General features: G+C 55.3%; 56 protein-coding genes, 1 tRNA gene, 1 pseudogene and 1 riboswitch (1 of these 59 running past the window's edge). Of the genes and pseudogenes, 1 reads left to right on the forward strand and 57 read right to left on the reverse strand.

The window, feature by feature from the left end; all coding sequences use genetic code 11:
* Positions 1 to 342 precede the first annotated feature (342 nt).
* The 53 genes and pseudogenes from lysS to AC6ROY_RS22230 all read right to left on the reverse strand — a co-directional run bounded on the left by lysS (position 343) and on the right by AC6ROY_RS22230 (position 54,502).
* The gene (lysS, locus tag AC6ROY_RS21970; protein WP_500102736.1) at positions 343 to 1,839 is read right to left on the reverse strand and encodes a lysine--tRNA ligase; all 1,497 of its coding nucleotides are present in this window, start codon (positions 1,837 to 1,839) and stop codon (positions 343 to 345) included.
* A 102-nt stretch (positions 1,840 to 1,941) separates the two neighbouring features.
* Entirely contained in the window at positions 1,942 to 2,418 is a 477-nt protein-coding gene (gene greA, locus AC6ROY_RS21975; RefSeq protein ID WP_341420116.1) for a transcription elongation factor GreA, read from the reverse strand.
* Positions 2,419 to 2,621: 203 nt separating this feature from the next.
* Entirely contained in the window at positions 2,622 to 3,614 is a 993-nt protein-coding gene (dusB, locus tag AC6ROY_RS21980; protein WP_500102737.1) for a tRNA dihydrouridine synthase DusB, read from the reverse strand.
* A 45-nt stretch (positions 3,615 to 3,659) separates the two neighbouring features.
* Positions 3,660 to 3,893 carry a helix-turn-helix domain-containing protein gene (locus AC6ROY_RS21985; protein WP_500102738.1) on the reverse strand — a complete coding sequence of 78 codons (234 nt, stop codon included), beginning with the start codon at positions 3,891 to 3,893 and terminating at the stop codon, positions 3,660 to 3,662.
* On the reverse strand, positions 3,875 to 4,402 hold the full coding sequence (gene folK, locus AC6ROY_RS21990; protein WP_500102739.1) for a 2-amino-4-hydroxy-6-hydroxymethyldihydropteridine diphosphokinase: 528 nt from the start codon (positions 4,400 to 4,402) through the stop codon (positions 3,875 to 3,877). Before folK ends, AC6ROY_RS21985 begins: the two co-directional genes overlap by 19 nt.
* Before the next feature lie 4 nt (positions 4,403 to 4,406).
* Complete coding sequence (folB, locus tag AC6ROY_RS21995) at positions 4,407 to 4,769, reverse strand: dihydroneopterin aldolase (protein WP_500102740.1); 363 nt, start codon at positions 4,767 to 4,769, stop codon at positions 4,407 to 4,409.
* A gap of 13 nt (positions 4,770 to 4,782) precedes the next feature.
* Positions 4,783 to 5,637, reverse strand: coding sequence for a dihydropteroate synthase (gene folP, locus AC6ROY_RS22000; protein WP_500102741.1), 855 nt, complete (start codon positions 5,635 to 5,637; stop codon positions 4,783 to 4,785).
* A complete protein-coding gene (locus AC6ROY_RS22005) occupies positions 5,634 to 6,533 on the reverse strand; it encodes an aminotransferase class IV (RefSeq protein ID WP_500102742.1) in 900 nt (299 codons plus the stop codon). Before AC6ROY_RS22005 ends, folP begins: the two co-directional genes overlap by 4 nt.
* Positions 6,530 to 7,111 (reverse strand): aminodeoxychorismate/anthranilate synthase component II, encoded by a 582-nt coding sequence (gene pabA, locus AC6ROY_RS22010; RefSeq protein ID WP_500102743.1) that lies wholly within the window; start codon positions 7,109 to 7,111, stop codon positions 6,530 to 6,532. Before pabA ends, AC6ROY_RS22005 begins: the two co-directional genes overlap by 4 nt.
* Positions 7,112 to 7,116: 5 nt before the next feature.
* Positions 7,117 to 8,682: an anthranilate synthase component I family protein gene (locus AC6ROY_RS22015; protein ID WP_500102744.1), complete on the reverse strand. Its 1,566-nt coding sequence runs from the start codon at positions 8,680 to 8,682 to the stop codon at positions 7,117 to 7,119.
* 164 nt (positions 8,683 to 8,846) lie between these two features.
* Complete coding sequence (gene cysK, locus AC6ROY_RS22020; protein ID WP_500102745.1) at positions 8,847 to 9,785, reverse strand: cysteine synthase A; 939 nt, start codon at positions 9,783 to 9,785, stop codon at positions 8,847 to 8,849.
* Positions 9,786 to 9,884: 99 nt separating this feature from the next.
* A complete protein-coding gene (locus AC6ROY_RS22025) occupies positions 9,885 to 10,844 on the reverse strand; it encodes a peptidyl-prolyl cis-trans isomerase (protein WP_500102746.1) in 960 nt (319 codons plus the stop codon).
* 66 nt (positions 10,845 to 10,910) lie between these two features.
* Positions 10,911 to 11,783, reverse strand: a complete 873-nt coding sequence (gene hslO, locus AC6ROY_RS22030; RefSeq protein WP_500102747.1) for an Hsp33 family molecular chaperone HslO — start codon at positions 11,781 to 11,783, stop codon at positions 10,911 to 10,913.
* Between the two features lie 38 nt (positions 11,784 to 11,821).
* Positions 11,822 to 12,586, reverse strand: a complete 765-nt coding sequence (locus AC6ROY_RS22035; RefSeq protein ID WP_500102748.1) for a type III pantothenate kinase — start codon at positions 12,584 to 12,586, stop codon at positions 11,822 to 11,824.
* A complete protein-coding gene (gene nadC / locus AC6ROY_RS22040) occupies positions 12,583 to 13,467 on the reverse strand; it encodes a carboxylating nicotinate-nucleotide diphosphorylase (protein WP_500102749.1) in 885 nt (294 codons plus the stop codon). The genes AC6ROY_RS22035 and nadC overlap by 4 nt, the downstream gene beginning before the upstream one ends.
* Entirely contained in the window at positions 13,457 to 15,070 is a 1,614-nt protein-coding gene (nadB, locus tag AC6ROY_RS22045) for an L-aspartate oxidase (RefSeq protein WP_500102750.1), read from the reverse strand. Before nadB ends, nadC begins: the two co-directional genes overlap by 11 nt.
* Before the next feature lie 38 nt (positions 15,071 to 15,108).
* Positions 15,109 to 16,047 carry a quinolinate synthase NadA gene (nadA, locus tag AC6ROY_RS22050; RefSeq protein ID WP_500102751.1) on the reverse strand — a complete coding sequence of 313 codons (939 nt, stop codon included), beginning with the start codon at positions 16,045 to 16,047 and terminating at the stop codon, positions 15,109 to 15,111.
* A gap of 279 nt (positions 16,048 to 16,326) precedes the next feature.
* Positions 16,327 to 18,303: an ATP-dependent zinc metalloprotease FtsH gene (gene ftsH / locus AC6ROY_RS22055; RefSeq protein WP_500102752.1), complete on the reverse strand. Its 1,977-nt coding sequence runs from the start codon at positions 18,301 to 18,303 to the stop codon at positions 16,327 to 16,329.
* A gap of 71 nt (positions 18,304 to 18,374) precedes the next feature.
* A complete protein-coding gene (gene hpt / locus AC6ROY_RS22060; RefSeq protein ID WP_500102753.1) occupies positions 18,375 to 18,914 on the reverse strand; it encodes a hypoxanthine phosphoribosyltransferase in 540 nt (179 codons plus the stop codon).
* A gap of 11 nt (positions 18,915 to 18,925) precedes the next feature.
* On the reverse strand, positions 18,926 to 20,356 hold the full coding sequence (tilS, locus tag AC6ROY_RS22065) for a tRNA lysidine(34) synthetase TilS (protein ID WP_500102754.1): 1,431 nt from the start codon (positions 20,354 to 20,356) through the stop codon (positions 18,926 to 18,928).
* A 21-nt stretch (positions 20,357 to 20,377) separates the two neighbouring features.
* Positions 20,378 to 21,292, reverse strand: coding sequence for a serine/threonine protein kinase (locus AC6ROY_RS22070; protein WP_500102755.1), 915 nt, complete (start codon positions 21,290 to 21,292; stop codon positions 20,378 to 20,380).
* Positions 21,276 to 22,043, reverse strand: coding sequence for a vWA domain-containing protein (locus AC6ROY_RS22075; RefSeq protein ID WP_500102756.1), 768 nt, complete (start codon positions 22,041 to 22,043; stop codon positions 21,276 to 21,278). Before AC6ROY_RS22075 ends, AC6ROY_RS22070 begins: the two co-directional genes overlap by 17 nt.
* A 278-nt stretch (positions 22,044 to 22,321) precedes the next feature.
* Positions 22,322 to 24,820, reverse strand: coding sequence for a stage II sporulation protein E (gene spoIIE, locus AC6ROY_RS22080; RefSeq protein WP_500102757.1), 2,499 nt, complete (start codon positions 24,818 to 24,820; stop codon positions 22,322 to 22,324).
* Positions 24,821 to 25,226: 406 nt separating this feature from the next.
* Positions 25,227 to 25,300, reverse strand: a tRNA-Met gene (locus tag AC6ROY_RS22085).
* A 235-nt stretch (positions 25,301 to 25,535) separates the two neighbouring features.
* Complete coding sequence (locus AC6ROY_RS22090) at positions 25,536 to 26,042, reverse strand: S1 domain-containing RNA-binding protein (RefSeq protein WP_500102758.1); 507 nt, start codon at positions 26,040 to 26,042, stop codon at positions 25,536 to 25,538.
* Between the two features lie 114 nt (positions 26,043 to 26,156).
* Complete coding sequence (locus AC6ROY_RS22095) at positions 26,157 to 26,489, reverse strand: FtsB family cell division protein (RefSeq protein WP_500102759.1); 333 nt, start codon at positions 26,487 to 26,489, stop codon at positions 26,157 to 26,159.
* A gap of 24 nt (positions 26,490 to 26,513) precedes the next feature.
* Positions 26,514 to 27,089 carry a spore cortex biosynthesis protein YabQ gene (gene yabQ / locus AC6ROY_RS22100; RefSeq protein WP_500102760.1) on the reverse strand — a complete coding sequence of 192 codons (576 nt, stop codon included), beginning with the start codon at positions 27,087 to 27,089 and terminating at the stop codon, positions 26,514 to 26,516.
* Positions 27,086 to 27,370, reverse strand: a complete 285-nt coding sequence (gene yabP, locus AC6ROY_RS22105) for a sporulation protein YabP (protein ID WP_500102761.1) — start codon at positions 27,368 to 27,370, stop codon at positions 27,086 to 27,088. The genes yabQ and yabP overlap by 4 nt, the downstream gene beginning before the upstream one ends.
* Positions 27,371 to 27,578: 208 nt before the next feature.
* Positions 27,579 to 27,857: an RNA-binding S4 domain-containing protein gene (locus AC6ROY_RS22110; RefSeq protein WP_500102762.1), complete on the reverse strand. Its 279-nt coding sequence runs from the start codon at positions 27,855 to 27,857 to the stop codon at positions 27,579 to 27,581.
* Entirely contained in the window at positions 27,857 to 28,129 is a 273-nt protein-coding gene (gene hbs, locus AC6ROY_RS22115) for a non-specific DNA-binding protein Hbs (RefSeq protein WP_500102763.1), read from the reverse strand. Before hbs ends, AC6ROY_RS22110 begins: the two co-directional genes overlap by 1 nt.
* 83 nt (positions 28,130 to 28,212) lie before the next feature.
* Positions 28,213 to 29,712: a bifunctional methyltransferase/pyrophosphohydrolase YabN gene (gene yabN, locus AC6ROY_RS22120; RefSeq protein ID WP_500102764.1), complete on the reverse strand. Its 1,500-nt coding sequence runs from the start codon at positions 29,710 to 29,712 to the stop codon at positions 28,213 to 28,215.
* Positions 29,713 to 29,794: 82 nt separating this feature from the next.
* Positions 29,795 to 31,888 (reverse strand): polysaccharide biosynthesis protein, encoded by a 2,094-nt coding sequence (locus AC6ROY_RS22125; RefSeq protein ID WP_500102765.1) that lies wholly within the window; start codon positions 31,886 to 31,888, stop codon positions 29,795 to 29,797.
* Between the two features lie 120 nt (positions 31,889 to 32,008).
* Positions 32,009 to 32,551, reverse strand: a complete 543-nt coding sequence (spoVT, locus tag AC6ROY_RS22130; protein ID WP_500102766.1) for a stage V sporulation protein T — start codon at positions 32,549 to 32,551, stop codon at positions 32,009 to 32,011.
* Positions 32,552 to 32,791: 240 nt separating this feature from the next.
* Positions 32,792 to 33,892, reverse strand: coding sequence for a peptidylprolyl isomerase (locus tag AC6ROY_RS22135; protein ID WP_500102767.1), 1,101 nt, complete (start codon positions 33,890 to 33,892; stop codon positions 32,792 to 32,794).
* Positions 33,879 to 37,403 carry a transcription-repair coupling factor gene (gene mfd, locus AC6ROY_RS22140; RefSeq protein WP_500102768.1) on the reverse strand — a complete coding sequence of 1,175 codons (3,525 nt, stop codon included), beginning with the start codon at positions 37,401 to 37,403 and terminating at the stop codon, positions 33,879 to 33,881. Before mfd ends, AC6ROY_RS22135 begins: the two co-directional genes overlap by 14 nt.
* A gap of 229 nt (positions 37,404 to 37,632) precedes the next feature.
* Positions 37,633 to 37,863, reverse strand: a complete 231-nt coding sequence (gene fin / locus AC6ROY_RS22145; RefSeq protein WP_341420152.1) for an anti-sigma-F factor Fin — start codon at positions 37,861 to 37,863, stop codon at positions 37,633 to 37,635.
* A gap of 81 nt (positions 37,864 to 37,944) precedes the next feature.
* The gene (gene pth, locus AC6ROY_RS22150; protein ID WP_500102769.1) at positions 37,945 to 38,505 is read right to left on the reverse strand and encodes an aminoacyl-tRNA hydrolase; all 561 of its coding nucleotides are present in this window, start codon (positions 38,503 to 38,505) and stop codon (positions 37,945 to 37,947) included.
* A gap of 117 nt (positions 38,506 to 38,622) precedes the next feature.
* Positions 38,623 to 40,317 (reverse strand): methyl-accepting chemotaxis protein, encoded by a 1,695-nt coding sequence (locus AC6ROY_RS22155; RefSeq protein ID WP_500102770.1) that lies wholly within the window; start codon positions 40,315 to 40,317, stop codon positions 38,623 to 38,625.
* Positions 40,314 to 41,654, reverse strand: coding sequence for an ABC transporter substrate-binding protein (locus AC6ROY_RS22160; protein ID WP_500102771.1), 1,341 nt, complete (start codon positions 41,652 to 41,654; stop codon positions 40,314 to 40,316). Before AC6ROY_RS22160 ends, AC6ROY_RS22155 begins: the two co-directional genes overlap by 4 nt.
* 198 nt (positions 41,655 to 41,852) lie before the next feature.
* Entirely contained in the window at positions 41,853 to 42,488 is a 636-nt protein-coding gene (locus tag AC6ROY_RS22165) for a 50S ribosomal protein L25 (RefSeq protein ID WP_500102772.1), read from the reverse strand.
* Positions 42,489 to 42,615: 127 nt separating this feature from the next.
* Positions 42,616 to 44,019 carry a bifunctional UDP-N-acetylglucosamine diphosphorylase/glucosamine-1-phosphate N-acetyltransferase GlmU gene (gene glmU, locus AC6ROY_RS22170; protein WP_500102773.1) on the reverse strand — a complete coding sequence of 468 codons (1,404 nt, stop codon included), beginning with the start codon at positions 44,017 to 44,019 and terminating at the stop codon, positions 42,616 to 42,618.
* 105 nt (positions 44,020 to 44,124) lie between these two features.
* A complete protein-coding gene (gene spoVG / locus AC6ROY_RS22175; RefSeq protein ID WP_500102774.1) occupies positions 44,125 to 44,409 on the reverse strand; it encodes a septation regulator SpoVG in 285 nt (94 codons plus the stop codon).
* 122 nt (positions 44,410 to 44,531) lie between these two features.
* Entirely contained in the window at positions 44,532 to 44,918 is a 387-nt protein-coding gene (locus AC6ROY_RS22180) for a RidA family protein (protein WP_500102775.1), read from the reverse strand.
* 8 nt (positions 44,919 to 44,926) lie between these two features.
* Complete coding sequence (gene purR, locus AC6ROY_RS22185; protein WP_500102776.1) at positions 44,927 to 45,766, reverse strand: pur operon repressor; 840 nt, start codon at positions 45,764 to 45,766, stop codon at positions 44,927 to 44,929.
* A 152-nt stretch (positions 45,767 to 45,918) separates the two neighbouring features.
* Positions 45,919 to 46,776 (reverse strand): 4-(cytidine 5'-diphospho)-2-C-methyl-D-erythritol kinase, encoded by an 858-nt coding sequence (ispE, locus tag AC6ROY_RS22190; protein ID WP_500102777.1) that lies wholly within the window; start codon positions 46,774 to 46,776, stop codon positions 45,919 to 45,921.
* A gap of 385 nt (positions 46,777 to 47,161) precedes the next feature.
* Positions 47,162 to 47,332 (reverse strand): annotated as a pseudogene (locus tag AC6ROY_RS22195) (small, acid-soluble spore protein, alpha/beta type); the annotation flags it as partial.
* Between the two features lie 254 nt (positions 47,333 to 47,586).
* Positions 47,587 to 47,859, reverse strand: a complete 273-nt coding sequence (gene veg, locus AC6ROY_RS22200; protein ID WP_500102778.1) for a biofilm formation stimulator Veg — start codon at positions 47,857 to 47,859, stop codon at positions 47,587 to 47,589.
* A 134-nt stretch (positions 47,860 to 47,993) separates the two neighbouring features.
* Positions 47,994 to 48,899, reverse strand: coding sequence for a sporulation peptidase YabG (gene yabG / locus AC6ROY_RS22205; protein ID WP_500102779.1), 906 nt, complete (start codon positions 48,897 to 48,899; stop codon positions 47,994 to 47,996).
* Positions 48,900 to 48,960: 61 nt separating this feature from the next.
* A complete protein-coding gene (gene rsmA / locus AC6ROY_RS22210) occupies positions 48,961 to 49,896 on the reverse strand; it encodes a 16S rRNA (adenine(1518)-N(6)/adenine(1519)-N(6))-dimethyltransferase RsmA (protein ID WP_500102780.1) in 936 nt (311 codons plus the stop codon).
* On the reverse strand, positions 49,893 to 50,453 hold the full coding sequence (rnmV, locus tag AC6ROY_RS22215; protein ID WP_500102781.1) for a ribonuclease M5: 561 nt from the start codon (positions 50,451 to 50,453) through the stop codon (positions 49,893 to 49,895). The genes rsmA and rnmV overlap by 4 nt, the downstream gene beginning before the upstream one ends.
* Positions 50,454 to 50,564: 111 nt before the next feature.
* Positions 50,565 to 51,656, reverse strand: coding sequence for a resuscitation-promoting factor (locus AC6ROY_RS22220; protein WP_500102796.1), 1,092 nt, complete (start codon positions 51,654 to 51,656; stop codon positions 50,565 to 50,567).
* A gap of 326 nt (positions 51,657 to 51,982) precedes the next feature.
* A riboswitch (cyclic di-AMP (ydaO/yuaA leader) is annotated at positions 51,983 to 52,162 on the reverse strand.
* A gap of 236 nt (positions 52,163 to 52,398) precedes the next feature.
* The gene (locus tag AC6ROY_RS22225; RefSeq protein WP_500102782.1) at positions 52,399 to 53,166 is read right to left on the reverse strand and encodes a TatD family hydrolase; all 768 of its coding nucleotides are present in this window, start codon (positions 53,164 to 53,166) and stop codon (positions 52,399 to 52,401) included.
* A gap of 52 nt (positions 53,167 to 53,218) precedes the next feature.
* Positions 53,219 to 54,502 carry an HD domain-containing protein gene (locus AC6ROY_RS22230; protein WP_500102783.1) on the reverse strand — a complete coding sequence of 428 codons (1,284 nt, stop codon included), beginning with the start codon at positions 54,500 to 54,502 and terminating at the stop codon, positions 53,219 to 53,221.
* A gap of 384 nt (positions 54,503 to 54,886) precedes the next feature.
* On the opposite strand from AC6ROY_RS22230, the gene AC6ROY_RS22235 reads away from it, so the two are divergent.
* Positions 54,887 to 55,141, forward strand: a complete 255-nt coding sequence (locus AC6ROY_RS22235; RefSeq protein ID WP_500102784.1) for an AbrB/MazE/SpoVT family DNA-binding domain-containing protein — start codon at positions 54,887 to 54,889, stop codon at positions 55,139 to 55,141.
* Positions 55,142 to 55,256: 115 nt separating this feature from the next.
* On the opposite strand, the gene rsmI is transcribed toward AC6ROY_RS22235, so the two are convergent.
* The 4 genes from rsmI to AC6ROY_RS22255 form a co-directional block, all read right to left on the reverse strand.
* Positions 55,257 to 56,150: a 16S rRNA (cytidine(1402)-2'-O)-methyltransferase gene (gene rsmI, locus AC6ROY_RS22240; RefSeq protein ID WP_500102785.1), complete on the reverse strand. Its 894-nt coding sequence runs from the start codon at positions 56,148 to 56,150 to the stop codon at positions 55,257 to 55,259.
* Positions 56,151 to 56,162: 12 nt separating this feature from the next.
* Positions 56,163 to 56,942 (reverse strand): tRNA1(Val) (adenine(37)-N6)-methyltransferase, encoded by a 780-nt coding sequence (locus AC6ROY_RS22245; RefSeq protein WP_500102786.1) that lies wholly within the window; start codon positions 56,940 to 56,942, stop codon positions 56,163 to 56,165.
* A 64-nt stretch (positions 56,943 to 57,006) separates the two neighbouring features.
* Positions 57,007 to 57,360, reverse strand: a complete 354-nt coding sequence (gene yabA, locus AC6ROY_RS22250) for a DNA replication initiation control protein YabA (protein WP_500102787.1) — start codon at positions 57,358 to 57,360, stop codon at positions 57,007 to 57,009.
* Positions 57,361 to 57,413: 53 nt separating this feature from the next.
* Positions 57,414 to 57,671 carry the 3' portion of a PSP1 domain-containing protein gene (locus tag AC6ROY_RS22255; RefSeq protein ID WP_500102788.1) on the reverse strand. It continues 546 nt past the right edge of the window, so only the last 258 of its 804 coding nucleotides appear in the window; its start codon lies off the right edge, out of view — the gene reads right to left on this strand; it ends in the stop codon at positions 57,414 to 57,416.

Below are 57,671 nucleotides of genomic sequence, written 5' to 3' on the forward strand. Positions count from 1 at the left end.
ATACGTCATGCTAGCGAGAATTTTCATTCTCTATTTTAACACTCACTCGTTGTTCAGTTTTCAAAGGGCAATGTCATTTACAACTTTTACATCGTACCACATTCCAAGTCATAAAAGCAAGAACAATTTTTATTTCCTTGGTCTTACTTGGCTGCCTCAGAAGCGGCAAGAAGTAATATATCAAATTACCAAGCATAATGCAAGCATTATTTCAAAAAAAGTTTATTCGATCTATGATTACCCCGTTTTCAGCTTCATAAACCAGTTAGCTGCTCCTTTAATTTATACAAAAAAACGCACGGCTCCGAGGGACAGAGCCATGCGCTTCTTAGCTAAAATAAACTACTCGCCTTGACGCTCCCGCATCAACGGGAACAGCAGTACATCGCGGATCGAAGGTGCGTCCGTCAACAGCATGACCAGTCGGTCAATCCCGATGCCCAGACCTCCTGTAGGCGGCATGCCGTATTCAAGCGCGCGAATGAAATCATCATCCATCTCATGCGCCTCATCGTTGCCCTGCTCCTTCTCGACCAGCTGTGCCTCAAAGCGCTGGCGTTGGTCGATCGGATCGTTCAACTCGCTGAACGCATTCGCATGCTCACGGGCCACGATAAACAGCTCAAACCGATCCGTGAACCGCGGGTCCGTTTCGCTTCGTTTGGCCAACGGCGAAATCGCCACCGGATGTCCCGTAATAAACGTAGGCTGAATCAGCGTTTCTTCAACGAATGTCTCAAAGAACTGGTTGACGATATGACCGAAGGTCATCATCGGCTCGACCGGCACCTTGTGCTCCTTGGCCAGTCGATGCGCTTCCTCGTCGCTCATCTGCACGCTGAAGTCAACGCCCACGACTTCCTTGATCGCATCAACCATCGTCACGCGACGCCAAGCCGGCTTCAAATCTATTTCCTGACCTTGGTACATAATGGTCGTCGAACCGAGCACTTCTTGCGCAATATGCGCAATCATCTCTTCCGTCAGCTTCATGATGTCATGGTAATCCGCATAAGCCTCGTACAGCTCGATCATCGTAAACTCCGGGTTGTGGCGGGTGGAGATCCCTTCATTCCGGTAGACGCGGCCAATTTCATATACCTTCTCCATACCGCCGACGATCAGACGCTTGAGATGCAGCTCGATGGCGATCCGCATGTACAACTGCATATCCAGCGCATTATGATGAGTAATAAACGGACGGGCCGAGGCGCCTCCGGCAATTGCGTGCAGGGTAGGCGTTTCTACCTCCAGATAGCCGCGAGTATCGAGATAACGGCGCATCGACTGAATAATCCGGGAACGGGTAATAAACGTTTGTTGAACGTCCTGATTCATAATCAGGTCGACGTAACGCTGGCGGTAGCGCAGCTCGACATCCTTTAAGCCATGGTACTTCTCCGGCAGCGGCAGCAGCGATTTGGACATGACAGTAACCGAATCCGCCTTAACCGACAGCTCGTTTGTTTTCGTGCGGAACAACGTGCCGCGAACGCCGATCAGATCGCCGATATCGAGCAAGCTGTAAGCTTTATACGTATTTTCGTCGAGCGCATCCGCGCGGACATAAATCTGGATTTTGCCGGTAATGTCTTGAATATGGGCAAACCCTGCTTTACCCATCTCCCTCTTCTGCATAATCCGTCCGGCGATACTGACCTGCACCGACAGTTCATCCAGTTCTTCCTTGGTATTGGCCTCGTACGTTTTGGCGATTTCGCCCGCGTGATGCGAACGGTCAAATTTTTGCCCGAAAGGATCAACGCCCAACGCACGCAGCTCATCCAGCTTGTTGCGCCGGATTTGTAGCAATTCATTTAATTCCAGTTCGACCGTCATGTTTTTCGCTCCTTGATTGACTAAGTAAGTTCCAGTAGGTGCCGACCCGGCCTAATAGGCAAAAAAGCCTCCGAAGGAAGCTTCTTCAAAAAGGCATGTCTGTTACTTCTTGATATCAATTATTTCGTATTGAATGACGCCTGCAGGTACGTTTACGTCAACGACGGAACCTTTCCGCTTGCCCAGAATCGACTTGCCAACCGGACTTTCATTGGAAATTTTATTCTGAAACGGATCGGATTCGGCTGTGCCGACGATCGAATATTCAAGAATATCGCCAAATTCGAGGTCCTTCAAGGTAACCTTGGAGCCTACGCTGACCGTGTCCGTATCGACTTCGTCATTATTAATGATGCGCGCATTACGAAGCATTTTCTCCAGCGTAATAATACGTCCCTCAACAAAGGCCTGCTCATTTTTGGCATCCTCATATTCAGAGTTCTCGCTGATGTCTCCGTAGCCAATCGCTACTTTAATCCGTTCGGCCACCTCACGGCGCTTCACGGACTTCAAGTGTTCAAGCTCTTCTTCGAGCCTCTTCAGACCTTCCTGGGTGAGAATGACTTCTTTTTCGCTCATTGCCACATATCTCCCGTCATGTGAAAGATTTTCATAAGAACCAGTTCGACCGAACATGAGTTCGAGGAATTGCCGTATGGACGCATGGAAAGCAGTTATTTCCCGCTGACCCCGATGACTATTGCCTGATTATATTTCAAGGTCTGTTAAATGTCAATGTCAGCCAATTGGCGGTCATCACGCCCAGCTTGCGTCCATCAGCCCTATTGTACCGCCAATTCGCGATCTTCGAGCGAGTTGACGAAATCGTTCAACAGCTGCACAAGCGCGTCGCGCCGTGTTTGCTCCATGATGGCATCCTTGATCCGCGCAGCTCCATGGAGTCCCTTCAAGTACCAGGCCAGATGCTTGCGCATCTCCTTCACGGCAACCGACTCGCCCTTGAGCGCCGTCAGCCGGTCCAGGTGCAAAATCGCGATCCGGATTTTCTCCTGAGGGGTCGGATCGGCAGGCAGCTCGCCATTTGTCAAATATTGAATCGTCCGGTAAAGCATCCACGGATTGCCGAGCGCTGCCCGCCCGATCATGACGCCGTCAACGCCCGTATGATCCAGCATCCGTTTGGCATCCTCAGGTGTAAACACATCGCCGTTCCCGATAACAGGAATGCCGACCGAGGATTTCACTTCTTTAATGATGTCCCAATTGGCATGGCCAGTGTACATTTGGACCCGTGTTCGGCCATGAACGGCGACGGCTGCACCCCCGCCGTTTTCGACGGCCTTTGCATTTTGGACGGCATATACGTGATCATCGTCCCAGCCGATCCGCATTTTGACCGTCAACGGCTTGCTGACCGCTTTCGAAACGACCGACACCATCTGTTCGATTTTACCCGGATCGAGCAGCCAGCGCGCGCCCGCGTCACACTTCGTAATTTTCGGAACAGGACAGCCCATATTGATGTCGATAATATCAGCATTCGTATGCTTATCGACATATTTCGCCGCTTCGACCAGCGTCTCCACGTCGCCTCCGAAAATTTGCAGACTCAGCGGCTTCTCGCGCTCATCCACAAACAACATATCCAGCGACCGCTGATTGCCGTGCAAAATCGCCTTGTCGCTGACCATCTCCGCACAGACCAGTCCACAGCCGAATTCCTTGGCGATTAACCGGAAGGCCGGGTTGCAAACGCCTGCCATCGGGGCAAGCACAACTTTATTGGGGGCGGTAACGTTACCAATCGTTAACATGCTATTCACTCCTTTCTGCTTTAATTGCAAGCTTCCATGTCCAGGCTACATCCGCTCAACTCTGGCCGAAGCAACCGCCGGAGGAACCAGCTCCTCCGGGTCAATCCGGAGCGCAGCCGAAATTTGCCGGATCATTTGCTCATCGGCCTTGCGTGTTCCCCGCTCAATGGCGCCAAGGATGGCGATCGAGACGCTGAGACGCTGAGCCAATTCATTTTGCGTCAAGCCCTTTAATTTGCGAAATGCGCGGATGCGCTGGGCTAGTATATTTTTTTCCAAGCTGTAACGCCTTCCTTTCCTTCCACCCGTTCAAGCTGCTCCCGGTACGTACAGGTACGAGCCGGCTCCGCTTGCTCCATCGCATCAAGTAAAGGAATGAGCACAAAAGCACGCTCCATCATGCGCGGGTGAGGTATGATCAATTCGGGGTGCTCCTGGCGGTCAGTCCCGAACAGCAGCAGGTCCAAATCAACCGTGCGCGGTCCCCAATGGATCAGCCGCTTGCGGCCCAGCTGCTGCTCGACAGCCTGCATCCGCTCCAGCAACGGACCCGGGCGAAGCGTCGTATGGACAGCAACCACCATATTGAGGAATGGCTCCTGATCGACATAGCCGACAGGCTCCGTCTCATAAATGCCGGATTGCACCACCGCCGGGTCGATGGCAGGGTCCTCCGTCAGCAGACGGATTGCCTCCGATAAGTAGTACGCCCGGTCTCCGAGATTGGAGCCAAGCGCGATATAAGCCAACGTTAGCGGCCCGCGCTCGCTGTCATCCGGTACGTCCATTTCCTTATGCCTGCTTTCTATAAATTTCTGCCGACACTCCGTCAAATGAAGTTGCGACCGGCGGGTTCGGTTTGTGTACACGTACCGTAATTGCATGTATACCAGTATAAGTGGATAGCACCTCGGATGCAATATGTTCCGCCAGCGCCTCGATCAGTTTATAGGTGCGCTCCTCCACAATGCGGCGGGTCAGCTCGCACACCTCGGCATAGTTGACCGTATGCTCCAGCGCGTCCGTGCGCCCGGCTTCATCAAGCGGCATATGCAGCTCGATATCGACCCTATATCGTTGTCCCAGTTTGTTTTCTTCCGGAAAAACGCCATGGTAGCCGTAAAACGACATGCCTTTAATTATGATTTTATCCATCGCGCTGCGCCCCTCACTCTGTTATTCCTTGCGTGCGATGACGCATAATCGCATCGGTCATATCGGCTACGCGCCGCATCGCCTGCACATCATGCACGCGAACAATTCCGCAGCCTTGGACGATGCCAAGCGCAACGGTCGCTGCCGTTCCTTCGACCACGTCACTTGCCGGCAAGCCAAGCGTGCGGTGAATCATCCGCTTGCGCGAGGTGCCGAGCAATACCGGAAACCCTAACGCCGTAATCCGGTGCAGCTCCGACATCAGCTGCAGGTTTTGCTCCTGGGACTTGGCAAAGCCGAAGCCCGGATCAAGCACGATCTGCTCGTCCCGAATGCCGGCAGCCCTTGCTCGGGCAACGGCCGCTTGCAGATCGTTTACAACATCCTGTATAAAATTAGCATATACCGCTTCTGTCCGATTATGCATCAGCACAATCGGGCAGTTGAACTGCACAACCACGCCCGCCATCGCCGGGTCGTGCTGCAGCCCCCAAATATCATTAATGATGGAGGCGCCCGCCTGCATCGCCTCGCGAGCCGTATCCGCTCTGTACGTATCCACGGAAATCGGAGCGGTAATGCCCGCGGCCCGCAGCGCGCGAATCACCGGTACTACGCGTTCCTGCTCTTCGACCGCTGTGACCGGAGCGGCTCCCGGCCGCGTGGACTCACCGCCGATATCCAGCACATCCGCGCCCTCGGACAGCATTTGCTTCGCTCGGGCTACTGCCGCATCCGGTCGGTTATAGGCGCCGCCGTCCGAGAAGGAATCCGGCGTCACATTTAAAATCCCCATCACAAGCGTACGTCCCGCCTGCTCCTGCCGGGGGGACGATCCCCAGGGCCATGTCCAAACTGCGTCGTTCATTTTCCTTGTCCTCCCTCGTCAAGCAGCTTGCAGGTCTCCGCCCGGTACAAGCGCTGCAGCTGCCGCGTGACCGGCCCTGTTTCCCCGGCGCCGATCACATGAACAGCTCCATCCCGCTCAAACAATTGATGAACCGGCACAAGCTCCTGAATCGAATTGGTCAGAAACACCTCATCAGCCGCCGGCAGCCGCTCCCAGCGAAAACGACCCTCTGCCGCTTCCAATCCCAGCTCTCCAGCCAGCGCCAGCACCTTGCGCCGCGTGATACCCGGCAGCAGCCCGGTGTCGACCGACGGTGTCAGCAGCCGTCCCTGCTCGATAAAAAACAGGTTGCTGACCAGACCTTCGCATAATGCGCCCGTTCCGTCCAAAAACAGCCCTTCCGCGCCCGCTGCCCACGGGTACGTCCGCAGCTCTTGTTTGGCCAGTATATTGTTCATAAAATGCAGCGACTTGAGCCGAACCGGGCCTTCCGGCGTATTCCGCGGCAGCAGCAGCCGCTGCAGCGGCTTCGCCGCCGGAAAAGCAGCCGGATCATAAGTCGGCAGCGGCTTAATGTACAGATAATCCGCAGGCGCTTCATAATCGCCTGTCGGCAAGCCAAGCGCCTCTACACCCGCCGTCACCGTCAGGCGGAAGTACGCGTCAGCAAGCCCGTTGGCCGCCAGCAGCGCGGTTAACCGCCGCTCCAGCTCCAGGCGGTCCGAGGCATACCGAATTCCGACTTCGGCACAGCCCGCCTGCAGCCGCTCCAGATGCCAATCGAGTAAAAAAGGCTTGCCTCCGTACGTACGGAACGTCTCAAACAAGCCCAACCCGTAGAGAAAGCCATGGTCGCTTACCGAGACCACGGCTTGTTGTTCCTCAATCAAGGTACCGTTGCAATCCATAATCATGCCGGGCTGTTCACCGTTCCCTGGAGAAAATTGCGCAGCATCTGGTGACCATGATCCGTAATAATCGACTCCGGATGGAACTGCACGCCTTCAATCGGATATTCCTTGTGGCGGAGGCCCATGATCTCGCCTTCGGCCGTCTCGGCCGTAATCTCCAGACAGTCCGGCAGCGTCTCCCGTTTCACGATCAGCGAATGGTATCGCGTTGCGATAAACGGAGACGGCAGTCCTGCAAACACCCCTCGGCCATGATGGAAAATTTCAGAGGTTTTCCCGTGCATCAGCCGCTCTGCCCGTATAACATCGCCGCCGAACATTTGCCCGATGGACTGATGTCCGAGACAAACGCCAAAAATCGGAATCTGCCCCTTGAAGCGGTCAATCAGCGCCAGGCTGATTCCTGCCTCATTGGGCGTACATGGACCGGGGGAAATCAAAATATGATCGGGCGCGAGCGCTTCAATACCAGCCAGATCAATCTCATCATTACGGCGGACAATGATGTCCTGACCAAGCTCGCCGAGATATTGCACCAGGTTATACGTAAACGAATCGTAATTGTCGATCACCAAAATCATCGTCATTACCTCCTGCGGCTAATCGGCTGCCGCTCGCTGTATTGAATAGCCTTCCACATCGCTTTGGCCTTGTTCATCGACTCGATATATTCCTTCTCCGGCACGGAATCAATGACGATGCCCGCCCCGGCCTGCACATACCCTACACCGTCAGCAGCAACCAGTGTCCGAATAATAATATTGAACTCCATATCCCCGTTGTAGTCAATCCAGCCCATGGACCCGGTATACGGACCGCGCCGGACCGGCTCCAGCTCCTCGATAATTTCCATCGTGCGAATTTTGGGCGCGCCTGTAATGGTACCGCCGGGAAATGCTGCGGCAATCACGTCAAACGCGTCCCGGCCCGCAGCAAGCCGTCCCTCCACCTCGGAGACGATGTGCATGACATGGGAGTAATATTCGATGACCATGAAGTCCTTGACCCGCACAGTGCCGTACGCCGAGATGCGCCCGAGATCATTTCGCTCCAAATCGACAAGCATAATATGCTCGGCGCGTTCCTTCTCATGATGGATCAGCTCATCCGCCAGCCGCCGATCCTCCTCGGCATTTGCGCCGCGCGGACGGGTACCTGCAATCGGCCGGGTGCGGACAACCCCGCGCTCCAGCTGTACGAGCAGCTCCGGGGAGCCGGATACGAGCTGGAAGTCGGCGAACCGGAGCAGCCCCATATAGGGGGACGGGTTTACCCGCCGCAGCCACTCATAAATTTCCTCCGGCTCAGCGTCCAGCGTCTTGTGCTGCCGCACAGACAAGTTTACCTGAAACACATCGCCCGCCCCGATATAGTCGCGAATACGATCAACAGCGCCGATATAGGCGTCGCGGGGAAAATCAGCGGTCACCCCGGACAGCGGCCCCAGCTCCTGATGAAGCAAGTCCTCCTGAATACAGCGCTGCTTCTCTTCGACCTCCCGCACCAGCTCGGGCGACTGCCAGGCGGCGACAAGGCCATCCCACAGCGACTTCATACCCGCAACCTTCCGTCCGGCGGTCTCATAGCGTGACTGGAGCCACGCCTCCTTTGCTTCGCCGCCGGTGGCAAGATCAGCCGTCACATGCGTATGATAGGCGCAGTAGAGCATCTGCTCCTGGTGATCAATGATCCACAGCTCGTCCACACGCACGAAAGCGTAATCCGGCACCGGCAGATCAGCGGCTGCCTTGACCGGAAGCCGTTCAATGGTGCGGATGGTGTCATAGCCCCAGAATCCAAGGCAGCCGCCTACCCATTTGGGCGCGCCATCGACAAACGGAGCCCGATACGGGGCCATCCACTGCTTGACCAGCTCCAGCGGCTTGCCGCTCAACTGCCAGGGCTGCCGGCTCGGCTCGGTAACGACAGCCTCCAGGCCTGTGCCGCGAATTTCGGAAACCGGACGCAGGCCGAGAAAGGTATACCGCCCCCCTTTGCCGCTTTCCAATACAAATGCGCCGGGCAGCGCCTGCTCCCACGCAGGCGCCCATGACAGCAGCGGGACTTCCGCGAGGGGAAAGCTCTGTACGTAGGGCAGCACCGTGTAGGTGTCTGCCCACGTCGTCCATGATTCATAAGATGTCAGCAACATCGGCCATTCCGCCTTTTCTCCCGTTCGGATTCGAGTATTGGGATTAGTATACTTGAAAACGGCTATGAAAAAAAGGGCGTTGTTTGCTGCAAACGGACGCCCGTGGCGCATATACGCAAATAGCCCGCTCAGGCGAGCGGGCCGGGAAAATCAGGCGATCCTGCTTAATCTTCGAATTGATACAAAGGCGTGGACAAGTAACGCTCGCCGTTGCTTGGAAGAACCGCAACAACACGTTTGCCGGCTCCCAGCTCTTTCGCGACCTTCAGAGCAGCGAAGATCGCTGCGCCGGAGGAAATACCGCCAAGAATACCTTCTTCCTTGGCTACGCGACGCGATGTTTCGAATGCATCTTCATTTTCCACCTGAACAATTTCATCATACACCTTGGTGTCCAAAATGTCGGGTACGAAGCCAGCGCCGATCCCTTGAATTTTATGAGGGCCTGGCTTGCCGCCGGACAAAACAGGAGAAGCGGAAGGCTCCACCGCATAAATTTTAATGCCTGGGAAGTTTTCCTTCAGCACGCTGCCTGCACCTGTAATCGTACCGCCCGTACCGATTCCCGCGACAAACGCATCCAGCTTGCCGTCATGGCCTTGAATCGCCTGAACAATTTCCGGACCTGTCGTCTCACGGTGAATTTTGACGTTCGCAGGGCTTTTGAACTGCTGCGGAATGAAGTAGCCTGGGTTTTCAGCTACAATCTCTTCCGCACGCTTGATCGCGCCCTTCATGCCTTCTGCGCCAGGCGTCAGCACCAGCTGCGCGCCGTAAGCGCGAAGCAGGTTGCGGCGCTCGATGGACATCGTTTCCGGCATCACGATAATCGCCTTGTAGCCTTTAGCTGCTGCTACCAGCGCCAGACCGATGCCCGTGTTGCCGCTCGTAGGCTCAACAATCGTATCGCCCGGCTTGATGCGGCCTTCCTGCTCGGCTACCTCGATCATGCTGATGGCGATACGATCCTTAACGCTGGACCCCGGATTTTGGTATTCCAATTTTACATAAACTTCAGCGCTGCCCTCAGGCACAACGCGGTTCAGCTTCACAAGTGGCGTACCGCCAATCAGTTCCGTAATGCTTTGTACTAATCTTGCCATGGGTGTGTTCCTCCTCAGAATGTATAAAATATCCGACTAATTCGCTAGGTATTATACTGTCAATATTATCAACCTCTGGGTAGGTTGTCAACCTTTAAATTATCCAGACGCAACCAGCTCACTATCCCGAATCTGCACATTCCACTTCATCCGGAGCTTCGCCATCGTCTCCTTCAGCGGAGGAGCCTCCCTCAGCGCCAATTCGCGCCGTACCTGTTCGCGGATCGCCTCCTCCGTACCCTTGGACTCGGTTTTGCGCTCGCGCAGCTTGACCAGCACATAATTGCCGTCAACCTCGATCGGCTTGGACACCTGCCCCGGCTGCAGCTGCTTGCCAGCCTTCAGCACAGCCGGAGGGGTAAACGGATCATCCTCCTCCAGCCAGCCGAGATCGCCGCCCGAGTTGCGGGTCGCATCGTCCAGCGAGCGCTCCTTGGCTACCTTGGCGAAATCGGCCCCCTTGGCGAGCTCCGCACTTGCACGGTTTGCCTGATCCCGGCTCGCAGTTACGATTTGCTCCAGCCGCAGCCGCATCGTCGGCCGGAATTCATCCTGATGATGCTGGATATAATCATCGACTTCAACGTCTCCGACCCGGATGCCCTGGATCGAAACCTTTTCCATCAGCACCTTGTGTCTGACATCGGCGTTAATTTCTTCGCGTGACAGCCCCAGCTGCTCCTTCATCGCCTGATAAAACTGGGCTTCATTTTCATAGCCCTGCTGCATCCGTTGCAGCTCCCGCTGGATTTCCGATTCGCCAGCGTTGATGCCGACCGCTCCCGCTTCCTTGCGAACGACCTCCCGGTCGATCATCTGGTCGAGCACTTCTTTGCCGTATTTATGAAGCAATTGGTCCTGCAAATCTTGCCGCGTAATCACTTGTTCTCCGATGCTGGCAATCGCTCGCTCTTGCTCGGCCTTGCTCTGCGGTTCCGGATTCGAATGGGCATCAACGTCAGGCTGCCGATCAAGGCGGGTCGCTATTACGGAGGAGAGGACGCCAACGGCAACCAGCAGAATCGAGATCATTCCCCATAGTACCTTAACGTTTCGCATAACCTATCCCCTCAACTAATCCTCGCTTGTTTCCGGTCACAACCGCTCGACTGCTATCCGTCGGAATTATAAGGCAGCGATCAGCGCAGCAAGATCGTCCGCATCGAACCGGTACGTCTCATTACAGAAATGACAAGCAACCTCCGCCTGCCCATCCTCGGCCAGCAGCTGCTCCAGCTCTGAGCGCCCGAGACTGATCAAGGTTTGCTCTACGCGCTCGCGCGAGCATTTGCATTGGAACACAATATCTTCCCTGCGCTCCAGCACCTGAGCATCCGGCAGCAGGACTTGCAAAATGGACTCCAGACTTTCGCCTTGGTCAAGCAGATGCGTAATCGGCGGCAATGCGCCAAGCTGCTTCTCCAGCCGTGAGATTTCCTCGTCATCCAAACCCGGCATCAATTGAATAATAAAGCCGCCTGCCGTCTTCACCGTGTAATCGACATCAACGAGCACGCCCAGCGCTACCGCTGACGGCGTCTGCTCCGATTGGACGAAATAATACGTGAAGTCCTCTCCAAGCTCGCCCGACAAGATCGGAACACTGCCGCGGTAAGGCTCCTTCATCCCCAGATCCTTGGTCACGTACAAGAAGCCGTCTGTACCGACAGCACCCGCCACATCCAGCTTGCCCCGCGCATTCAGCGGCAGATCGACATCCGGGTTTTCCACATAAGCCCGCACCTCGCCCTTCGCATTGGCATCCGCGACGATCTGGCCGATCGGACCGCCGCCCTTGACCTGTACCGTCAGCTTTTCCTCGCCCTTCAGCATCGCCCCCATCATCAATGCCGCCGTAGCCGTACGTCCTAGCGCCGCTGTCGCTGTCGGCGTCGTTTGATGACGCGATCTCAGTTCTTCGACAATTGAACGTGTTCTAACGGCTACCGCCCGTACATTGCCCTCCAGCGCAGTCGCCCTGATCAAATAATCTTGCATGGTTGTTCTCCTTTATCTCTCCTGAACCGATGGTCGGCTCACATATTCCGTTCATAAATCATTCGCAGCCCTTGCAGCGTTAACAGCGGGTTTACCAGCTGAATTTTCCGCGATTCTCCGGCAATAAGCTCGGCCAGCCCTCCTGTGGCCACCACAAATGGACTGGACCCGGTTTCCTGCAAAATACGGTCGATCAGGCCGTCCACCTGCCCGGCAAAGCCGTAAATAATGCCGGACTGCATGGACGAAACCGTCGTCCGGCCCACCACGCTTCTCGGCTTGATCAGCTCAATCCGCGGCAGCTTGGCAGCATGCTGGTACAGCGCTTCCGTCGAAATGCCGATACCCGGAGCGACAGCTCCGCCAATATACTGGCCCTTCTCGTCCAAATAGTCCAGCGTCGTCGCCGTCCCGAAGTCCACAACGATACAGGGAGGGCCGTACAGCTCAAGCGCGGCTACCGCATTCACGATGCGATCAGCGCCCACCTCGCGGGGATTTTCATAACGGATATTTAACCCGGTCTTGATGCCCGGACCAATGACGAGCGGAGTCCGCTTGATATACTTCGCGCACAGCTGCTCCAGCACAAACATCATCGGAGGCACGACACAGGAAATAATAACGCCCTGCACCTGCTCCAGGCTTAGCCCTGCATGCACAAATAGCTGATGCATCATCATCCCGTATTCATCCACCGTAGTTGACCGGCTTGTGCTTAGCCTCCAATGATGAAGCAGCTCCTGCCCGCGATACAAGCCGAGCACGATAGTTGTATTCCCAACATCGACGGCCAAAATCATGCCTGAACCGCGCCTCCCGGACTTTTTCGTGCATTCAGGTCCAGACTAATATCCAGCGCCTGCACCGAATAGGTCAACCGGCCAACGGAAATGACATCAACGCCTGTTTCCGCCATCGGGCGGACCGTATCCAGCGTAACCGTTCCCGACGCTTCGATCACAATATGAGGCGCAGCGCTTCGCAAACGCGCTACCGCCTGCCGCATCAGCTCCGGCTGCATATTGTCGAGCATGATAATATCAGGCGCAGCCGACAAAGCTTCTTCCAGCTGCTCGGAATTTTCCACTTCGATTTCAATCTTCATCGTATGCGGAATCGTTGCGCGCGCGCTGCGAATCGCCTCCGTAATGCCGCCGGCGCCCTTAATATGATTATCCTTGATCATGACCGCATCATACAAGCCAAAGCGATGATTATACCCGCCGCCCACACGAACGGCATATTTCTCCAGCATCCGGTGTCCCGGCGTCGTCTTGCGCGTGTCGACCAGCCGTGTCGGCAGCCCGTCCAGCCGCTCAACAAACTGGCGCGTCCGCGTAGCGATCCCCGACATCCGCTGCAGCAAATTCAACGCAAGCCGCTCGCCAAGCAAAATGCTGCGTGTGCTTCCATGAATCTCGGCCAGCACCGTACCTACCTGTACGGCCTGTCCTTCAACAGCCTTCGCCTCAAAGCGCAGCTGCGGATCAACGACGGCAAACACCGCCTCCGCTACGGCAATTCCGGCCACGATTCCGGTATCCTTGACATGAATAATACCGACGGATTGCGATACAGCGGGGATGGTCGTCATCGTGGTCATATCGCCCATGCCAATATCTTCTTCCAGCCAAGCCCGGATGCTGGTTTCCAGCGCCTGCCGGTTTAACTCAAACATCATCCATCCGCCCTTCCGTCGTCCCATTTTTGCGGCTGAACACCGTATGCTTGCGCCATACGAGATCATCGCGCTCCGGGAAGTCCTCCCGGTAATGCCCTCCGCGGCTTTCTTCGCGAATCAGCGCCGCTTCGGTCGTCAGCAGCCCGCAGATCAGCAGGTTGGCGAACTCATACTCTTCCCGTTTCGTTAAAGAGCTGTCGAAAATCGCCAGATGTCGCTTCAGCTCCTCATAGCCCTTAGTCAGCCCCTTGCCGGTGCGGACCAGCCCTGCGTAACGAAGCATCAGCTTCTGCAGCTTCAGCCGTTTCTCGACCACAGGTTGGATCGGATGCTCCTGGGACCGGCGCTGCTCCTGTACCGGAGGATTCAAGCCGATGTCCGGCAGCTCGGCAATTCGCTCCACGATCCGTCTGCCAAACACAATCGCCTCAGACAAGGAATTGCTGGCCAGCCTATTTGCTCCATGCACGCCGGTGGAGGAAACTTCGCCGCAGGCAAACAACCGCTTGATTGATGTTTCCCCGTGCAAGTCCGTCTCCACGCCGCCCATCATATAATGCGCAGCCGGCGCAACCGGAATCCAATCGGAGGACAGATCAAGCCCGTAATGCAGACATGTCTCGTAAATCGTCGGAAACCGTTGCTTCACCGTTTCTTCCGATTCATGCGTAAAATCAATATAAACAAAAATAGACTTCGTGTTCTCCATCTCGCTTACGATCGCGCGAGCCACGATATCACGCGGCGCCAGCTCCAGCTGCGGATGGTACCGCTCCATAAAACGCTCGCCGTTGATGTTCCGAAGAACCGCCCCTTCGCCACGCACAGCTTCCGAGATCAGGAAACGCGGCGCTCCCGGGTAACATAACGCAGTCGGGTGGAATTGAATAAATTCGACATCGCGGATATGAGCGCCCGCCCGGTAAGCAATAGCTATGCCGTCACCCGTCGCAATATCCGGATTGGTCGTATAACGAAACAGCTGCCCGGCGCCTCCGGTGCATAGCAGCGTTGCTTTCGCCTTCACGAATACTTTTGTTCCATTCGGCTTCTGAACAAGCGCGCCGAAGCATTCACCCTTATAGGTGATCAAGTCGATGACGAAGTGGTCATCCCAAATCTCAATGTTCGGGTCCTGTTTCGTACGCTCTGACAGCGCACGTACGATTTCAGCGCCAGTCGCATCTCCCTGGGCATGCAAAATACGGCGTTGGCTATGCGCTCCTTCCTTGGTCAGCGCATAGCGTCCGTCCTCCATGTCAAACTCCGTGCCCATCCGGATCAAATCCTTGACGCCAGCCGGGCCTTCATGGACAAGCACATCCACAGCGGTCGATGAACATAAGCCCGCTCCGGCGATTAACGTATCCTGCCGATGATAGGCGGGCGAATCCTCGTCAGATATGACAGCGGCGATGCCCCCCTGGGCGTAGCGGGTGTTGCTGTCGAGCAGCGACTTCTTCGTCACCATAAGCACCTTGTGCTGCTCGGCGCTGCGGAGCGCTGTAAACAAACCGGCGATTCCTGCGCCGATCACGATCACATCCGTATGTACGGTAGGCAACTGCTCCAGATCAAAATTAACCAGATAACGCGGAATCACGTGGACTCTCACCTTCCCATCAAGAGAAGTAGCGCATGCTACTTGACCTGCAGCATGCGCTCCAAGGATAAACGGGCTTGATCAGCCACGTTTTGCGGGACATAAATTTGCGGACTGTTCGTTTCTAAACATTTGACGACTTTTTTCAGGTTATTTACCTTCATATTCGGACAAACCAAATATTTCGTTGCGAAGTGGAAGGTCTTATGCGGGCTGTCCAAACGTAATTGGTAACCGGTTCCATCTTCCGTCCCAACAATAAACTCCTGGCAGTCGGATTCCTTGCAATATTTGATAATGGCGGTCGTGCTGCCGACGAAATCTCCAAGCTTTACAACTTCAGGGCGGCATTCCGGATGCACCACAAACTGGGCATTCGGATATTGCGCCTTCATCTCTTCTACATCTTTGACGGTCAGCATATCATGAGTGTTGCAATAACCTTCCCAAATAATCATCTTTTTGTCTGTAAATTTGGAAACGTAGTCGCCGAGGTTTTTATCCGGTACCCAGATCACTTCCTCTGCATCCACAGATTCGATGACCTTAATCGCATTCGCCGACGTACAGCAAATGTCGGTTTCGGACTTCACCTCGGCCGAGGTGTTAATATAAGCAACCACCTTTGCATGCGGATGCTGCTTTTTCAATGCCCGTAACCCGTCGACATTCACCATGTCAGCCATTGGACAGCCTGCGCGCTCATCCGGGATCAGGACTGTTTTGTTCGGAGCTAATATTTTAGCACTCTCTCCCATGAAGTGGACACCGCAAAAGACGATGACCTCCGCATCAGTCGAAGCGGCTTTCTGAGCCAGCAAGAAGGAATCGCCGCGAAAATCGGCAACCTCCTGAATTTCGTCCCGTTGATAGTAATGAGCAAGAATAATAGCATTACGTTCCTTCTTCAGTTGTGCGATACGTTCCTTTAATTCGCGCTGTTGTTCAGCCTTACGCTCCAGTGCCAGAGCTTCCATCATGCACCTTCCTTTACCATACGTAGATAAGACCCCTAAGTCAGATGGTGAAAATGTTCACAAAGATATTAAAGATTTACACCTAATTTACACGTGCGGCCCCTGCTGTGTCAACATTTAAATGCCTGAAAATCGGGACGAAAGCTGGCATTTCGCAAGCCCTTATGGGCTGCGGCGGCGACATAAGCTTAGTTTCTCGCGAATAAGCTGCTTTTAGTCCGGAACCATCAGGAAAACTCGAAAAACCGACGCCAGAAGGCGCCGGTTTCATCATGTGCATTAAGCTTTTGGTTCGTCGTCCGGATCTTTTTTGTCGAAGTCCAGCTTATTGGCCTCCGCATCAGCTTCCTGACTTTGAATGTTTACCTTAACTTCATCGCCAGCCGTCGAAGCGTCTGATTCAGGAAGCGCGCCCAGCTTGCCGCTTTCGATCAATTCCTTGATCTGTTCCTTCTCCAGTGTTTCCTTGTCGATGAGCGTCTCGGCAATCAGGCGAACCTGATCGCTGTATTTTGTTAAAATTTCCTTCGCCCGCTCATAGCATGCGCGGATGATCGTTTGCATTTCCTGGTCGATCTCGTAAGCGATCGAATCGCTGTAGTTTTGCTCATGTCCGATATCGCGACCCAGGAAAACTTGACCTTGCGAAGTCCCAAATTGCATCGGACCAAGCTTCTCGCTCATCCCGAACTCCGTGATCATGCGGCGCACGATACTTGTTGCCCGTTGGAAGTCGCTGTAAGCGCCTGTTCCGATTTCGCCGATAAACAGCTCCTCGGCTACGCGGCCTGCAAGCAAGCCGGTAACTTTATCAAGCAGCTCGTTTTTCGTCTGCATCATCTTGTCTTCGCCTTCTTTAGGCAGCATCATCACATATCCGCCAGCGCGGCCGCGCGGGATGATGGTCACCTTATGCACGACATCTGCATGCTCGGCATGAATGCCGACAACGGTATGGCCGGCTTCGTGGAACGCCACCATCCGCTTCTCGCGTTCGCTAATCACGCGATTTTTCTTCTGTGTACCTACAATAACCCGGTCAAATGCTTCGTCGATTTCTTCCATCGAAATATCTTTGCGGTTGCGGCGAGCCGCAATCAGCGCAGATTCATTCAACAGATTTTCGAGATCAGCGCCGGAGAAGCCTGTCGTATAACGGGCGAGCTGGTCCAGCTTGACATCCTTGGCCAACGGCTTGTTGCGCGCATGCACTTTAAGCACCGCTTCGCGGCCTTTAACATCCGGACGGTCAACCGTAATTTGACGGTCAAAGCGGCCTGGACGAAGCAAAGCAGGGTCCAAAATATCGGCGCGGTTTGTCGCCGCCACGATAATGATTCCTTCGTTGGCTCCAAAGCCATCCATCTCGACGAGCAATTGGTTAAGCGTCTGTTCTCTTTCGTCATGACCGCCGCCGAGACCGGCGCCGCGCTGACGGCCCACCGCATCAATCTCATCTATAAATATGATACACGGAGCGTTTTTCTTTGCATTTTCGAACAAGTCACGCACACGGGATGCACCGACCCCGACGAACATTTCCACGAAATCAGAGCCGCTGATGCTGAAAAACGGAACGCCGGCCTCTCCTGCAACCGCTCTGGCGAGCAGCGTTTTACCGGTTCCCGGAGGACCGACAAGCAATACGCCTTTCGGAATCCGCGCGCCGACAACCGAGAACTTGCGCTGATCCTTGAGGAATTCGACAACCTCTACCAGCTCTTGCTTCTCTTCATCCGCACCCGCTACATCCTCGAAGGTCACTCGTTTTTTCTCTTCATTATAGAGCCTAGCGCGGCTCTTGCCGAAGTTCATTACCTTCCCACCGCCGCCCTGGGCGTTATTCATCAGGAAGAAAAACAAGATGAAGATGATGACAAACGGGATAATGGATGTGAAAAAGCTGATCCAAATGTTATCCCCTTCCATCTTCTCAATGACAATCTTAGTGGCGGGAATGTCGCTTTGTTCAATTAGCCGGAAGACATTGGTATCTCCCTGTTCATACGGCGCACGGGCTTCGAAATTTTTCTTCTCCGGCGTATCCGCGTTTTTGAGCGTCCCCCTGACCAAATACGTTTGGGCATCATACTTGACGATGATCGAATCTACATTCTTGTTTTGCAACTGCACCCGGAGTTCGCCATAACTGATGACTGACTTCTGATCGTTCTGGGTGCTTATGAAATGAACAATTCCGACGGTGACTAGAAAGATCAGCAGATAAAAGCCTGTGTTACGTATAATGCGATTCATCCCCTACCTCCTCTCAACAAACGGCAACTTTGTATATTGTACCACAGCAAGTCTCGGCTTCTCAAGAAATGCTACGTGGAGTAAATCTCGGGTTTCAAGACGCCGACATACGGCAAATTGCGGTACTTCTCCGCGTAATCCAAACCGTACCCGACAACAAAAGCATCAGGGATCTCGAACCCTTTGTAATCGGCATCCAGATCGGCGGTTCTGCGCGCCGGCTTGTCGAACAGAGCGGCTACCGTAACGGATAACGCGTTGCGTCGCTCCAGTACGTCAATCAGATAGCTCAACGTCAGACCGCTGTCGATGATGTCCTCCACGATTAAAATGTGGCGGCCTTCCACCGGAATATCGAGGTCCTTCATAATTTTGACGACACCGGACGACTTGGTGGCATTCCCGTAGCTGGATACCGCCATGAAATCAAGCTCCAAAGGTATCGTAATATGCTTAACCAGATCCGACATGAAAATAAACGCGCCTTTCAGCACACAGATGACTAGCGGATTCCGGCCTTCAAAATCACGGCTGATGCTTGCTGCCATTTCCTGTACCTTGTCTTGAATTTGCTGCTCACTGTACAAAATTTCCTGAACGTCGTTTTGCAAGAGTAGTCCTCCTACTGTAAAGTAAAATCGGCTTGCAGCTCGATAACCAGCCTGCGCTTGCTTTCCTCCCGGACCGGCGCCAAAGAGGATCGCCGTACACCCGGCAGCCACACAATCCGCCCCGCTCCGTCGGCAAGCAGCGGGATTCGCTCCCGAATCCGGACAGGAACCTTCGCGTCAATGAACATATCCTTTACTTTTTTCGAGCCGTTTAATCCGTAGGGAGATATGCGGTCTCCGGGAAGGCGGCTGCGGATAAGCAAAGGCCATGACATGTCCATCGCATCAAACTCGGCCCTCCAGACATCCCCCCCTGGGGAAGACAAGTCCGCTTCCGGTGCAAGCGTGCGAAACGTCAGCCGGACTCCGGTCTCGGCGATCTCAAGCTCCGCCTGTCCTTCCGGCACCCGATACGCGTAGGGGGCAGGTGGTAACACCATAGTATGAAGCATTACCCGATCATATTCCCTGCTAAGCATAAGGTCGGAATCCAGCGGCAGCCGGAGATTGGCCCCGTGCGGGCGAAGCGCAGCCATACGGATTTGTTCGATTCTCTGAAAATCAGCGCTTTCCGTATCTAGAGCAAGATAACTTAATATTAGTTTAATCAATCGCCTTTGTAAAGCGACGTGAAGCGCGGCAAACCATCCCGCAGACCAGGTGAAACCGCCGTCCCGAGCAGCCACATGACCGGCAAACAGCTCACGGGTTTGCAAAGCCAGCAGATCATCCTCCGTCCCAGCCACTTCGGCCAGCCTGTTCAACGATTCCGGCAGACGCTCCTGGTAGCGCGCCAAGTAAGGCAGCACATCCAATCTAACCTGATTGCGGAAGTACGCGGCCTCCAGATTGCTGCTGTCGGTGCAGTAAGCCAGCGAGCACTCCCGGCAGTACGCAATCAGCTCCGACTTATATATACGCAGCAACGGACGGACAAGTTCCATTTCGTGCTCCATGCGCCGGAGCGGGATACCCGCCAGCCCTGAAGGGCCTGCTCCGCGCAGCACCCGCATCAGGACGGTTTCAGCCTGATCGTCGGCATGATGCGCCAGCGCGATCCGATTCGCGCCCGCCTCACGCGCCACCTCATGCAGAAAGCCGTAGCGCCTGTGTCGGGCTGCCGCTTGCGAGTTGCCGCCGTGTGCCGCCAAATAACCGGGCATATCGAGCCGGATCATCCGGAACGCCACCCCCAGCTCCTCTGCCAGACGGCGTACAAACTCCGCCTCCTGCGCCGACTCCTCTCCCCGGTAGCCATGATCGACATGGGCAGCGGTCAGCTTCCAGCCCCAGGCGCCGGACAAGACGAAAAGGAGATGCAGCAGCGCTACGGAATCGGGTCCGCCCGATACCGCAACCACCACTCCGTCCCCTTCTGCCAGCAGCGACTGCTCCCGGATAAACCGCTCCACCTTCGCTCGTAAAGCCCAATCCGCTTCCATAGCCGCCCCCTTCTCCCCGGTCTACTTAAATGAATAATAAAGCGCCGCCGCAAACAGCACGATGGAAGCCGCGAAGCAGACCGTAATCCAGGCGCCGCTTGTTTTCGGCTTCCGGACAGGCAGGCCGGCTTGCAGGCTGCGCGCCCGCCAGTCGGCCAGCGCCTGCTTCGAAGAGGCATATCGGCCTGTAAGCGCCTTCCGCAGCACAGGCTCCACGGCAGCCAGCCGCCGGTTTGCTTTCAGCAAATCCAGCAGCACCTCCGGGCTGCGGTTTTGCGGCAGCATCCCCGCTGCATCGACGAAGCGCCGATCCCGTTCCGTTACACTGAGCAGCAGCGCCGCGAAGGAGAACAAATCGTAGCCGTCATTGGCCGTTCGCGCCCCCGCTCGCCAGTAGCCGCGGTCGAACACTTCCGTGAACTGCTTGACGCTGCGCCCTGCAGCCGTCACGCCGCCGAAGTCGATCAGCTCCACTTCCCCGTAAGCGGTCACCAGCATATTTTCCGGCTTCAGGTCGCAGAAGACGTAGCCGCTGGCATGCAGCTCAGCCAGCTTGCGAAGCAGGTTCAGCCCGATGACATAGGTCCAGTCAAAGCCATTGTCCCGCAAGTAATCGTCCAGCGGCTTTCCCTTAATATATCGCATCACGCTGAACGGATACTCCGCGCCGTTCCACTGCACATCGTCGGCTTCGATCCAGGTGTGCCGAAACGAGGTCGAGGAACGGGACAACGCCTTCAGCGCGTTCACTTCGGACTGAAGATCCAAGGCGTCAAAGCCCAGCTTGAGCGCATAATGCTTCTTGCCTTGCCTGACCAGATACACCTTGCCGTTCTCTCCCTCGCCGAGCGGCCGCTCCACCTGATACGAACGTTTATTCCATTTTCCCGTGATGACCGTTCCCGGAGGAAACGAGAGGTCAAACGATATAGTCACTCCAGATCCCTTCCTCGCGCCTGCCCGCAGCCCCGGCTTGGCCGATGGCGGCAGTCGGCTTGTCATATCCATAGGTATCGGCATTTTCAGCGACAAACTGAACGACTTTCATCAAGGCAGGGCCTGTCGGCGTCGTTCCCCTCATGTTTAATTTATAAAACAACCGGTTCACATTTGCAAGATTCGTCGTCCAGTCGAGATCCATCGCAACCTCCTGATCGCCGCTTACGTTTCCCGGGAAATGAAACACCGCCACCTGGCTGACCCCTGTCCGTGCCTGCAGGCTGAGCTGCAAATCGTGGATCGCTTCCTTCACCGCCTGCAGCTTGGGCTTCATGCTGGCGCTCGCGTCGATCAGCAGCGCTACCTTCAGCTCCGCCCGTTCGGACCAGTCGTCGATCACCCGCACGACCTCAGAGCGCTCGGCCGGCGGCAGCGCCTCCACCCGGTCATGGCCGAGAATCGTCCGCAGCTCATGCCCGACCGCCTGTCGGACCGTCCGCGCTACCGTCTGGCGCGTCATCATCTGGACCGTCTGCGACAGCTGCACGGGCCTGACAATCCGGCTGACACCACCGCCAGCCTCCGCGATTTCCCGAATTTCCTCCGCCCCCAGCAAACCAAGCTCCCCGTCATCGGTAATGCCGATCACATGCACGACGATCCCTTCCGCCTGCGCACGCGCGGCCGCTACAACCGGACTGAGGCCTACATTCGAGCAGCCGTCCGTGACTACAATAATTTGCTTCACGCTGGTTCCTCCTATCTTCTTAGTAGCTATCTTCTTAGTAGCTATTTTTTCCAGTTAAGAGGATTCTAAACGCGCCCGCAGCAATCTGCTCCGGTTATGCCACGCTCACAGCAACGTCCACAGCACAGTCCACAGCACCATCGTCGCTGCTTGCGAATACGGCTGTTTGCGGCTTGCCGAAGGAAGCGCAGAGGCTCGCAGCCGGGGGCGAACGGCAAATAAGCGGTATCCATCGCGGACACCGCTTTGCCTTGAGGGTGACGGGTCGGGTGCTGGCATCAGCTCACCGTGCGCGGCCGCTCGATCCGCTCCATTCCCGGCATACGGAAGGTCGCCCACTCGGGCTGGAACTTGTCAATACGGGCTACGACAACCGTCATATCATCGTAAATGTCGCCATGATGGTAGCGGACAACGCGCTCCAGCAGCACATCGGCGAAATCCTGCGGCTGCTCCGCATCAATTTCGGTAATCATCCGCTTCATCCACAACTCCTTGTTCACGGCATGCCCAGGCGCATCATATATGCCATCCGTCATCATAATGAGCAGATCGCCGTGCTTAAGCGGCACCGTGACAAGATCAACATCAATCTCATGCAAAATCCCGACCGGAAGGTTGTTGGCCGTCACCGGAAACACCTCCTGTCCCCGCTTGATAAAGCTTGGCGTCGAGCCGATCTTCATAAACGTCGTGCTTGCGTTGTACAAATCAATTAGCGCAACATCCACCGTTGCAAACACTTCGTCCGAGGAACGAAGCATCAGCACCGAATTCACCGACTTGATCGCCAGCTTCTCATCCATACCCGACTGCAGCAGCTGCTGCAAAATGGACAGCGCGGCGCTGCTTTCGGCGCGGGCGCGCTCGCCATTGCCCATCCCGTCGCTGAGCGCCACCGCAAACTTCCCGTTGCCCAGCTCGATAGTGCTGAAGCTGTCGCCTGACAGCAAATCTCCCCCCTTGGCGGCGCCGGCGATGCCGGTCTCCACCTCATATTCCTTCGCCGAGCCAAACAGCACTGTGCTGTACCCCTCCTTGCGTTCGACCGCCGACTCATTTTTGACCGCGATATGCTCGCCTAAAATTTCCGAGAGCAGCGGCGCGATAATTTTCCGGCATTCATCAAAGCCGCGTGTATATTGATGAATAATTTCGATCTCGACATTGCCCTCGTCCAGACTGATGATGTCAATGCCATGAATGGACAGCCCCAGCTCCTCCAGCGCGCTGCGGATTTGCTCCTCCTGCATGAACAACTCCTGTCCCTCCCGCTTGATCTCCTTCGCCAGATCCTCCATCACCTGCGAAACGCCTGACAGCTGCTCGGCGACAAGCTGACGGCTGTCCCAAATCTGCTTTTTCCAATGCTGGTCATTCTGGTAAACCGCGTACTGCTGCCGCATAATATCCAGCACCTGATCCGGCTTCACGCACAGCCGCTTCCATTCCGGCAAAATGTCCTTGCGGGTCATCGTCTCGCGCAGCTCCACCTCCGTCATCATATCGGTCATATATTTGTAGGTTTGATAAAACCGTTCGTCCCAGCACTGCGTCCGCTTCCAGCAGGTCGCGCAGGATTTCTCGGCTACGGCGTTCATGAAATGCCCGACATCCTCCTCCTTGCGCAGCGGCTGCGAATCGACGGTTATTTGCTTGAAGCTGCGTGACAGCTGCCTGAACACCTCCGAAAACTGCTCGACTCGCTGAGCGGTGACATCCCGCACGCGCCGGGCGTAATCCTGCTGCGACTTCAGGTTTTCCTGCGTACCCGGCACATACTTGGCCAGCGTCTGGATAACCGTGGAGGGGGTCAGCAAAAATAACGCCACGGCCGCCACCGATTCCCAGGTCGAGCTCATAATATCGGCGCGATTGCCCAGATAGACGGACAAAATCGACGAGCCCAGCAGCATGCCAAACGCTACCGCCATCCGGTTCCCTTCCTTGAGCAGCCCGGCCAGCATACCGGCGAAGGCCAGCAAGCTCATCTGGTAAATGGCGCTGGAATTGGCCAAGCTTAAAATCAATCCGGTAACAACGCCGACCGAAGCGCCAAACGGCGCGCCGCCAACGAGCGCAAACAGCAAAATCAAATATCGCGACAGCACATGCTCAAGCGTCAGAGAGCCTGCCGTCCAGCCGACGGTTCCTGTCATCACCGAGGCCAGCAGGATGATCAGGCAGATCACTTCCTCATTTTTGAGGCTGTAATTTTTGCGGGTCAAGGTGAACACAGGCAGCGCCTGTAAAAAAATATGGGTCAGCACGAGACTCAGCAAAGCCTCGACCCCGGTCATCATCAGCGTATACCAGTTGAACTGGGTCGTAACGAGATGCGAGAAGAGCTGAACGAAAAAGACCGTAATAAACACCATCGCCGGAGCATATGAAATATCAGAGCGTTGAAACCGTTCAATGCCTTTCTGTAAAAGCAGAAAAACGAGCATTTCGACGACTAAATAGCCGGTATGCATCGGTTGTAAAGAAAACAATCCGCCCGCCGCCAGAAATACTCCCGTCCAAGGCAGCAGCTCGCGCCGCAAAAAATACATGACAGCGAAAAACGCAACGCCAAACGGCGCCAGCTCATCCAGGATCATGGCCCGCCCAAGCAGGAATGCCATAACTAGCAGCAGCAGGGACCACTTTTTGGCGACTACGAGCTGGACAAGTCTGTTTTCCACGATCGTCCGTCTGATCGACTTCCCAAGCTTGTCCGCCGGTTCGTAAGCAGCCCGCTTGACTCGTTTGAACATTTCATTTTTCTGCATCATTCTGAACACCACCCATACACTTATTTAGTGGTTCTTAGTATACGGGCTGTCCATCGGAAAGTTTGTCACAATGCGTTGCGATACCGAAGGTTTTTTCCGACAGAGACGAAAGCAGCGCGAAATGAGCAAGAAACTCGTGACAGCTAAAATGAAAGCGCTAACAATATTGTAGCGCGAAAGGCTTGTCACCTCATGTTCGCAGCTTGTTCGATTCGAAACCGCCCTGATTACGGGAATACCTGTCGATTCTCCGCCACCGTCAAGAAGAAGCGACAAAACTAGTGTCGGCCAAACGCCGGCCGCTCATCGGCTGACAATTTACTACGATTTGCTGCGTGATCTCGAATACATGACAAAATAAGACCCCGCAGGCAGCGGGTGCTGCACACAGGGTCTTAGGAATGAATAGCGGCAGAGGGGATCGAACCCCCGACCTTACGGGTATGAACCGTACGCTCTAGCCAGCTGAGCTACGCCGCCGCAACAAAAATGAGTATATCTCACCGACCATCGCTTGTCAAGCAAAAAAGCCGTTCGTCCCGGCAACCGGTCAGCGAACAGCTTTGAATCTTTATTATAGTNGCAACAAAAATGAGTATATCTCACCGACCATCGCTTGTCAAGCAAAAAAGCCGTTCGTCCCGGCAACCGGTCAGCGAACAGCTTTGAATCTTTATTATAGTAATCCTCTTAAAGAAAGCGTATGCGGTTTATCTTAATCTCTGCGCGCGCCACGGCCGCCACGTTTACCCTCCGTGTTTTTCTTGAGGGAGGAGATCCGATCTTCGCTGTCCTTCAGAAAACGAGCCATTTTGTCTTCAAACGTAGGTTTGCCTGCGGGAGGTTTACCGCCACGGCCACCACGGTCTCCACGGCCGCCTCCAAATCCGCCGCCGGGCCGGTCGCCGCGACCAAATCCACCACCAGGGGGACGGTCACCTTGCCTGTCAAAACGAGCGGGCCTTGCCGGAGCGGCATCCACCGGACGATCAACGGACTGCTTGATCGACAACCCGATTTTGCCGTCTTTGTCGACATTAATCACTTTCACGGTGACGATATCGCCTAGCTTGAGATGATCGTTGACATCTTTTACATAGTTGTCTGCAATCTCCGAGATGTGTACGAGTCCTGTAACTCCCTCGGAAAGCTCGACGAACGCCCCAAAGTGAGTAATGCCTGTCACCTTTCCTTGCAGCTTGCTGCCCACTTCAATTGCCATAAAGTAAACTGATCCTCCCTTAAATAGTTAGACAAACAAAAAAGAAAACGAAGCTACGCCGATTATATCGCACCGCTTATCAACGGTCAACATGGTGATGCGCCTATGTTGAGGTTATTTCTTGACAGTCTGCGGCGAATAAAACAACGTCTCTCCCGGTTTCACATATTGAAGCTCCTTGCGAATGATTTGCTCGATATATTCGGGATCATTCAGCCGTGCGATTTCCCGGTTCGCGTTATCCTGAATCCGCTGGGCTTCGACCTGCTTCTGCACCAGCGCATTGACCTTTTCCTTCCGGTCGCTGATCTTGTCAACCTGGTCCCAGAGGGTGAGTCCTGCCCAGCCCATAAAGCAAGCGAAGATCAGCACAACCAGGCGACGACGCCGAATCGAGCCCTTCGTGAGGGGTTGCGGATTGGTTGCTTTAGAAGCTGCCTGCTGCATGTTGAGCGAATCCTCCTAGAACGGTCAAAAGATTCGACGAACAATCTTCGCGACGCTTTGACCAGTTTTCTTCATCCACACGGGAATGGGGACACGTATCCACTTGCCAAAGGGCCTAAAGAGCCATACTAGCAATTTCCAGACAGGATGACATAATTGTAACACAATTCTGTACAGGAACATAGCGGTCGCCAGTAAAAATCCCAAAATGATCATGAAGACCCGGTAAAGTCCGACTAATGGCTTAATGACGAAGATCCTAAACATCCGATTTAGGAAGCGGGCTGTCGCGACGACCGCCCGGATCATAAGATTGATTACCCAGATCACCTGCCGGCTAAACAGCAGGAAGTATAAAATAATGCCGATGCCGAGACCCAGGAAAATAAACGGTCTGACTTCGCCCCAATTGCTCTCGTACAGCATCGCAAACACCAGCAGCGTACCGGCAAACCAATACACGAGATCCAGAACGGACTTGACCCATCCGGGCAGCCTCAGCCGGCCAGCAAGCACCCGGTATACATCAAACAGTCCGCCCAGCGACAGCCCTCCCGCGCACATCATGCCGAGTGTGATGAACTGGACGTGGAGTGTCACTTAAACAGCTTGCCCCACAGCCCTTTAGACTTGCCCTGGGCATTCGCGTCCAAATAAGCCAGCTCATTCACAAAGCCTTCGATCGCCACCAGCCCCTGCTCCAGACTCAGGTTTTTAATGTGCAGGTTTTGCCCCTTGATCATCAGGTAGCCGGCATCCGTCTCCAGCAGAAACTCCTCGCTGTCGAAGCTTTCTACCTTTAATACTCCCGATACCTCAAGCAGCTTGCGGTTCAGCATTTTGATTTCCTGCCGCTTGATTTTGCCCGGTTGCTCCACCATCGGTTCGTCCCCCTTTAAACGCCTGGCCGCCGGCGGCTGGCAGCCGCGTGTCCAAGCTTGCTTATTATCAGCGTATGGGAGATGGACGAGGTTTAGAACCGGACAGATCAGACCCGGGATGCAAAAAAAGAAAGGCAGTACAATCGCCGGCTGCGACAATACTGCCTTTCTGGGATGCTGCAGAAGCTGCGGACGGCAAGCATGCCTTTTAGAAAAGCGAATCCGTTTCCTGCACGATTTTTTCTTCCTTCAGCAGCGTAAACATGCCTGCCGCGTCTTCCTTGCGGGTGGATTCGGACAACAGCTCCACACGGACGGTCACCAGCTTCTGGCCAAATTGCACCACCAGCTCATCGCCCACCTTCACGGCGCTGCTTGGCTTCGCTTCCCGCCCGTTGATCCATACGCGGCCTTGCTCCGACACGTCTTTGGCTACCGTACGCCGCTTGATCAGCCGCGACAGCTTCAAGAACTTGTCCAGACGCATTACTTCACCGCGTCTTTGAGCTTGTTGCCCGCCTTGAACGCCGGAACGTTCGACTCAGGGATCGAAATTTCCTCGCCGGTTTGCGGGTTACGGCCTGTACGACCGGAACGCTTGCGGGTTTCGAACGTGCCGAAGCCGATCAGCTGTACCTTTTCGCCACTGGCGAGCGCATCCGTAATTTCACCCAAAACTCCGTTCAGGACGGATTCGACATCTTTTTTGGTCAAGCCGCTTTTCTCGGAAATGCTGTTGACAAGATCAGTTTTATTCATAATTTTGATAGCCTCCTTAAGGTTAAACCTGAACTAACTTATTCTTTGCCCCTGAGGAAAATCCTGCTAGACTGCCGCTGATTTCATAACTTTTTCGCTTCCTGCCACAGCTGCTCCATCTCCTGGAGGTCGGTTTGCTCCCAGGCTTTCCCCTGCCGGCGAAGGCTTTGCTCGATATGAGCGAAGCGAGTGGAAAACTTGCGGTTCGCGTCCGCCATCGCTTCCTCCGGCTCCACCTTGAGAAACCGGGCCAGGTTGACGACGGCAAATAACAGATCGCCTACCTCCTCCTGCTGCTCGGCGCGGCCCAGATTGCGAATCGCGTCACGAACCTCATCCAGCTCTGATTCGACGACAGGCAGCACCTCATCCAGCGTCTTCCAGTCGAAGCCGACAGCCGCCGCCTTTTTCTGCAGCTTGTACGCCTTCATCAGTCCCGGCAGCTCACGCGGCACTCCGGCCAGCACCGATTGCTCCTGCGGGTCAATGCCTTTGCTGCGCTTCTCCTCGTCCTTGATCTGCTGCCAGTTGCTCAGCGCCTCGTCCGCATTCCCGGCATCCAGCTCGCCGAATACATGCGGATGACGACGCACCAGCTTCTCATTAAGCTCGGCAATGACGTCGAAGACCGTAAAGGAGCCTTCATCCGCTTCAATCTGGGCATGCAGCATCACCTGCAGCAGCAGATCGCCCAGCTCCTCGCGCAGATGGTCGGGATCATCCTCGTCGATCGTTTCCAGCACCTCGTACGCTTCCTCGATCAGGTTGCGGCGCAGCGACTGGTGCGTCTGCTCGCGATCCCACGGGCAGCCCTCCGGACTGCGGAGAATTTCGACGATTTCATGCAGCCGGGCAAAGGTTCGCTTGCGAACGTTTTCGCTGTCGGTGCGCGGCACCCAGACAAGCGACAGGTTGCCGAAGCCTTCGACCCGGTCCAGCTCATACAGCGGCACCTCGCGTACGCGCTCTTCACCGGCTACGCCAAGCGCATGCCCGACCGTTACCGGGTAATCGTCAGGATACAGCTCCATCAGCGTCAGCTTCACATCAGATGCAGTGAACGTATCATACACCTGACCGATCAGCGTATGCAAATGCGGATTCAGCGCATACGCGGACAACGAGGTGCCGTCCAGCAGCTGAAAGCCTTCGATCGGATCAAAGCCCAGGCGCAAAAACGCCTGATCGAGAAAGCTTTCTCCGCCCAGCAGCGACAACAGCACGCCTTCGACTGTACAGCGCTCGCGCAGCAACTGCACCGTTTTCTCGGCGACCATCGGATGACCCGGCACAGCGTACAAAATCTCGCCTGCGTCCGGCAGCTTCGCCTTTGCGAGCAAAGCGTCAGCTATCGCTTCGTATACATCCTCAAACTGTTCATTTGCTTCGTAAGTGGCATCAAACGATTCATAACGAATGCCGTGATGCTCCAGCATGGAGACAACCGGATGCTCGCGGGTACGCAAAAAGAGCGCGCCTCCGCGGTTGCCTGCGGCCTCCAGCTTGCGCCATGCTCCCAGCGTCAGTTGACTTTCGTCCCCGGTTCCCAGACCGATGACGGTAATTTGCGGTTGAGCGCTCATCGTACAACCTTCCCTCCTCAATCATAATGCCCGGCCGCGTGAGCTGCGGCCCGAGCTTGGGCGGCGCCTGACCGCACGCCGCTCAGCGCGAGCGGCGCAGCAGTCCCAGCCGCCGCAGCAGCGCCACCGGCTTGCCGCGCAGCTGCGGCACCAGCTCCAGCTCCTGCGCGGTCACGACACGCAGGAGCAGCAGCGCGAGCGCATAGGCGAGCGTGCCCGCGGCAACGCCGCCTAGCGCAGTGACTGCGGCCAGCCCCCGCAGGGGGAGGGCCGGCAGGAGCTGCGCGAGCAGCGGCGCGGCGCCGTGGATGACGGCCAGCACGCTGGCCGTCATCGCCCCGATGCCCAGCAGCGGGGCCAGCACGGCGCGGCCGCGCGGCGCCGTTATCCGGGCGGCGCGCAGCGCATGCGCGAGCGCGAGCGCAGCCGCGAGCGTGAATGCGGCGACGGCGGCCCAGGCCGCGCCGTCGATGCCGTAGCGCGGCACAAGCACCGCGTTGCCGATCAGCTTGACAAGCGCAGCCGCGAGCAGGTACAGGGCCGGGGCGCGAACCGCGCCCAGCCCCTGCAGCACGCTGCCAGCCACCAGATTCACCACCGTCAGCATGGCGGTGAAGGCAAGCACACGCATCGCGGTTGTGCCCTCCGCCGTGCGGAAAAACATCATATTCAGCGGCTCTGCCAGCAGCGCCAGCCCGACAGACGCCGCCAGTCCGACGAGCAGCGCCGCACGCAGCGCATAGGCCGCCTGACTGCGCACCGCAGCCCCGTCGCCGCGCCTCGCTGCGGCTGCCAGCGCAGGAACAAGCGCCGCCGACATCGACGCCGCAACCAGCGCAACCAATTGCACAAGCGGCTGCCCATGGTTGAACAAACCAAGCTGGTACAAAGCCGCGCTCTCGTCAAGCCCTGACGACGCGAATAGACGGGGCAGCGTGAACGCATCCACCAGCCCCAAAATTGGCACGGCCAGCGAGCCCAGACATAGCGGCAAAGCGTAAGCGGCAAGCTTTTTGGCAAGCCGCCAGCTGTTCATACCTGTGCCGCTTGGCTCGCGGTCTAACCGAACAGCCTGCCCGTCGGCATCCCGGCCGCGTGAGCTTCCTTCATTGTCGAAACGGCTGCCTGACTCGACAGGCGCCGACCCTTCGGCCGGCTTCGCCGCTTGCGCGTTCAGATCGCGACGCTGACGCTGGTCCTTGCGCCAGTAGACAAGCATAACGGCCAGCCCCGCAACCGCCCCAGCCGCAGAACCGAACGTAGCGCCGGCAGCAATCATTTCCGCCGTGCTTCCCTGACGCAGCAGCACAACAAGCAGCAGCAGCATCGCCGCCACCCGCACCGTCTGCTCGGCTACCTGCGACCACGCTGAAGGCGCCATCAGCCCGTAGCCTTGAAAGTATCCGCGCAGCGCGGACATTAGCGGAACGATAAGCAGCGCAAACGATACGCTGCGGACAGCAAGCGCAGCCTGACTGGCTCCCATCCAGCTTGCGATCCGCTCAGCGCCTGTGAACAACAGTGTAAAAGCGATGCAGCCTGTCGCCAGCAGCACCAGTGACGATACGCGCAGCACCTGGCGAGCTTCGGCGTGCCGTCCTTCCTCCGCATAGTCTGCGACAAAGCGGGCGACCACAAGCGGAAAACCGGCCGTCGCCAGAAACAAAATGAGCGTATAAAGCGGGTAGACGGCATTATACATCCCGAATACCGTATCGCCTGCCAGATTTTGCAGCGGAATTTTTTGCAGGGTACCGAGCAGCTTGGATACCACGGCAGCAAGCCCCAGCAGCGCAGCGCCCTGCAGCAGCGATGAGACCGCCTTATGCCCGCCTGCCCGACTCGAGTCTCCCCCCGTCCCGTCTGCTGCGCCGCTTTCCGCCCCGCGCTCGCCTGCATCCGTAGATCTGCCGTGCGGCCGCCTGCCGCCTGCCTGCGAAGCATCCTGATTTTGCGAAGCTGCTTCCCGCAGCGTCCCGTCAGTTCCTTCCCCGGAGCCTTCGATCTCTTCCGGTGATCCCGGCCCCAGACGCTTTTCCGCGGGCTTTCGCTCCTCCGTGCCTTCCTTCATCTTGCTACAGCCTCCCGCAATCGCCGTTCCTGTCCAGCTAACGCCTACATTATACCGCAGGAGCTTCGCTTTTTCCAAAAAAAGCGTCAGCACACGTACCGGCATGCATCAGCTCCCCGGCAATTACAACGAAAAAGCCTCCTGTCTCTCCAGCGCGGGAGCAGTCAGGAAGCTTGTTGTCTAACCTTGATGTACGAGGAGCATCTGTTCATCACACGCTGACGCTTATTGCTCCATTTGCTTGGCCAGGAAGCCTGCGGCCGTTTCCGCCATCTTCAGCTCCATTTGGCCCATTTTGAGATTTTCATCCTTCGTCAGCAAAATAACCGAACCGATCGGGTCGCCGCCCGCAACAATCGGAGCGATGACGTAAGAGCCGTACAGATCAGGCGCATCTTTGCAAACCTCATAGGAGCCAGCCGCCGTTTCAATCATCGCTTTGCGGTTTTCCATACACGTTTCAACAAGCGGGCCGATTGCTTTTTCCAGATAATCCTTTTTCGGACCGCCTGCTACGGCAATGATCGTATCCCTGTCTGTAATCATAATAAGATGATTGGTGCTTTCAAACAGCGATTCCGCATACTCTTTGGCAAAATCTCCGAGTTCACCGATGGGGGAATACTTTTTGAGAATGACCTCTCCGTCGCGGTCCACGAAAATTTCGAGTGGGTCCCCTTCCCGGATACGCAGGGTCCGACGGATCTCTTTCGGGATCACAACCCTGCCAAGATCGTCGATTCGACGCACGATTCCAGTTGCTTTCATAATTCTAGATGCCTCGCTTTCCTTGAAGAATGTGAACCAAGCTGGATTGACCTTGCCCTTGTGTATACGTATGGAGGGAATTCGACTGACCATAGTATTCTTCGATTCCCAGGGGGTTATACATCTGACTCCTGTGCCGGCGGCCGCCTGTCTGCGCCTATGTATAGGCCGCCGCTGGTTTCATTATGTCCAAAAAAAAGAAAACAAAACAGGATGCCCCCGCGGGCATCCTGGTAATTGTTACTTCTGCGTTTCAGCTGCTGGAGCCGGCGTAGCAGGCGTCTCCGTTTTCGGAGCCTCCGGCTTCGGCAGGTTGTTCGTGACGATCATACCTGGCAGTTCCTTCTCCAGAAACTCATAGATCTTGCCTTGGGCCGCCTCAGAGCGCAGCGATTCCTTCGTTTCCGCAAAGGTCTTCGTGGCGCGGGCCTCCACCTTCATCACATGGTAACCAAACGACGATTCAACCGGATCGCTGATCTGGTTGAGCGGCAGCTCGATCGCCGCTTTCTTGAATTCAGGCACCCACTGGGAAACTGGCGCATTCTCATACTTGCCGCCCAGATCCTTGGAGCCCGGGTCATCCGAATATTCCTTCGCCAGCGCGTCGAAATCGCCGCCCGCCTTCAGCTTGCCCTGAACCTCCTGGGCCCGCTTGAGCGCCTCCTCCTTCGTACGCGTCTCCTTGCCTGTTGCCGCATCGGTAAGGCCGACCAAAATATGACGAACGGTCGCTGTCGTATACGCGCTCGCATCCTGGGCGAGCTTGGCGTCGTACGCCTTTTTCAGCTCGTCCTCGGATACCTTGCTTTCCGCCGAAACGATGGCGACCAGACTGTTGCTGATAAACTCCTGCACGTCCTGTTCGGTAATGTTATTGTCCTTGAGCGCCTTCTCCATGCCGCCCTCTTGCATGCCGAGGTACGCCTTGATTTGCTCCATTTGCTCCTTGGCTTGTGTCTCGGCTGTCGTTTTGGCCGCCGCATCGGCACGGGAGCCAAGCACTTTAAACGCCAGGAGCTGATTCATAATATCCTGCTGGAAAGCCGGATCGGTCTTGAACTGGGCATATTGCGGGTAAAACAACATATTAATGTTGACGAATTTGTCAAATTCAGCCCGTTTCACGCTGCCATCCTTGTACGTGACAAGCACGTCAGCCGGATCGCCGGTGGATGCTGCGGGAGGCGTAGTCGGGTTTGCCGGGGTCTCGGCCCCCGGAGCAGGCGCAGCCGGCGTTTCCTCTTTTTTCCCACAGCCGACAGCCAGGCCCGCCACCAAAATAAGCGACATCATGGCTGTAGCCATCGTCCGGTACGACTTCTTTTTATTTCGCTGCATTTTGCAGTTCTCCCTTCAATTTGAGCGCACGCTTGTATTGTACCAGAAAACGTTCCAATAATTCGATGGATTGTTCTGGCGTCAGTCCCTTGCCCTTCGTTTCGATGGTAATGTTGGAGCCCGTCATGAGCCTTACCCGGTTTTCAAACTCCTGGGCCAGCGCCCCCCAAGCGCCCGTGTCGATGTTGCCATTTTGCTCCGTATGGATGCGCAGCTCGTAATCCAGCCCTTTCTGCACGATGACTTCGATGCTGTACATCGCGCCATACACCTTAAGCCGTGCGGCCAGCAGCAAATTATGCACCGCATCCGGCAAATCGCCAAACCGGTCGACAAGCTCATCATGCAGCTCCGCCGCTTCCTCCAGCGACTGAACCGCCGCCACCTTCTTATAAATCTCAATCTTCTGCACACTATCGTAAATATAATCACCCGGAATGTAAGCATCCAGTTGGATATCCAGCTGCGTCGACCACGTCTTGACCTCCGGAGCCGTGTCGCCGCCGATCTCCTTCTTGCGCTTGTTGACCTCTTCGGCCAGCATCTGGGAATACAGATCAAAGCCCACGGAAGCGATGAATCCATGCTGCTCGGCGCCCAGCAAATTGCCCGCGCCGCGGATGGACAAATCCCTCATCGCAATTTTAAACCCTGACCCCAGCTCTGTAAACTCCTTGATCGCCTGCAGCCGCTTCTCGGCCACCTCGGTCAGCACCTTGTCGCGCTGGTAGGTAAAATACGCATACGCGATCCGGTTTGACCGTCCGACCCGTCCGCGCAGCTGGTATAGCTGGGAAAGTCCCATTTTGTCCGCGTCGTGGACGATCAGCGTATTGACATTCGGAATGTCTACGCCGGTCTCGATGATGCTTGTGCTGACCAATACGTCAAATTCACCGTCGAGGAAGTCAAGAATCGTTTTCTCCAGCTCCTGCTCCGACATCTGTCCATGAGCTACCGTTACGCGCGCGTCCGGGACAAGCATGGAAATTTGCTCCGCCATCTGGGTAATGCCCTGCACGCGGTTAAACAAATAATAGACTTGCCCCTCGCGCGCCAGCTCGCGTTCAATTGCCTCGCGGACAAGCGCCGCGCTGTATTCGACCACATAGGTTTGCACCGGAAACCGGTTTTCCGGCGGTGTCTCAATAACCGACAAGTCGCGTACGCCGAGCATCGACATATGCAGCGTCCGCGGAATCGGCGTCGCCGTCAGCGTCAGCACGTCAACATTTGTTTTCAGCCGCTTGAGCTTTTCCTTATGCGATACGCCAAACCGCTGCTCCTCGTCCACAATCAGCAAGCCAAGCTCCTTGAACTGCACGTCCTTGGACAGCAGCCGGTGCGTGCCGATGACGACATCGACCGTCCCTGCCTTGATCCCCTTCATCGTATCGGTCTGCTCTTTCTTCGAACGGAAGCGGCTCAACACCTGAATATTAAACGGATACCCGGAGAAGCGCTCGCGGAAGGTCTCGTAATGCTGCTGCGCCAAAATCGTTGTCGGGACAAGCACAGCGACCTGCTTGCCGTCAATGGCTGCCTTGAACGCCGCGCGGATCGCGACCTCGGTTTTGCCATAGCCGACATCGCCGCACAGCAGCCGGTCCATCGGCCGCTGCCGCTCCATGTCCTGCTTGATCTCTTCGATCGCCCGCAGCTGGTCCGTCGTCTCGTCGTAAGGGAACATGCCTTCGAATTCGCGCTGGTAGTCGCTGTCCGTGCTGAATCCGTAGCCGGTCGTCGCCTGACGCTCGGCGTACAGCTTGATCAGATCGTCCGCAATATCCTGCACAGCGGCGCGCGCCTTTGTTTTAACCCGGTTCCAGTCCGAGCCGCCCAGCTTGTATACTTTCGGCTCCTTGCCTTCTTCTGCGCCGACATATTTCTGCACATGATCAATTTGATCAATCGGTACGGACAGCTTGTCGCCCCCGGCGTATAAAATGTGCAAATAATCTTTATGAATGCCGCCAACCTCAAGCGTGCCGATGCCGACAAATTTGCCGATGCCGTGATTGACATGTACGACATAATCGCCGATCTTCAGCTCCTGATAGCTTTTGATCCGTTCGGCATTTTCGATTTTTTTGTCCACCTTGCGCGCCTTGCGCTGCTTCTGGGTAAACATCTCGCCTTCCGTGATCACGACCAGATGAATGCTTGGCAGCTCAAACCCGGCCTGCAGGCTGCCGTCGATAATCAACGGCTCGTCGATTTCATAATCGGCCAGCACCCGCTTGAGCCGCTCCACCCGCTCGGCGCCGCCTGCCAGCATCATGACCTGCGCACCGGATTTCTTCCACCGCTCCATCTCGCTTTTCAGCAGATTCATCTGACCGTGGAAATTTTGCATCACCCGGCACATGAAGTTGACAATATTTTGCGGCGTTGTATTCGGCACCTGACGAACAAACAAAGACATATAAAGTGTCGGATAAGGCCTTTTATACAGTAACGTCTCAAAGGATTTGGACAGCGTCAGCTGCGGCAGGCAACGGCCGTCTCCAAGCGCCGAGGTTACCCACTCTGCCTCATCCTTCTCCAGCTGCTTGGCGGTTTCGAGCAGACGGGCAGGCTCGTCAACCAGCAAAATCGTATCCTTGGGCATGTAATCCAGCAGCGTCTGCTGCTCCGGGTACAGCAATCCCATATATTTGAACACGCCGGCAAACAGCTGGCCTTGCTGCATCCGCTCAATCTCGTGACCGATGCCCTCCAGCAGCCGATCCTTGGCGGTCCTGTCCGTCATCTTGCCCAATTGCTGCTCCAGCAGCTCATGCGCATGGCGGGCAGCCGCTTGTAACCGGTTTCGATCAAGAACGATCTCACGACATGGCATAATGTCCAAGCGTTCATATTTGTCCATCGAACGCTGGTCTGCCGCATCGAAGGAGCGGATCGAATCAATCTCTACGTCAAACAGCTCAATTCGAAACGGATGCGGACTTGTCAGCGGAAATAAATCGACAATCCCGCCGCGGACGCTCATCTCGCCCTTTCTCTCTACGCGTTCCACCCGCTCGTAGCCAAACTCCACCAGCCGCTCAATCCAGGCGTCCAGTTCCAGCTGCTGGCCCACCTCGACCGTCATCCGCGCCGCGGCAATGGCTTCCCGCTGAGGCAGCAGCCGGCGCATCCCGGCATAAGGCACAACGACGATGCCACGAAAGCCTGTCGCGAGCTGAGCCAAAGCGTCGATCCGCTGCGCCAGCATTTCCGGACTTGCAATGGCCGCCTCCGCCGCCAGCAGCTCCTGGGCGGGGAACAGCAGCACTTGACCGGAGGGCATCAATTCCTCCAGATCCTCAAACATCTTCTGTGCGGCAAACATATTGTGTGTCACGACAAAAAGCGGCTGATGCAGCTCTCCGTACAGCGATGCGAGCATCACCTGCCGCGAAGAGCCGGTCAGACCGGCCACCAATTGTTCTCTCATGCCTGACCGAATGCCGGAGACGACGCTCTGGAAATCGGAATCGGCCGAGAATGCCTGTATTAACGCCTGCAACCAGGACACCCCTCTCAACCACGTCACACCCCAAATAACTCCGTAAAAGCGGAGCTTCCGCCCTGCATCATGTCCGACGCCTGGCAAAGCCTCTCGAAAACTTCTTCAACGTTAAGAAAACCTCTATCGAGGCCATTCAATAGATGAGCGACCGCGTTTCAGAGGCAGGTTTTCTTGCGATTATCGAATCGTGCAGCTTCGCTGAAAGCTTGCAAAATGCGAAAAGCCCCTATTGCAGAGGATTCGCGAGGAGCGACAGCTCCGGATTGGCCTCCAGCGCTTCCTTGCAGTAATCGCATACCACCTTGACGGTAATATCGCCATTAGGGTTATACGATATTATATCTCTCCGTTCCTCAGGGGTCAAGAAATGGAAACCCAACTGGAATTCACTGGCTTCCCCTTGACGAATTTCTCCAATAAATGTCTGGCAGTGGCGGCAAATATAGGTGACGGCCATCGCTGTTCCCTCCTTATGCTTCGCTCTGAGCGAAGCTTCCTCAGGTATCCAGTATGCCCAAGCAGAGAACAGCTTAGCCGACTAGCCATTAAACTTGCCCATCGTATTTTCGAAGGGATGGGCCAGCAGATGCTCCATCGCATCGCTCGTGCGGTCCAGCACGTCCGCCATCTGCGCCGTTTCCTCCTTGGAGAAGGCATGCAGCACATAATCCGCGATATCTCGTCCGGGAGCCGGTCGGGATATCCCCATCCGGATGCGGTTAAAGGATTGCGTGCCCAGATGGGCGATCGTGGACTTGATGCCGTTATGCCCGCCCGCACTGCCTTGATAACGGAGACGAATTTGTCCGAAGGACGTATCCAGATCGTCGTACACGACAATCAGGTCTTCGATGCCCGCTTTATAGAAATCCATAAAGGCGCGGATCGACTCCCCCGACAAGTTCATATACGTTTGGGGCTTCAACAGATACACCTTCTGCCCGTTGACCACGCCTTCGCCCAGCAGCCCCTTGCATTTGCTCTGTGTGATTTTTATGCCGTGCCGTCCGGCAAAGCGATCCAGCGCCATAAACCCGATATTATGCCGGGTCTGTTCATATTGCTTGCCCGGATTGCCCAAGCCTACAAACCATTTCAAGCTGCTCCTGCCCCTTCCCGTCCTACCGGCGGGCAGCTCCTCAAAAGCTCCCCGCCGGTCCTGCCTTCGTGCCTGCTTCTTATGATACCTGAAAATGGCGGGCAAGCCAACCTGACGCTAGCTCATTTTAAACTTGCCGATAAGCCCCATCAGTTCTTCGGACATTTTCGACAAGGCGGCTGCGGAGCTTGTAATTTCCTGCATCGTCGCAAGCTGCTGCTCAGCCGAAGCCGATACGCCTTGCGTCCCTTCCGCGGTCGCGTTGGAGATGTCATTGATGGATTCGAAGGCGACAATCAGCTGCTTCGTCTCAGCGGTCATCTGCTGCGAGAAGCGGGAAACCTCCTGAATTTGCCTGACGATTTCGCGGATCGCCGTATCAATTTCCCGGAAGGACTCTCCTGCCGCCTGAATGGATTCAAGACCGGCCTGCACCTCCTTGGACCCTTCGGCCACGATGCTGGCTGTCGTCGCCGCTTCCTTTTGCACCCCGCTGATCACCTGGGCAATTTTTTGCCCGGACTGTGTCGTCTGATCGGCCAGCTTCCGCACCTCGGAGGCCACGACAGCGAACCCGCGCCCGGCCTCGCCCGCCCTGGCCGCTTCGATGGCCGCATTCAGGGACAGCAGATTTGTCTGACTGGCGATGTCGGTAATAAATCCGATAATTTCACCGATCTCCTGTGAACGTTTACCAAGTCCCGCCACGACATCTGCGGTATCCTGCACAGTCCGGTGAACTCTGTTCATCTGCTCCGCCGCGCTGTGCAGCGCTGTATTGCCCTGCAGCGTCACCTGGGTCGTATACAGCGCCTGATCCGACACGTCCTGTGCTTTACCGGCAATTTCACGCACGGACTGATCCATCGACTGCACCGCCACGAGGCTGTCCTTCACCTGCACCACCTGCAGCTCCGTGCCGGCTGCCAGCTCTTCGCTGACCCGCGCTACATGCTCGGTGACCTGGCCGGTCTGATCCGCGCCTGCCGACAGCTGCTCGGCCGAAGCCGCTACCTGCTCCGCATGGATGCCCACCTCGCGGATGACCTGGCGAAGCTGGCTTGTCATCTGGTTAAACGCGTCGGCCAGCTCGCCGATTTCATCCCGGTTTTTCACCTTCAGCTCCTCGACCATCAGATCGCCTTCGGCAATGCGCCGGGAGGACGCCGCCAGCGCGACAATAGGCCGCGATGTGCTGCGGCTGATCAGAAAAGCAACCGACACCGCAAGTACAAGTGCAAATACGGTGAGGGCATTTACAGTTGTTTGCGAAGCGTCCACTGTGGCGGAGATCGTTGCGATTTCCTGCTCCGTCCATTGTTCCTGCAGCTTGATCAGCTTGTCGGCCCCTTCATTAAACTTCTGGATAATCGGTCCCTGTGTCTCAGCCAGCTTCATATATTGAGCGGTATCGTTTCGCTTGCGCGCATCAATCATCTGATCCGCCGAGCTTGTGTATATTTCCTGCAGTAAGGACAAGCCCTGAAAAATTTGCCATTGCTGCGCATCCGGAATGACGTGCTCCAGCTGGTCGCTGATCTGCCCGTACCTGGCCTGATAGCTCCGGTAATCCTTGAGTTGATCTTCATTGGCGCTGGTCATAAAAGCGTTGACGCTGGCCTGCTCTCCCGCAATCGTGTTGCTCAGACCGTGAATCAGCCCGATTGTCGTCACCCGGCTGTCCAGCAGCTTGAGATACGCTTTGTCTGTAGAGTCCAAATAGTAGTAGTTGATGCCGGCCACAAGCAGCAGCAGCGCCACAATCGAACCAAATCCGGCATATAACTTCTGGCTCAGTTTCAGCTTTATCATTTTTTACCCGCCTCCGCCTGGCTTCCGAATATGACACTTGTGCCAGCACGGAAATCTTTGGCGGCCGCCTCAGGTGTCTTCGCACCGCTCATGATGTAATCCGTCTCGATTTTCAGCAGCGCCGCCACATTCGCGCCTGCCTTCGGACTCGGCGGGTCGATCAGCTTGGAATGCGTCTGCAAATAATCCATCAGCCCGTATTGCTCCTTCTCGCTTTCGGTCAGACTAGGCATGATCCGTTCGCGGATTTTGGAGGAGACGGGCACGCCGCGCTCGCCCTTCATCAGCTCATTCGCCTCCGGATCATTGATGAAGAAATTGAGAAATGCAACGGCCGCTTCCTTATGCCTGGAGAAATTCGACACGCCGAAAAACATCGAAGGCTTAATAAACTTCCCTTCCTGTCCGCCTGCTACGGCAGGCTGCGGCAGCAGCTTCAACGTGCGTTTGGCCGACTTGCTAATACCAGACGCCAAATTGCTGGAAATAAGGTGAAAGGCCGCTTGACCGCGCACAATCAGATAATCCTCGTATTTGCTGGAGTCGTTAATCGCAATAGCCGGGGCGACGAGCCCTTCGTCCTTCCAGCGCTTGTTCATCGCCATAAACTCCGCAAAATAAGCATCGTTATCGTAGCCAAGCCCCGTTCCCTCTTTGTTGTACAGCATCGCCCCCTTCGTGCGGAGGAAATAAGCAAAGTCCGGGAAATTGGCGGCCGGATAAAAGTTTTTATCCTTGATTTTCGCCTTCAGCTCCTTGGCCTTCCGGTACCAGTCGTCAAACGTATATTCTGCGGGCAGCGGCGCGATACCGTGCTTCTCAAACAGAAACGGATCATAAAGCATGCCTGAGGAGTTGTTGCCCAGGTTGAGCGCGTACAGCCGATCGTTTTTCTTCCCCGTCTGCAAATACGAAGCGTCCACATCCTTCAAATCAAGCACGCCGCTTTGCACATACGGATCGAGCGACGTCAGCAGCTGCCGGTCGATCAGTCCGTCGATAAACGAATAGTCAAGCTGCATAATGTCCGGCACAGCGTTGTCCACGGAACGCATCGCCACTTCATTCAACAAAGGCCCGGTGCCGCTGAAGCTTTGCCCTTCGATTTTAATGTCCGGGTGCTTGCTTTGAAACAGCTCGATAACCTTCCTGGTCTGCTCCTCGCGCGTTTGCGTGCCCCACCAAGCGATTTTCAGCACAGCCGGCCCCGCCTGCTGCTGCGGCTCCAGCTGCAAGGCTGCCTCCTGCTTCCCGTTCTCGTTCCCGCAGCCCGCGATCGCGGTTCCTAACAAGGCAATAATTGCCGGACATACCCAACGAAGCTGATGTCCTCCCATACCTGATTGACCCCCTGTTTCTTTGCAACATCAAAATTTTGACTACCTAGCATGTCATCGACATTTCCCACGCTAACCTTTATAGTAAAAATATTCTAAAACTAATTTAATATTGTATGTGATCTTGATCATTGCCACCCACAGCAAAGAAACGCGCCGATCCGCATCGGCGCGTTTCTTTCGTCACCCGGGTTTATGTTAACTGACCGGCTGCTCGGTTTTGTTTTCCTCTCGCTTCGCATCAGCTTCCTGAACCGATGCTTCGACAAGGTCCGGCTCCTCTGCTTTTTGCGGAGCGAGAATCGTTGCCAGCACATCCTGCCCATCCGTTTTCAGCTCGATCTGGCCTGGCAGCTTCAAGCTGGATACGAGCAAATTCTCTCCAATTTCCAGCGCCGCCACGTCCACCTCGATCGCTTCCGGAATTTGCGTCGGCAAGCAGCGCACATCCAGCTCATGGCGCTGAATTTGCAAAATTCCTCCCGCCTGAACTCCAGCCGGATCACCCGTATACTCCAGCCGAACCGTCGTATTGACCGGCTCGTCCATATTAATCTGATGAAAATCAATGTGCAGCAGCTGACGGCTGATACCGTCGCGTTGAATTTCATTGATCATAACGGGCTGTTTGCCGAATTGAGGGATATCAAGCTCGATTACCGCATGCGGGTTGCCCTTCAGCACCGTCAGCAGCTCCTTCTGGTCGATGGCGATAGACGTTTGCGACACTTTCTTCCCATATACAATACCCGGGACCTTCCCTTCGATGCGAAGACGCTTGCGCGCACCCTTCGTACCTCCGTTGCGAGCTTCCGCTTTTAATGTAGCCGTCATCTCAAAAACCTCCTTCAATTGGGAACAAGCACATGCTTCTACTTACTTTACCCAATTGAAGGCAGTCTAAACCGTTCTTGGCCCGAAAAGGGAGCTGGAACTACAGCTTATCCGCTGTAAGCTGCAATCAAGATTGCTTCTTGGACGCTGCCTTCTTCGCCGCAAACTTGGCGCGCAGCTTATCCGCATACCCCGACTTGTTGACCTGACGCTCGCGGGCGATGGCAAGATCGCCATGCTCGACATTTTGCGTGATCGTCGAGCCGGCGACGACATAAGCTCCCTTGCCGATTTTCACCGGCGCAATCAGATTGGCGTTGCTGCCGACAAACGCGTCGTCCTCGATCTCCGTAAGCTGCTTGTTAAAGCCGTCATAGTTGACCGTTATGGCTCCGCAGCCGAAATTCACATTGCGCCCGATCTGCGCGTCGCCGACATAGCTGAGATGAGGCACCTTCGAGCCGTCGCCGACCCGGGCGTTTTTGATTTCCACGAAATCGCCAACCTTCACCTGCCGTCCGAGATCTGCGCCTGGACGCAAGTTGGCAAACGGCCCGACGGTAGACCCTTCGCCGACGACCGCCTCCTGCAGCACGGAATATTTCACCGCTACGCCTGCGCCGAGCGTCGAGTCGAGAATGTCCGCTTGCGGCCCGATTACCGCATCCTCGCCAATCGTCGTGCGGCCCCGCAGCACCGTGCCCGGATGCAGCACCGTATCCGCCCCGATCGTCACATCCGCTTCGATATACGTGCTGGCCGGGTCGATGATGGATACGCCGTTCAGCATATGCCGGCGGTTAATGCGCGCTCGCATGGCCTGCTCCGCTTCCGACAGCGCCAGCCGGTCATTTACACCGATCGACTCCGCCGCATCGTCCAGCACGTAGCCGTCCACGGGCTCGCCCGCTGCGTTCAGAATGCCGATCACATCAGTAATGTAATATTCATTTTGAGCATTTTCATTGGTTACCTGCGCCAGCGCCGCAAACAGCTTCCGGTTATCGAAGCAATACGTGCCGGTGTTGATCTCCTTCACCAGACGTTCCTCATCCGTGCAGTCCTTCTCTTCCACGATTTTCGTGACGAAGCCCTCCGCATTGCGGATGATGCGGCCGTAGCCTTTAGGCTGGTCAACGACAGCTGTCAGAATCGTTGCAGCGGCTCCGCGCTCCTGGTGCAGCCGCACCATTCCTTGCAGTGTCTCCTCGGACACAAGCGGCGTATCGCCGCATACAACAAGCGCCAGACCCTCTTCGCCGCCAACCAGCGGCGCTGCCTGCAGCACAGCGTGGCCTGTGCCGAGCTGCTGCGCTTGCAGCGCGTACTCCGCCCGCTCCCCGAGATATCCCTGCACCGCTTCGGCGCCGTGACCGACAACAACGACGGTACGGGAAGTTTGCAAGCTTTCCAGCGTCGATACGACATGCCCGACCATCGGCTTGCCGCATACCGGATGCAGCACCTTGTACAGCTTCGATTTCATCCGCTTGCCTTGTCCTGCCGCAAGCACGATTCCTATAATATTCAAGCGCTCATCTCCTAATCTATCGTTATTCCAATCGCCTCGTTTCCAATATAGCCTACTCCCCGCCAAAAGAAAAGAGAGCCTGATAGGCTCTCTCAGCATGCTTGGTTAAGCTCCCTCTTCCATCACTTCTTCTTCCGTCGCGGCACGATCGTATTCTGTGAGTACGGCGGCTTGAATCTTCTCACGTGTCGAGGAAGAGATCGGATGCGCGATATCGCGGAACTCTCCATCGGGAGTCCGCTTGCTCGGCATCGCGACAAACATGCCATTGTTTCCGTCAATCACGCGGATGTCATGGACGACGAATTCATTGTCGATGGTAATGGAAGCGATTGCTTTCATTCTACCCTCGGAATTCACTCGACGAAGTCTGACGTCTGTAATTTGCACCTTCGGTTCACCACCTTTTTCCATCTAGAAGACTTGAGGTAGTAATTCCACATTTTAGGGCAAATTCCTGCTCAGACTATAAACTTTTTATACAATTTTAGAAATACTTTATAAATTGCAAATTATTCGACATTTATCGTGGAGATCAGATCAATTTCGACAAGCACATCCTTTGGAAGTCGCGCCACTTCTACCGTTGAGCGGGCCGGCTTGTGGTCGCCGAAGTAGGAAGCGTACACTTCATTGATCTGTGCAAACTGGTTCATATCCTTAATATAGACCGTTGCCTTTACCACCTGGCTGAGCGAAGAGCCGCCCTCGGCCAGCACAGCCTGCAAGTTTTTGAACACCTGATGCGTTTGTTCGACCACGCCGCCGACGACGACTTGACCGTCCAGCCCGAGCGGAATTTGACCAGAGGTAAACAACAGGTTGCCGAATTGAACAGCCTGCGAGTAAGGCCCGATGGCGGCAGGCGCCTGAGCGGTGGATACAGCTTGAATCGTCATAACGCAGCTCACTCCCCGTGAATGTCTTGTTCTTTGAAATACGTTCCCGGCACAACCTTAATCTGACGTGACTTCTGGTCCACGGTGGACAGCTTGGCCAGCGAAATATAATCCTCTACCAGATGCTCGTCCACTTCGCCGGATTCGACGAACACGCCAACCCCTTCGACGGTCGCCTTGAACTCCAGCAGCAGATCCATCATCCCCTGAATCGTACCGCCCACCCGCATGAAATCGTCAATAATAAGCACCCGGGACTCTTCCTTCAGCGCGCGACGCGCCAGCGACATCGTCTGAATGCGCTTCGTTGAACCGGATACATAATTAATGCTGACGACGGAGCCTTCCGTCACCTTGCTGTCGCGGCGCACGATGACAACAGGCAAATTCAAATAAGTCGCCGTCGCATATGCAAGCGGAATCCCCTTCGTCTCGACGGTCATCACCACGTCAATGTCGCGTTTGGCGAAGACAGACGCAAACAGCTTGCCGACCTCGTTAAGCACCATCGGCTGTCCCAATATATCCGACATGTACAAGTAGCCGCCCGGCAAAATACGCTCAGGCTGCTCCAGCTGACGGCATAATTGATGAATAAATTGCAGCGCATTAGACTGCGTCACTTTGGGGATGTACCGGACACCTCCCGCCGCTCCAGCGAGCGTCTGCAGCTCGCCAAGGCCCTCATCCTCGAAAACTTCCTTAATAATTGCCAAATCCTCGCTGATCGAGGATTTGGCCGAATTATAACGGTCCGCGAACGTCGTTAAAGGGATGAGCGTATGGGGGCGAATCAGCAAGTATTGGGTCATTTCCACCAATCTTGCGCTTCTTTTTAGCTTTTTCAAAAAGTAATCCCCCTTCAACCCGGCCGAAAGCCGGAAAAACCGAATATTATACTGAAAATATAACATTTTTATACGGTTAGGATCAAGGAGGATCACGATTTTTTTTGTTACATACACGTTATATAATATCACATAAAATGGTTGCCGTGATATTATTGTGTCAGCAGCCGCACCGCGTATACATCTTTGCAGAAACCGCGCAGGCCGTTGTAGATGCGCGCGACCTTCGCTTCCTTGGATACAAGCCCAAATACCGTCGGCCCGCTTCCGGACATCAGTACGCCTTCTGCGCCCAGCCGCGTCATCACTTCCTTGAGCTGGCGCACCTCCGGATACAGGTCAAGCGTGACCTCCTCCAGCACATTGCCCAGTTGGCCGCACAAGTCATCGAACCGTTTGTTGCGGATCGCGGCCAACACGCCTTCGGTAGACGGATGGCGTTTGATTTCCGCCGCTCTCAGCTTGCCGTACACCTCGGCCGTCGAAACGTTGATTGGCGGCTTGGCCAGCACCACCCAGCATTGGGGCGGCGCTTCGATCGGCTCCAGCTTCTCGCCCCGCCCGCGGGCGACAGCCGTCCCTCCCGTCACACAGAACGGCACGTCCGAGCCCAGCTCTGCGCCGAGCCGTTGCAGCTCCTCTGTGCCGATGCCCAGCTTCCACAACCGGTTTAATCCGCGCAAGGTGGCGGCCGCATCGCTGCTGCCGCCGGCCAGTCCGGCGGCTACCGGAATTTTTTTATCGAGATGAATGTAAACGCCCTGCTTCACCTCGTACCGCTCCTTGATCAGACGGGCAGCCTGAAAAGCGAGGTTTTTCTCATCAAGCGGGATATACCCGGCCTGGCTGGAAATAATGATCGTATCGCGCGGCAGCTCCTGCATCTCGATCCGGTCTGCAAGGTCCACCATCGTCATGACCATCTCCACCTCATGAAACCCGTCTGCTCGTTTATACAACACGTCCAGCGACAAATTAATTTTGGCTGGCGCTTTCTCGAATACTTTCATCCCGACACCTTCTTTGCACCTGTCTGACTTCCCTATCCTGATCGGCCCGATTGCCATGTAACCTAATACTATACCAAAATCCGAACAAAAAAAAGCCGCAGCCTTCGGGAGGCTTGCGGCGCGGGAAGCAGTCTCTTTAATGTCCTGCGTACGGCTGGCTGGCTTGCGCAGACTGGGACGCCTGCTGAGCGAGCGCGTAGTCGGAAAAGCCCTGTCTGCCATAAGCCGACATAGCCTGCGGAGACGGCTGAAAGCGGGGCGGCTCGGCAGACGCCTGCGCCGTACCGAACGGGCGGGCGGCATTCGACGAATACGGCTGCTGAGCGGACACCCGGAACGGCACTGCGGCATACGGGGCGCTTGCCGGCTGTACTGCCGTCTGACCGGCCAGAGCCTGCTCGGCAATCTGAATCGCTCGCTTCACCATATTCCCTGCGTCCTGGGTTTTAATCCCTCCCCAGCCTTCACGCTCGACCGTCTCGTAAAATCCGAGGTCTTTCGCCAGCTCATATTTGAACTGCTCGGACATGACACCTCTGCGATTTCTGCGGCTCATTTGTTTCAACTCCTCCTTTTCGGTTAAAAGGTTATAAAGTGTACTTAGTATGCCTCGCGGGTTCACGTATGATACAGCCCCTCTCCTGTGCGGCAAAACTACCTGCCTGGGACTAAAGAACTGCATCTGCAGCACGAATTTCCGATCAAGCTGCAACCTTGAATCGGCCTGCCTCGTCGATTTTGTCAAAGAGCAGCAAAAAACGGCCAGCCGCCTTGAGGCGCTGACCGCTCCATATGTACGATAGGACTGGGTTATTGATGAATCGCGATTCGCAGCTCGCCGTTCTCCTGGCATACGGTTACTTCGACGGATTCGGTCAAAATATCCGCATAGCTGTAGGAAACACGCTTGCATGCCTGCTGCTCCTGATCAAGCTTCACGATAAAAACGGAAGGGTAGGTTTCCTCCAGGACACCTGAGCGTTCTACAGTCTTGCGACGGCCGCCATTCGCGCGCAGCATGATTTTCTGTCCGACATGAGGTTCCAAACAACGTTTGATCTCCAACAGCGTGTTTTTAGCCATTGACTGCTACCACCTCTTTCCTGTTGATTATAACGCAATACAGGTAGTATGTCAATTTTGATCGAATATTATATCAACCATTTTGATTAATTGTCAATATTTATTTTACGACAAAAAAAGCACCGAATCGGCGCTCAGGTTGTTGGCGTAGCGTATTGAACTTTGGGCACGCCGCGGCGGTAATTGCCGCGTGATTCGATGCCTCCCATCCCTTCCAGCCCGCTATGCGTCAGACTGATAACATCCAGAATATCGACCGTCTCACGGATCGGCGTGAATGCGACCTTGGCCGCAATGCAGAGCGGGTCCAGCGCATGAATGAGCACGCGGGAGGGGGAGCTCGCGAAGTTGGCGCCGGCCTGCAGCAGCGCCTCGAAGTGCGACTGGCATGCGCCGGCGATCACGGTCAGCGTATCGCGGTTTTTCTCGAACTGCCGGGCGGCATGAACCGCATGTACGAAGTTATGGGAATTTTTATAGCTGCTAAGGTGGGCAATATCGCCGGACAGCCGGTTTTTAAGCAAGCCGTCATGGCCGGTAATGACGACGATGTCAGGGCGCACCTGGGGCAGCAGGCGACGAACCGCCTCAGCCATATTTGGCTCCGCCACATAATAGCCCTCGGCCGGAACACGCAGCTCGCCGTAAAGGTTCATGCATTTGCGCAAGTAGTTCGGATCTCCGTCCAGATGCAGCACCTTGCCCGGCATATCAAAAAACACCGGACGCGGCTTGGGCGCCTGGGCCGGGGGCAGCGTATGCGCGGATGCGCCTGACGATGCGCCATTCCAGCCGGGCGGCTCGGGTGCAAGCGCTGACAGGTGGCTGCGGCGCATGGCCTCCATCCAGGATGGCCGAACCGGTGCCGGATCAAGATACGGGTCAAGCTGCGGCATCACATTCAGGTCGGGCAGCGGGGCGTCGGCGAGCAGCCGCAGCTCTACGCCGCGAAGCACGGCATATTGCCTGCCCAACTCGTGAATTTTGAATACAATGTCGCCGCCGTACGACTTGCGAGTGACCAGGTCTCCCTGTTTCATGGCTTCATCGCCTCCTCGTCTATCGTATGGCGGCGCTGGGCAAATGGTGCAGACGATTCGCCTATGCCCGGCCGTCCGGCTTGGCGGCGCTGCCGAGATGTGCCAACAAGGCGGCGGACAAGACCGCATATTCTTCCATCGACAATGTCTCGCCGCGGCGCGAAGGGTCGATGCCCGCTTTCTGCAGCAGCCGCTCCAGTTCCGGCTTCGTATCCTTTGTAAAATATTTGGCTGCCAGGTTGTTGTAGATCGTTTTGCGGCGCTGGGTAAAGCTCGCCTGCACGACCTCGAAGAAAAATGCTTCATCAGCGACGGCCACCGCCGGCGCCTGCCGCACCTTCAGCTTGATCACTGCCGAATCCACATTCGGCTGCGGAATAAACACCGTCTGCGGAACGATCGCTACCAGCTCCGGCTGGCAATAATATTGCACGGCAATGCTGAGCGAGCCGTACTCCTTGCCTCCAGGCTTCGCGGCCATCCGCTCGGCCACTTCCTTCTGAATCATGACGACGATGTTTTCAAGCGGCAGCCGTTCCTCCAGCAGCTTCATCAAAATCGGCGTCGTGACATAATAAGGCAGATTGGCGACAACGCTCACCTTGTCCACGGCTTGGAAATGCTCGGCAAATAAAGCTTGCAAGTCAACCTTCAGCACATCGCCATGTACGACGGACGCATGCGGATACGGGGCCAGCGTTTCCTCCAGCATCGGAAGAAGACGCTGGTCAATCTCGACGGCCACAACCTTGGACGCCTGCTTGGCCAGCTGCTGGGTTAATGCTCCGATCCCGGGGCCGATCTCAAGCGCCCCTTTCGTAGCATCCAGCTCAGCCGCCGATACAATCCGGTTCAGCACATTTTGGTCAATGAGAAAATTTTGTCCCAGGCTTTTCTTCAAAGTGAACCCGTACTTCTGCATCAATTCCTTCGTCCGCTTGGGCGATGCAATGTCGCCGGCCGCTTGTCCGGACGGAAAGTTGGACTGCTGGCTCATGATTCCGCCTCCTTCTGTGCTTCCTGCTCCAGCTCACGCCGGGCCTCGTCGAATTCCGCGCGCGAAATTTGAAACATTCGGCAGCGGTTGTAGAACTGCTTGCCGTTGCAATACCCGATGCCGAGCCGGTTGCCCATCGCCAGCCGTCTGGCCGCAGCCTGAGGATGCACGATCAGCCCGGCTTCCAGCAGGTCGTCCCACGCGATCTCCGACGCCGCTTCAGGACAATCGGTTCGCACGTTGGCGAGCGCAGACCGGATCGCCTCCACGGAGGCGTTTTCGACTCCGATATCTCCCTTGCTTGTTGCGGCCTGCTGGGTCAGAAACGCATGCTTGGCGCCAGGAACCGCGCGCGCGATAATTTTACGGATTCGTTCTCCCGCATGATCCGGATCGGTGAAGATGATGACGCCCCGGCGCTCCTGCGCCAGCCGGATGCGCCGGATAATGCTGTCATTGATCGCCGAGCCGCCGGTTTCGATCGTTTCCGCTTCGACCGCACGTTTGATGGCGACTGTATCGTCCTTGCCTTCGACTACGATAATTTCCTTGATCAAGCTCGATGCTCCTTTCCGAATTCGTACACATGGAAAAAGAAGAGGGCGGTAAGCGCCTCTTCTTGATCCGTTAATCTATATGGACTACCAGTCTTCCCGAATTGCATGTTCCTAATCAGCAGACGGCTTCTTCGGTCCGATGATATATACCGTATATCCGCGTTTAACGCCAAATTTGTCGGCATAGCTATCACTTTGGAAGAAGACGTCAATCTTGTTCCCTTTTACGGCGCTGCCCGTATCTTCAGCCCGGCGGAAGCCGATCCCGTCGATATAGACCCACCAGCCGATCGGGATTACTTTAGGATCGACTGCAATCGTGCGACCTTCCGTTACCTTCGCACCCGAAGACGTTACGCCATATTGCGGATGGCTTGCATCCTTGCCCGTCGATTCCTTACCAGCGGAATACGCGGTCAGCGTAACATTTTTAATCACTTGCTTATAACCGAAATTCACTCCGTTTTTCGTCAGTTCCTCCACCGTCGGCGAGGAGGCTGACAACGCGACAACCGGGCTTTTGGTGCCTACAGCGACAATACGTTTTTTGCTTTGCGTTTGTACAGCTTCGCCAATCACTTCTTCCGAGACCAGTACGCCATCCTCAAACAGCTTCTCGGTTTTCTTGATCTTCAAACCTTCCTGACCCTCTTGAACGACCTGCTCCTTGCCCTTCAACAGCTTGGCGTCATCCTGCTTGACCGTTTCATACGCGATCGCTTCATGCAGCTCGCCTTCTTCCTTCTTCACGCGGACCACTTTCACCGCGCTCTGCGCACTAATTTCACTGTCCAGCGCAGGCACAACCTTATCCAGTTCGCCAAGCGTCACATCCAGCTCCTGCAGCGCACTGGCTACCGTCTTGCCGACCGTATACGCCGTCTTCGTCTCCCCGTCCACCGTAAGCTGTACCGGTGTCGTGCGAGTAACGGTAATCCGGTCCCCCGACTTGATCTTCGAATCCCGTTCATGCGACAGCCGATCGTGATCGGCAACCGCGATCCCTTGCTCATCCAGAATTTGTTGCAGCTGCTCTCCACGGGTTTGGAACGTGCGCTCCTGTCCGTCAACAACAAGCGATACGCGCTTGACAGCCGTACCGTGCAACATCATTAAGAACATGAAAGTCATAGCGAATGAAGTCAAAACGCTTAACGTGATCATACGCAAGTTTCCATGCTTCCATCGCAACGCGAAGGTCATGCTGGATGATCGTCTTTCATGGGTTTGCTCAGTTGTTCCAGCTCCCACTTGTTCGGTCCTCCTTAAAGCCTCGCCATTTTGAGTGTTATGCATGATTAGAGTCTGACGCGACTATGGTAAATTGTTTGGAATGCAATTCCCAACGTTTCTTCCGCTGTCATCAGAGCCGCCACTTGCCTGCTACGTCCCCCCTTCGGGCGCATCGTTACGAACGTGCTTGGACATTTATCCCATCTACGGGGAAACACAAAAAAGTCGCGGAGAAGAGGAACCTTCCCGTGACTTTTTTCATTTGACCCAAATGAAAAGTTAAGCACACGACAATCGTTACCTCTCTCTAGACGCTTACGAGGTTAGCTGACGGATTCGGACTTGAGAGTCGCCCTACCTCCGGCACAATGATGTGCCCGAGGATTCACCCCTTAAAAAAACATCCCGGTGTCGTAATCCGACCGCCGTGATGTGGTTCCCCCGTTTCCCTTGCGGAAACTCAGCGATGTTGGAAAAAGTGTGATCGTATGAAGTTATTATTGAGTGTACGACGCCGAGGCTGAACTTGTAAAGTATACAAACTTCGAAAAAAAGAGCGAATTTGATTCGAATTCGGCATTATTAGAGCTTTTTTAGAAGTAAAATCCATCTATTTCTCGTTGTGACGCAGTTTTTTAACGGATTATCTTCAATTTTCTTGAATCGCGATTCGTATCTCCATTTTTGGATACGCTTTCTTCCTCTCTCTTGGCTACGAAATCTTAAAAAGTCTCATCGCGTTCTGCGTCGTAATCTCCGCCAATTCCTCCATAGAAATCCCTTTAATTTCCGCTGCCGCTTCAGCTACCAGCCGCACATAAGCAGACTCGTTACGTTTGCCCCGATACGGATGCGGCGTCAAGTAAGGCGCGTCCGTTTCGATCAGCAGCCGTTCAAGCGGCACCTGAGCGAGCACCTCCTTCGGCTGCCGGGCGTTTTTGAACGTAACCGGTCCGCCGAACGAAATATAGAAGTTCATATCCAGACAAAGCTTGGCCGTCTCCCAGCTGCCGGAGTAACAATGCATGACGCCGCCGACCTCGGCAGCCCGTTCCTCCTGCAGCGTCTGCACCACATCATGGTGCGCATCGCGGTTATGAATCGCAATCGGCAGTCCTACCCGGCGCGCCAGCCTGATTTGTTCACGAAACACGCGATCCTGAACATCCTTGGGCGACGTATCCCAGTAATAATCGAGTCCGATTTCGCCAATTGCCACAACCTTCTCATGAGCGCACAGCGATTCAAGCCAGACCAGATCGTCATCCGTCATATCCTTGGCGTCCGTCGGATGCCAGCCAACTGTCGAATAAATAAATGCATACTGTTCCGCAAGCGCCAGCGAAGTCGGAATCGTTTCACGGTTGAAGCCGATATTCACAATTCGACGAATTCCGTTTTCCTGCGCGCGGGCAATCACTTCATGTCGGTCTTCATCGAATTCAGGGGCATTCAGGTGCGCATGGGTGTCGATTAACATAACAATCTCCTTTGTGTTGTCTGCTTATTATATAGAAGGAATTAAGACCAGGTTATAGCTGCAGCAGCTCCCGCAAGTCGCGATCCAGGTGAAGCCGCTGTTTCACCAGCAGCTCCTGAGGGTAATAAAGATGGTATTTTCCCATCTGGATGCCGCTGATCGAACGGACAATTTCTGATTTATGTGAGATTTCCGTCAGCTGGTCATGCGAATCAAGCAACAAAATGGGTAGCTTCTCATCCTGCTCTCCCGGCCGGTATACATCGTAAGACTGGTCCGAAGGAAAATCCACCTCAAGGTAGTAAACCGGATCAATGCCTGCCGCCGTCAACTGCTCCCGCAGCCGCTCCAGCACGTCCACATCCAACCTCTCCAGCGTCACATACTTGAACAAGCGCCGCTGCAGGAACCGGCTGCACAGGTCTGCCAGCACTTCGTCCTGCTCCAGTGTCCACTGCATCAGCGTCGTCTGCATAAATGCCTCGTCGAGCAAGTAATAATCGTTGCAGGTCAGCTTGCGCTCAAACAAGGCCGGCATCGGCGACAGCAGCGAGCGGAAGGCAAAGCCCTCCTCATACAAATGTCTCGCTCTTTGAAAAATTTTATGCAGCACAACCTCGGCGCTGCGGGTTACCGGATGGAAGTAAACCTGCCAATACATCTGATATCTCGACATCAGGTAATCTTCAACCGCGTGCATGCCGCTGTCCTTGACCACAATATGTCCCTGGTACGGGCGCATAACCCGCAAGATTCGCTCCAGATCAAATGTGCCGTAATTCACTCCCGTGAAATAGGCGTCACGCAATAAATAATCCATTCGGTCTGCATCCAGTTGACTGGATACGAGGCTGACGACAATTTCACGGCGATACGTCTTGGCGATGACACCGGCAACCTCCTGCGGGAAGGTCGGGGACACGCGGCGCAGCACCTCATTGACCTCGGTATCGCCGAGAACTATGCGGCAGGACCATTCCTCGTGATGCGCGCCGAACGTTTTTTCGATGGAATGGGAAAACGGGCCGTGTCCCACATCATGCAGCAAAGCCGCGCACAGGCACAGCAGCCTTTCTTCCTTCGGCCAATCCTCATACTGGTTGCGCTCGAACTGCGAGATAATTTTACGAGTCACCTCATACACGCCGAGCGAATGGGAGAAGCGGCTGTGCTCAGCGCCATGAAAGGTCAGAAAGCAGGTACCCAGTTGACGGATCCGGCGCAGCCGCTGAAACTCCCGGGTATTGATGAGATCCCAAATCGTCTGATCTTGCACGTAAATGTATTTATGAACAGGGTCCTTAAACACTTTTTCTTCCTGCATCGGATAACTCATAGCAGCGCCTCCTTTTCGATCCGCTTGATTTCGACAAAAAACCCGGAACTCTCGCTAATTTGTCGAATTATATTCTTGGGTTTCTTCCAGTAACAGTTGCAACATTGTGATTTCACATAAGTTGCAACAAGATGCAAACCAAATTCATCAATATGCAAACTTCCCTTGTACTACGCCGCAAATCAGCTTTGCACCTTTTTCCTACTCTTCTAATTTATCAAACATTTCTTCAAATTACCACGAAATACCGTATTTTTGAGGTTGACTATTTTGGGAATGGTTGGTATCATATTTATAAAGAATATGTCGAAACATGGCGATAATTTTTTTTCATTCCACTAGGCGCATATTTTAAATGGACTTCTTGAGAGGGGAATTATACTTATGATGAAATCTACAGGTATTGTTAGAAAAGTTGACGAACTGGGCCGGGTTGTTATTCCAATCGAGCTTCGCAGAACGCTGGGAATTGGCGAGAAGGACGCTTTGGAAATTTATGTAGATGGCGAACGCATCATGCTGAAGAAATATGAGCCTGCATGTATCTTCTGTAGCAATGCTGAACATGTATCCTATTTCAAAGGAAAAATTGTTTGTCACGAATGCTTATCCGAAATGCCAATACCTGTGACAAAATAAAAAAAATAGGTTATAATAGAGAAAGCAAATTTAACTATGGTAATTCTAACCTTTTTCATATCTCCTCTTGATCCCTGAACCGGGCTGCACCCGGATTCAGGGTATTTTTTTGCCGTTATTCCTGTTCCCGGTGCAGCTCGTTGTACAGTTCGCGCTTCGGCACCCCGCGATCCAGCGCGGCCCGCTTGAGCGCTTCCTTGCGGTTCAAGCCGTCCGCCTCATACCGCTCCACATGCGCCTGCGGTGTCAGCTCCCGCCACCATGCCTGCTCCGCAGCAGCCCTGTTTTCCTCTGCCCCCGCGGCGTACACAAGGAAGCAATACTCTCCCTGCGGCGGATGCTCGGCAAGATGCTCCAGGCATTCCGCAACCGTCCCGCGAACAGCTTCCTCGTATCGCTTGGTCAGCTCCCGGACGAGACAAAGCTCTACCTCGTTCCCCCAGGCATCCGCGATCCGTGTGAGCGTCTTGACAATCCGGTGCGGCGATTCATAGCCGATAATGGTTCCACCCGTCTGCCGCCACTGCGCCAGCTCCTGCTGCATCGGCTTCGCCTCGCGAGGCGGAAAGCCGACAAACGTAAACCGGTCTGTCGGCAGTCCCGACATGATCAGCGCGGACAGCGCCGCATTCGCTCCCGGTATCGGAATAACCGGTATGCCCGCCGCAATCGCCTGCTGAACCAGATCAACACCCGGATCGCAGATAGCCGGCAGCCCGGCATCGCTGACCAGCGCGATATCATCGCCCGCCTGCATCAGCCGCACCAGCTCCGGCCCGCTCGCCTGCTTGTTATGCTCATGATAGCTGACAAGCCGGGTCGCGATCTCGAAGTGAGTCAGCAGCTTGCGCGTCTGCCGCGTATCCTCCGCCGCGATCCACTTCACCTCACGCAAAATCCGCACCGCCCGGTACGTCATATCCTCCAGATTGCCGATCGGCGTACCGACCAAGTACAGCTTGCCGGATTGTGCATTATCCCGATAGCTTTTTTGAATATTCACTCGCATCGTATCCTTCGCTTAGTATGTGTCCGGATCATGATCCAGCGTCAACCGGCGGCCAAAGTAGACATCCGCCAGCTCCTCGGTGTAATCGGTCCGGTTTTGGTACACAATCAGCGGCGGCAGCGTCCGCAGCTCCGGTTTTCCGTCCCGGATTCCTTCAATCAGCACCATGTTGGCCTCCCGGTCAGCACGCGGATGCACAAACCGGATTCGTTTCGGCTCCAGCCGGTACTGACGCATCAAATAACAAATGTCCACCAGCCGGCTCGGGCGATGCACCATCGCTACCTTGCCGCCAGTCCGCACTAGCCGGCTGCTCACCCGGATTACATCCTCCAGTGTGCAGAACAGCTCATGGCGGGCAGCCGCAAAATGCTCGTTGATATTCTGGTCGCCATTCGGAACAGGCAAATAAGGCGGGTTCACCGTCAGCGCATCAAACGAACCGTGTCCGAATTGTTCGAGCGCTTGCCGCAAATCGCCATGCCGAATCTCAATCTGCGGCTCCAGTCCATTCAGCCTCACATTGCGCTGCGCCAGCTCGGCCAGCCTGTCCTGAATTTCCACAGCCGTAATCTGTGCCTTCGTCCGTGTCGTCAGCAGCAGCGGCACGACTCCGTTGCCGGTACACAGATCCATCACCCGGCCCCGCTGCGGCAGTGAGCAGAAGCGGGCCAGCAGCACCGCATCCAGCGAAAAGCTGAATACCTCATCGCTTTGTATAATCTTCAACCCCTGCGTCAGCAGGTCATCCACACGCTCACCTTCATAGATTGGTACAGGTACTGCTTCCATCGCGACAACTCCTCTTTCCTCCAAAAAAACCGTAGAGAGGAATTCCCCCCTACGGCTGGCCCACTTATTTATTCAAAAATGACATACAGAACAAGCAATCGCCTTCCGTCCGTAAATGTCCGTAATTCACATTACAAATATGAAAGCCTTCGTGGTAAATGCGCGCCAAATTATCCAACCCTTCGCCGGCCGATTCCTTGGGCGCCGGTACCCCCCGCTGACGGGACGCGACTGCCGGAGCAGCCGGGTCGGCTTCTTTCTTCAACAGCTTGCGCAGCTGGCTGTTTTCAATGCTTAACCGTTTATTTTCTTCGAGCAATTCGACTATTTGCTGCTTAACCACACCCAGCTCCGTATAGAAGGAGCCGACCTGCTCTTCCATTTGACCAATTTGCATGAATATATCCCGTTTCACCACGATTAGCCATCACCTCTACTCCGCCGGGAGCCGTTCGCCTTATCTGGCGCTTGCTAGTGATGCTCCACCACATCATCCAGCGGCAGTTCCATCACTTTTTTCAAATCGAAAATTTGAACCTTGGCCGTGCGCTCGCCGACATTCAGCGAAACAAGCCGGCCATTGCCCAGAGAAGTCACCACTTCACTGCCGACACGCGGCAGATCGTCCTTCGCGCTTTCATAATTATCATGCTCATATTTCAGACAGCACATCAGCCTGCCGCATAATCCGGATATCTTAGTCGGGTTCAACGACAAATTTTGATCCTT

This window comes from Paenibacillus sp. sg306046 (genome assembly GCF_059821225.1).

What these genes read in the sequence shown, in the direction of transcription:
- lysS (WP_500102736.1), bottom strand. Translation starts at nt 1,839, where the DNA reads ATGACGGTCGAACTGGAATTAAATGAATTGCTACAAATCCGGCGCAAC.
- greA (WP_341420116.1), bottom strand. Translation starts at nt 2,418, where the DNA reads ATGAGCGAAAAAGAAGTCATTCTCACCCAGGAAGGTCTGAAGAGGCTC.
- dusB (WP_500102737.1), bottom strand. Translation starts at nt 3,614, where the DNA reads ATGTTAACGATTGGTAACGTTACCGCCCCCAATAAAGTTGTGCTTGCC.
- folK (WP_500102739.1), bottom strand. Translation starts at nt 4,402, where the DNA reads ATGGACGTACCGGATGACAGCGAGCGCGGGCCGCTAACGTTGGCTTAT.
- folB (WP_500102740.1), bottom strand. Translation starts at nt 4,769, where the DNA reads ATGGATAAAATCATAATTAAAGGCATGTCGTTTTACGGCTACCATGGC.
- folP (WP_500102741.1), bottom strand. Translation starts at nt 5,637, where the DNA reads ATGAACGACGCAGTTTGGACATGGCCCTGGGGATCGTCCCCCCGGCAG.
- AC6ROY_RS22005 (WP_500102742.1), bottom strand. Translation starts at nt 6,533, where the DNA reads ATGATTATGGATTGCAACGGTACCTTGATTGAGGAACAACAAGCCGTG.
- pabA (WP_500102743.1), bottom strand. Translation starts at nt 7,111, where the DNA reads ATGATTTTGGTGATCGACAATTACGATTCGTTTACGTATAACCTGGTG.
- AC6ROY_RS22015 (WP_500102744.1), bottom strand. Translation starts at nt 8,682, where the DNA reads ATGTTGCTGACATCTTATGAATCATGGACGACGTGGGCAGACACCTAC.
- cysK (WP_500102745.1), bottom strand. Translation starts at nt 9,785, where the DNA reads ATGGCAAGATTAGTACAAAGCATTACGGAACTGATTGGCGGTACGCCA.
- AC6ROY_RS22025 (WP_500102746.1), bottom strand. Translation starts at nt 10,844, where the DNA reads ATGCGAAACGTTAAGGTACTATGGGGAATGATCTCGATTCTGCTGGTT.
- hslO (WP_500102747.1), bottom strand. Translation starts at nt 11,783, where the DNA reads ATGCAAGATTATTTGATCAGGGCGACTGCGCTGGAGGGCAATGTACGG.
- AC6ROY_RS22035 (WP_500102748.1), bottom strand. Translation starts at nt 12,586, where the DNA reads ATGATTTTGGCCGTCGATGTTGGGAATACAACTATCGTGCTCGGCTTG.
- nadC (WP_500102749.1), bottom strand. Translation starts at nt 13,467, where the DNA reads ATGATGTTTGAGTTAAACCGGCAGGCGCTGGAAACCAGCATCCGGGCT.
- nadA (WP_500102751.1), bottom strand. Translation starts at nt 16,047, where the DNA reads ATGGAAGCTCTGGCACTGGAGCGTAAGGCTGAACAACAGCGCGAATTA.
- ftsH (WP_500102752.1), bottom strand. Translation starts at nt 18,303, where the DNA reads ATGAATCGCATTATACGTAACACAGGCTTTTATCTGCTGATCTTTCTA.
- tilS (WP_500102754.1), bottom strand. Translation starts at nt 20,356, where the DNA reads ATGGAAGCGGATTGGGCTTTACGAGCGAAGGTGGAGCGGTTTATCCGG.
- spoIIE (WP_500102757.1), bottom strand. Translation starts at nt 24,820, where the DNA reads ATGATGCAGAAAAATGAAATGTTCAAACGAGTCAAGCGGGCTGCTTAC.
- AC6ROY_RS22090 (WP_500102758.1), bottom strand. Translation starts at nt 26,042, where the DNA reads ATGGCAATTGAAGTGGGCAGCAAGCTGCAAGGAAAGGTGACAGGCATT.
- AC6ROY_RS22095 (WP_500102759.1), bottom strand. Translation starts at nt 26,489, where the DNA reads ATGCAGCAGGCAGCTTCTAAAGCAACCAATCCGCAACCCCTCACGAAG.
- yabP (WP_500102761.1), bottom strand. Translation starts at nt 27,370, where the DNA reads ATGGTGGAGCAACCGGGCAAAATCAAGCGGCAGGAAATCAAAATGCTG.
- AC6ROY_RS22110 (WP_500102762.1), bottom strand. Translation starts at nt 27,857, where the DNA reads ATGCGTCTGGACAAGTTCTTGAAGCTGTCGCGGCTGATCAAGCGGCGT.
- hbs (WP_500102763.1), bottom strand. Translation starts at nt 28,129, where the DNA reads ATGAATAAAACTGATCTTGTCAACAGCATTTCCGAGAAAAGCGGCTTG.
- yabN (WP_500102764.1), bottom strand. Translation starts at nt 29,712, where the DNA reads ATGAGCGCTCAACCGCAAATTACCGTCATCGGTCTGGGAACCGGGGAC.
- AC6ROY_RS22125 (WP_500102765.1), bottom strand. Translation starts at nt 31,888, where the DNA reads ATGCCGGTACGTGTGCTGACGCTTTTTTTGGAAAAAGCGAAGCTCCTG.
- spoVT (WP_500102766.1), bottom strand. Translation starts at nt 32,551, where the DNA reads ATGAAAGCAACTGGAATCGTGCGTCGAATCGACGATCTTGGCAGGGTT.
- AC6ROY_RS22135 (WP_500102767.1), bottom strand. Translation starts at nt 33,892, where the DNA reads ATGCAGCGAAATAAAAAGAAGTCGTACCGGACGATGGCTACAGCCATG.
- fin (WP_341420152.1), bottom strand. Translation starts at nt 37,863, where the DNA reads ATGGCCGTCACCTATATTTGCCGCCACTGCCAGACATTTATTGGAGAA.
- AC6ROY_RS22155 (WP_500102770.1), bottom strand. Translation starts at nt 40,317, where the DNA reads ATGATAAAGCTGAAACTGAGCCAGAAGTTATATGCCGGATTTGGTTCG.
- AC6ROY_RS22160 (WP_500102771.1), bottom strand. Translation starts at nt 41,654, where the DNA reads ATGGGAGGACATCAGCTTCGTTGGGTATGTCCGGCAATTATTGCCTTG.
- AC6ROY_RS22165 (WP_500102772.1), bottom strand. Translation starts at nt 42,488, where the DNA reads ATGACGGCTACATTAAAAGCGGAAGCTCGCAACGGAGGTACGAAGGGT.
- AC6ROY_RS22180 (WP_500102775.1), bottom strand. Translation starts at nt 44,918, where the DNA reads ATGACGATTCAAGCTGTATCCACCGCTCAGGCGCCTGCCGCCATCGGG.
- ispE (WP_500102777.1), bottom strand. Translation starts at nt 46,776, where the DNA reads ATGAAAGTATTCGAGAAAGCGCCAGCCAAAATTAATTTGTCGCTGGAC.
- veg (WP_500102778.1), bottom strand. Translation starts at nt 47,859, where the DNA reads ATGGCTAAAAACACGCTGTTGGAGATCAAACGTTGTTTGGAACCTCAT.
- yabG (WP_500102779.1), bottom strand. Translation starts at nt 48,899, where the DNA reads ATGAAACAGGGAGACCTGGTCACTCGCAAGTCGTACGGCGGCGACATT.
- rsmA (WP_500102780.1), bottom strand. Translation starts at nt 49,896, where the DNA reads ATGAGCCAGCAGTCCAACTTTCCGTCCGGACAAGCGGCCGGCGACATT.
- AC6ROY_RS22220 (WP_500102796.1), bottom strand. Translation starts at nt 51,656, where the DNA reads ATGACCTTCGCGTTGCGATGGAAGCATGGAAACTTGCGTATGATCACG.
- AC6ROY_RS22225 (WP_500102782.1), bottom strand. Translation starts at nt 53,166, where the DNA reads ATGTTAATCGACACCCATGCGCACCTGAATGCCCCTGAATTCGATGAA.
- AC6ROY_RS22230 (WP_500102783.1), bottom strand. Translation starts at nt 54,502, where the DNA reads ATGAGTTATCCGATGCAGGAAGAAAAAGTGTTTAAGGACCCTGTTCAT.
- AC6ROY_RS22235 (WP_500102784.1), top strand. Translation starts at nt 54,887, where the DNA reads ATGATGAAATCTACAGGTATTGTTAGAAAAGTTGACGAACTGGGCCGG.
- rsmI (WP_500102785.1), bottom strand. Translation starts at nt 56,150, where the DNA reads ATGCGAGTGAATATTCAAAAAAGCTATCGGGATAATGCACAATCCGGC.
- AC6ROY_RS22245 (WP_500102786.1), bottom strand. Translation starts at nt 56,942, where the DNA reads ATGGAAGCAGTACCTGTACCAATCTATGAAGGTGAGCGTGTGGATGAC.